Origin of the sequence: Arthrobacter sp. ISL-95 (genome assembly GCF_018613695.1) — a bacterium.
Taxonomy (GTDB): domain Bacteria; phylum Actinomycetota; class Actinomycetes; order Actinomycetales; family Micrococcaceae; genus Arthrobacter.
Window position 1 is genome coordinate 171,146 of the sequence record NZ_JAGGPR010000002.1, and the last position, 44,744, is coordinate 215,889.

The window sequence follows — 44,744 nt, forward strand, 5'->3', positions numbered from 1 at the left end:
TACCGGCCGTCGTCGTGCTGTGAGTTTTAGACCGAAAGTCAGGCCTTGTGGGCCGGGGCGGTCATGGTGGTTACGTCAAGAGCCTTGTCCAGCTGTGCCTCGGTGACCTTGCCTTCACCTTCACCGACGAAGCCGAGCTTCTCGGTGGCCTGGCGGATGGTCAGGCTTTCCTTGACGGCGATCTTTGCGATCTTGGCGGCGTTCTCGTACCCGATGTACTTGTTCAGCGGGGTGACGATTGACGGAGAAGCCTCGGCGAGGAAGCGCGCGCGCTCAACGTTGGCGGTGATGCCGTCGATCATCTTGTCGGCCATGACGCGGCTGGTGTTGGCCAGCAGGCGGATGGACTCAAGCAGGTTGGCAGCCATGACGGGGATGCCCACGTTGAGCTCGAACGCGCCGTTGGTGCCGGACCAAGCGATGGCGGTGTCGTTGCCGATCACCTGTGCGCAGACCATGATGGACGCTTCGCAGATGACCGGGTTGACCTTGCCCGGCATGATGGAGGAGCCCGGCTGAAGGTCCGGGATGGCGATCTCACCCAGGCCCGTGTTGGGGCCGGAGCCCATCCAGCGGAGGTCGTTGTTGATCTTCATGAAGGAGATCGCGATGTTGCGGAGCTGGCTGGAACCCTCGATCAGGCCGTCGCGGTTTGCCTGGGCTTCGAAGTGGTCGCGTGCCTCGGTCAACGGCAAGCCGGTATCGGCGGCCAGGAGCTCGATTACACGCTCCGGGAAGCCGGCCGGGGTGTTGATGCCGGTGCCCACAGCGGTACCACCGAGGGGAACTTCAGCAACGCGGGGGAGTGCGGCGTTGATGCGCTCAATGCCATAGCGGACCTGTGCTGCATAACCGCCGAACTCCTGGCCGAGCATGACCGGAGTGGCATCCATGAGGTGGGTACGGCCGGACTTGACGACGTCCTTGAACTCCACAGCCTTACGGTCCAGGGAAGCAGCAAGGTAGTCGAGCGCCGGGATGAGGTCGTTGATCAGGGCCGAAGTGGCGGCAACGTGTACGGATGTCGGGAAGACATCGTTGGAGGACTGCGAGGCGTTCACATGGTCGTTCGGGTGGACAACTTTGTCACTCCCGGCGGCCGCGAGGGCGCGCGATGCGAGCTCGGCGATGACCTCGTTGGTGTTCATGTTGGAGGAAGTGCCCGAGCCGGTCTGGAAGACGTCAATCGGGAAGTCGCCGTCGTACTTACCGGTGGCTACCTCATCGGCAGCAGCGGCGATAGCCTCGGCGAGCTCACCATCGAGCACCCCCAGTTCGGCATTCGCCAGGGCAGCTGCCTTCTTCACGCGGGCCAGGGCCTCAATGTGGGTGCGCTCAAGCGTCTTGCCGGAGATCGGGAAGTTCTCCACAGCACGCTGCGTCTGGGCGCGGTACAGGGCGTTCACGGGGACGCGAACTTCGCCCATCGTGTCATGTTCAATACGGAACTCAGTGGTGGAAGTCATGGGGCTAGCTTATGGCGATTGGACGCCTCACAGAAAACCCGGAGGGTAGTGCTACGTGCTCCGGCGCCACGGCCGGAGCACGTCTTCCTAGAGCTTGCCGATCCCGGAAACGAGGGCCGCACGGCCTTCGTCAAGCTTGTAGGACAATCCGATGACGGCAACGCGGTCGTCGTCGATGGCGTCGGAAATCACACGCGAGCTGTCAGCAAGACGGGCTGCCGTCTGCTTGACGTGCTCCACCACCATGTCGTTGACGTCGTCCTGGTTGTTGCGCTTGGCCGTCAGGACCGACGGCGTGATGCGCTCCACGAGGTCGCGGATGAAGCCCGGAGGCATCTCGCCCGTTTCCACAGCCGCTTTGGTGGCCTTCACGGCACCGCAGCTGTCATGGCCGAGGATGACGATCAACGGCACGCGGAGTTCGCTGATGCTGTACTCGAGTGAACCGAGGACTGCGTCGTCAATGACCTGGCCCGCAGTGCGCACCACGAAGGCGTCACCCAGGCCCAAGTCAAAGATGATCTCTGCAGCGAGCCGGGAATCCGAGCAGCCGAAGATCACGGCAAACGGGTTCTGGTTCTCAATCAGCGAAGAGCGTCGCGAAGCATCCTGGTTGGGGTGCAGGGATTCGCCGGAAACAAAGCGTTCGTTGCCCTCGCGGAGACGGCGCCACGCCAGGGCTGGAGTCAGGTAAGTAGGCACGAGCCTTACTTTACGACGCAGACACCGCAGTCCGTGAAACTGTTGCGCGGATTAACCCGGATAGCCGGTCAGGCGGAAGGCTGCGCGGAAGAAGTTGCGGTGGCCGGGACGCTTGCAGGCGGTGCCTGCTCTGCGGACTTCACGACGGCGGCCGCCAGGGTTGCGAACTCTTCCAGGTTTGCCGTGCCGCTGAGAACGATGGTGGTTCCGCGGTATTCCAGGACCATGCTGCGCTTTTCCTTGCCGGAGTCCCGCAGTTCCCATTCCTGGCCACCCGCGTCACGGGTGCCGGTGACGGGGAGGTTCTCCGTCTGCTGCAAAACCCACGTGGGGTTCGCCTGGCTGGTCTGGGTGAGTCCGATGAAATTCTCCTTGGGAGTCAGGAAACCGATCTCCCAGGTAGGCACGCCGCTGCCCGTGCCGGACTCCCACCGGGCGTAATTGGGCTTGAATGTGTCGCCGGTATCCGGGGTGACCGGTGTGAATCCCGCCACACCTGTGGCGTTGCGGGCGATGGCCGCGACGTCAACATCAGGCCGGAAACCCTCGCCCTTGGGCGCCGGGTTCATCAAAACAATGGGGAGGAAAGCCAGGACACAAACCAGTAGCGCAATGACCATGCCGATGACCGAAGCGTTGGCCCGCTTGGCAGCTTTCGCCGCAATGACGGGTTTAAAGGGGGCATCCGGGGCTGCCTGGGCATCATTTTGCTTGGCCGCTGCAGCATCAGAGGTGTTCTCTGCTGCGGGCTTGTCCTGCGTTTCACTCACCCCTCCATGATCCCTTATCCCGGCAGGGAACACACATCCGGCAACCTCACAACGGGTACTGGGGGCCGCGGTCATCCAATGACTCCCGGAGCACGTGGCGACTATGATCGTTGATAGAGGAACCCCGGGTTGCCCCGCGCAACCATGTCCGGTCCCGTGAATCGTCACTCGAAGAAGAGGTTCAAGTGTCTCCTGCACCAATGACCCAGCAGTATTCCACGATTTCGCCGTCGCTCGCCGTCGGCATCGACGAACCCGACCGCAACCTTGCGCTTGAACTCGTCCGTGTCACCGAGGCCGCGGCAATTGCCGGTGGCCACTGGGTAGGTTTCGGTGACAAAAACAAGGCAGACGGCGCCGCCGTGGATGCCATGCGTTCATTCCTTCAAACCGTCCACTTCAATGGCGTTGTGGTCATCGGTGAAGGCGAAAAAGATGAAGCCCCCATGCTGTTCAACGGTGAGCAGGTTGGTGACGGCACCGGTCCCGAGTGCGACGTCGCCGTCGACCCCATCGACGGAACCCGCCTGACCGCCCTCGGCATCAACAACGCCCTCGCGGTGCTGGCAGTTGCCGAGCGCGGATCCATGTTCGACCCCTCCGCCGTGTTCTACATGGAGAAGCTCGTCACCGGCCCCGAAGCCGCCGACATGGTGGACCTGCGCCTGCCCGTCAAGCAGAACCTGCACCTCATCGCCAAGGCCAAGGGCGTCAAAGTCAACCAGCTCAACGTCATGATCCTGGACCGCGACCGTCACCGCCCCCTCGTGGAAGAAATCCGCGAAGCCGGTGCCCGCACCAAGTTCATCATGGACGGTGACGTCGCCGGCGCCATCGCAGCGGCCCGCTCCGGCACCGGCGTCGACGCCCTCATGGGCATCGGTGGCACACCGGAGGGCATTGTTACGGCTTGTGCCATCAAGTCCCTCGGTGGTGTCATCCAGGGCCGCCTGTGGCCCACCTCGGACGACGAAAAGCAGAAGGCCATCGACGCCGGACACGACCTCGACCGCGTCCTGTCCACGAACGACCTCGTCACCTCGGACAACTGCTACTTCGCAGCAACCGGCATCACCGACGGCGACCTCCTCCACGGCGTGCGCTACCAGAAGGACCGCGTCATGACGCAGTCAATCGTGATGCGCTCCAAGTCCGGGACGGTCCGCTTCGTAGAGGCAGAGCACCACGCTTCCAAGTGGGAGACATACGCGCGCAAGCCGTAACCTCCACTGCTGTCGCGTCTTTGACGCGAAAAGCGCCCCATCGCTCTGCGGCTATCTCCTCGTACCTCGTCGATTTGATGCCGCTCCCGCGATGGGGCGCTTTTCGCTGTCCAGAGGAGATTGCGTGGGCGCCCGGCCTTGCGCGCTATTGGGGGTGACGGTGGGGCCTAGCGGAGTTTGTCGCGGAGTTTTCTGGCCAGCTGGTAGGCGCCATAGCGGAGCTTGTTGACCGGGAGGTCCCAGGTGCCGGGGTAGGAGACTTCGCGTCCACCGAATGACTTCTTGAACGCAGTGAAGCCCGCCCATTTGTGGTCCGGCTGGTCTTCGGGGGCCACACCCCAGAGGTCCACGTGTTTGAGGCCCTTCTCCTTGGCGTCAGCCATCAGGGTCACCAGGAGGGGGATGCCCGCGCTGAGCTTGCGATGGGTATCATCCAGGGCTGCGTGGGCGTACACGCGGGTGTCCGCGGAGTCGTAGGTGAAAGCAGCGGCGATCGGTTCGCCCTCAAGCTCCGCGATGAACAGCGTCCCAGCGCCGTTGGGCAGCAGGGAGGCAGCTACTTGGGTAAGGTACTCGTCACTTTGGGGCTTGAAGCCGTTCCGTGCAGCTGTCAGGTGGAGGAAGTGCAGGAGAATTCTGATGTCGGCGGGATCCCGTGAAGCGCGGAACGTCACGCCCTTCTTGTGGATGTTCCGGTAGAGGTTCCTGTTGGTCGGCTTCATGCCGGCCAGGACATCCTTGAAGTCCCCCTCAAGATCCACGATCCAGCTGAGCTCAGGCTGCTGGTTGACCGGCGCGGGCCTCAAGCCGCGGGCGCGAAGGAGGGAACCGGCGTCGGACGCTGTAAGTCCTGCGGCTGCGGGCTCCATCCGTACGAAGACCGCACCCTCATTCTTCGCCAGTGCCACCAAGGCTGCAGTGGCGGCGTCGAAAGCTTCCACTGACTCAGCCACAGGGCCGTAAGGAGCGTAAATGACCTTGCCGGCATGGTTCTTCTCCTCGATGGCGAGGAAGCTCCAGCCGGGTCCGGACTGCTCGTGGACACGGCGTCCCAAGGAACGCTGGACAGCCGCCCACGCGGGCGTTTGCAGGAAAAACTCCATGGATCAGTTCCCCAGGCCGGTGGTCACGGCGAAGGCAACACTGACGTCCGTGGCACCCTGCACCGGGTGGACGTTGACGGGCGCTTCGATGTCGGGGATGAACGCAGCGGCGCCACGCTCAAGCCGGAGGTCGCTCTTGGGCGAGTCGAGCAGCACCGAACCGGCGACCACCACGACGACGGCCGGCCCGGTTTGTGCCAAGGGCACCGGTTCGGCGCCGGGGCCAAGCTCAATGCGCTGGAGCTGGAATTCCTTGAATGGCGGCCGATACAGTTCCTGACCGAACTCCGTCCCGCTGAGCTGGACACGCGGCACGCCGAGAGCTTCGAAGCGTACGGTCCTGAGAAGCTCAGGGATGTCCAGGTGTTTGGCGGTGAGGCCGCCGCGCAGCACGTTATCGGAGGAAGCCATGACTTCCACACCCAAGCCGTGGAGGTAGGCGTGGATATTCCCGGCAGGCAGGTACACAACCTCGCCGGGTTCCAGAGACAGGTGGTTCAGAAGGAGCGAGATGAGGACGCCGGGATCGCCCGGGAAGGCCTCATTGATGTCCAACATCGCGGCAAGCACCTCACGGTGCGGTTCCAACGGCGCGCCGGCGGAGAAGACGGCCACCACTTCGTTGATCGCATCGGAAACCTGGCTGCCGCCCTCGATCAGACGGCTGAAAGCTGCTTTCAGGGCAGCGGACTCGTCAGGCAAAGCAAGGTCCGAAATGACGTTGGTCATCACGGACGGAACAGTGACGGCAGCGGAATCAAGGACGCGGGCCAGATGCTCAAAGACCGCTTTGGACGCGGAGGGAGGGCGGAAGCCACACAGAGCCTTGAACGGAGTCAGGGCAAAGATCATCTCCGGTTTGTGGTTGTCGTCGCGGTAGTTGCGTTCTGCTGCATCCGCGGGGATGCCGGCGGCGTTCTCGCGGGCGAACCCTTCCTTCGCCTGATCCAGGCTTGGGTGCACCTGCAGGGACAGGGGCTGGCCGGCAGCGAGGAATTTGGTGAGGAACGGCAGCCGGGGTCCGAACTCGGCGATGCTTTCCGAACCCAGGCAGCGCAGGGGATCCGAGGCGATCAATGCGTCCAGTGGCTGAGTGACCCCGTTGGGGTGGACGGCTGTGGAGGGGGAGTCCGGGTGGGCTCCGATCCACATTTCTGCTTCGGGACCACCCGATGCAGGCCGACCCAGCAACTCGGCAATCGCCGTCGTCGAACCCCACGCATAGGGTCGCAAAACATTCTCAATCTGGTACACGAAAGAAAGTCCTTATCGTCGCGCTGAACGTGAGGGGCGGAAGGCAGCTTACAGCGGCGCGCACTGTCCGTTGGTAGCCACCAGATCCCGGATGCCTTGCTCATCGCCTTGGGCTTTGAGGCCGTTCAGCAACTCGATGGTGATCGGAGTGCCGTCGGGTGTGGTGGTCACCGGCGTAAAGTCGGCCGATGGCGACGGCAACTGGCTGGCAGGTACGGACCCCGCCAGCGGACCGGCTGCCATGACGGCCCCGGCAGTAGCTCCGTCATAGGAAACGACGGCGTCACGCGCCTTGGGCGTGTTGGACGACGCCAGAACTTCCTGGACCTTGGAATGGATCAGGTCAAAGTCGGGCACCGTGGAGAAGGAAGCGTCAAAATCCGGGGGCCCGATAGTGAGGCGCTTGACCGGCTGGTTCTTGGACTTCAAAGCGAGGTCCACGAAGCTGCCCAGCTGGTTGGAAGAAATATTGGAGTCGACCACCTTGGTGCCGGCGTTGGCGATGTCCTCGAACTTGGTGAGGAGGGTGGCGGGGTCCAGCTGCTTGAGCATGGCCTGCTGCACGCACTGTTGGCGCGCAATGCGGGCGTAGTCATCCACGAATTCGCGGGACCGTCCGTACCACAGGGCCTGGAACCCATTCAGCTGCTGGTCCCCGGCGGGGATCCAGCCATCAGGCATGCCGTGAATTCCGTTGGCCTCATCAGTGACGGGACCACTGATGGGCACCCAACCTCCGGCCTTGATGCGGATTCCGCCCATGGCGTCGATGAGCTTGGCGAAGCCGTCCATATCCACCAGCACATATGCCTGGACGGTGATGCCCAACGTGCCGGACACAGCTTCGAGCGTGGCCTGGGCGCCGGGATCGGGAACTCCCGGATAGAGATCCTGGTAGTTGTTGGTGACCTCGGTGTTAACGGCGTTGATGAGGCATTCGTCGCCGCAGTTGTAGCCATCCGGGTAGATCTTGCGCATGGGCGAGCCCTCGCTGAACTGCGCATTCTGAAGGTTACGCGGGACGGAGATGATGGCGCTCTCGCCCGTTTTCGCATCGACGCTGATGACGGAGAGGCTGTCCGGCCGGCGACCTGTCCTGTCGTCGCCGGCGTCGCCGCCCATCATGAGGAAGTTATAGCGTCCGTCCACGGGATCAATGGCAGGACCGGCGTCGAAGATGCTGCCAATCGCATTTCGGCTCACGTTCAGCACGTAGGCGAGGTAGCCCAGGGACCCGCTGGCGATGACAGTGCTTACTGCCAGGACCACAGCGATGATGGGCCGCATTCCTGGGGCCAGGAGTCCAGGCCTGATGATCCGAAAAGTATTGAGGAACAGGAAAGCCCAGCCCAAGGCCAACGCCACCAGAATCACAATGATGAACAACGAGCCCACGGGGTGGGTGGCAAGGCTGAGCAGCAAGCTTCGATTCACCAAAGCAATGGACAGCGTGAGCAGGGCAAGGGCCCACACCGTAATGGTGACGCGCAAAGCAATGCGGCCAAGTTTGCGGTCCCCGGCAACGATTTGGGCGCTGCCGGGAACAAAGAGAGTGAGGAGGACCAGCACAAAGGCGCGTTTGGTCCGCACCGGAGCGCTTGCGCCGGACGGATAGCGGACGGGATCAGTCAGGGCGGAACCGGGCTGACCCGGGGTCTTGTGCATGGTCATCAGCCGCTGCCTTCCTAGCGGGAGCTCCGGGCGGATGCGTTGGCGGGGGAGAAGACCTCTTCTACCTTGTGGCGCAGGTTTTCGCCCTTCTTGGTGGCGACGTCATTCAATTCCTGGGCAAAGGTGAGGAGGTCTGCGCGAAGCCTGGACGCAAGTTCATCGGTTCCTGAAGCCAGCATACGAACAGCAAGGAGTCCCGCGTTGCGGGCGCCCGCGATGGACACCGTGGCTACTGGAACGCCGGCAGGCATTTGCACGATGGACAGCAGGGAGTCCATGCCATCAAGGGTTTTGAGGGGGACCGGGACTCCGATGACCGGAAGGGGCGTAACCGACGCCAGCATGCCGGGGAGGTGGGCTGCGCCACCGGCGCCTGCGATGATGACGCGCAGGCCGCGTTCATGGGCCGTCTGTCCGTAACGGATCATTTCGGTAGGCATGCGGTGGGCTGAGACCACGTCCGCCTCGAAGGGGATGCCGAACTCGGCCAGGGCGTCCGCGGCGGCCTCCATGACCGGCCAATCGGAATCCGAGCCCATCACGAGTCCAACCAGTGGGGCTGTTGTTTCCGAAGTCATGCGGTCTCCTCAAGGGTGGTCTGTTCCGGTTTCCGGCCGTCACGGATGATGTTGGCTACCGCGGTAGCGCGCTGGCGGACGGACTCGACATCGGAAACCGAGCTACCAACGAGGTTCACGTGGCCGATCTTGCGGCCGGGGCGGACGGACTTGCCGTAGGAATGCACTTTTGCCGCAGGTTCGAAGGCCAACGCCATAGGGAAGGCTTTGAAAAGGTCTTGGTTGTCGCCGCCCAGGAAGTTCTTCATGACCACCACAGGTGCCAGGGCATCGGTGGCGCCCAACGGAAGGTCCAACACGGCCCGCAGGTGCTGCTCGAACTGGCTGGTGATGGAGCCGTCCTGCGTCCAGTGACCAGTGTTATGCGGTCGCATGGCCAACTCGTTGATGAGGAATCCCACTCCGGCTCCCGGCGTTTCGAAGAGTTCTGCAGCCATCACCCCAGTGACGCCGAGCTCGTTGGCAATGCGGAGGGCCGCCTCTTCGGCGGCAGCAGCCACTTCAATGGAAATGTTCTGGGCGGGTGCAATCACTTCGTCGCAAACCCCGTCCACCTGGATGGTGTGCACCACGGGCCAGGCACGGGATTCTCCACTGGGACTGCGTGCCACAAGGGCTGAGAGCTCACGGCTGAAATCAACCTTGGCTTCGGCTAGCAGGGGGCTCATGGCCTCGAACCAGTCGGCTGTGTCCCGGGCGTCGTCCGGGGAGTCAACAATCCGCACACCCTTGCCGTCGTAGCCGCCGCGGGGCGTCTTCAGAACTACGGGCCAGCCGATCCTGTCGCCAAAGCCCACCAGTTCCTCAACGGTGTTGACCGCAGACCACTCGGGGTTAGGCAGCCCAAGACGATCAATGGCAGCGCGCATCACCAGCTTGTCCTGGGCGTTAACCAAAGCATCAGGGCCTGGCTGGACGTTGACGCCGGCGTCCAGCAGGGCCTGGAGGTGCTGGGTGGGGACGTGTTCGTGATCGAAGGTCATGACGTCCAGGCCCTTGGAGAACTCAAGAAGAGCGTCCAGGTCCTTGTAGTCGCCAATGGGCGCCGTGGCCACTGCGGCCACGGCAGAAACGTCCTCACCCTCGGCCAAAACACGGAGTTCGAAGCCCAGGGCGGTAGCGGGCGGAGCCATCATTCGTGCGAGTTGGCCGCCGCCAACAACGCCAATTACTGGAAAAGTCACAAGGTTCAGCCTACCGAACCGCTGGCGGGATCACTGATTCTGCCGCCCCCGTGGACGGTTTTTTGCAACGTAGAGGGCCAGTATCGGCCTTCTCACAGCCCCCTCAAAGGCAGCGCAGGGAAATCGGCGCTAAAATGAGCTTGGCCCATCGGCCCACTTTTTCAACGGCCATGGAGGGTCATGATCACCACACTTGCAGATCGCATCCGCGGACTTGCCTCACTTTTTTGGCGTGAGGTAGCAAAGTTCGGCGCCGTCGGCGGTGTTGCTTTTGTCATCGACTCGGCGGTTTTCATCTGGCTGTTTTCCGGTCCGATGCACGGCAGCGAAGTGTGGGCGAAGGCTATTGCGACGATTGTTGCGAGTATTTTTTCCTGGGTGGCAAACCGCTTCTGGACGTTCCGGCATCGTAAACAGGCCAACGTTGTCCGAGAGGCCGTGCTGTTTGCCGTCATGAACCTTGTGGGGCTCCTGATTGCGTCCGGTTGTGTGTGGTTCGCCAAGTACATCCTGGACCTCAACGACAAGCCGTCGCTTTTCATCGCCGGCAGCGTCGTTGGCCTCATCCTGGGCACTATCTTCCGTTTCTTCGCCTACCGCTTCTGGGTGTTCAACGAAGAGCTGGACGCCGAACCCGAGTTCTCGCATGACCACGAGATTATCGATCTTCACCACAAGTCCAAGAGCGGTTCCGAAACAGGCGTGAACCCTGCAACCGGTGAATTCCCCTCGGTCAAGAATCTCTAACGCTAAGGACGGCTGACGCGCTCGTTCTCGAGCAGGTGCTCGGTCACGTCCAAGTCCGGGTGTACCAGGACTACGGAGCCGTCCTCTTTCCAAGCGCCCAAAGAAGCTGCCAGGCATCGCTCCAGGCCTTCGGCAGCGCGTACCAGCAGACGGACGCCCGGCTCTTGAGTAGCAGCAAAGCCGTCAATAAGTTGTTCATGGCGCAGCCCTGCGGTTCCGCGTACAGCGGGCAAGCCCGCCTCGGGTTCGGTGTGGGCCATGAAGACGTCACCGTGGGAACGGACTTCAGCCGCGTAATCCACGACGCCGGATGGCAGCTCTCCCGGCCAGCGCATGGCTAGTGCCGCGAGCGGCACGGCGACGATTGCCCCGAAGCCGGCGCCGTCGTCGGGCTTGTCCGTAGCCAGGAGGTCTGCCGAGGTGTCGTCGAAGACCACCTCCATGCCCAGTTGCCAAGCGGCCAAGGCCCAGACGAAGGATTTCCAGTGCGCCGGGAGGTCCAGCCTGATTGACATCCCGGGTTCAGCGTCAAGTTCGTCCTGCAGCAGGTTGCTGGTTTTGGCTACCCAGTTGTCCAGGACGCGGCCTGAAAGCTCAACCCGCTCGGAGTCGGGACCGTACCAGGTGAGTCGTGGTGACGTTGAATGACCGGATCGCAGGGCAGTCATCAGGTTCGTTGCCGGGATGCTCATGCCTCAATCTTGCCACGGTGGTTCCGTGGTGTGCTGGGCATTGTGCCGCGATTGTGAATTGCAACACACCATGGTTTCTCCAGTCGTTGGCCTCTCGAAGCCCCTGATGGAAATTTCCGCGGAAATTCAATGAAAGTTCACCTGAGCCGATCGAGGGCTTCCATTTGCCGCCACGACACGCGGCGGCGCGGTAAAAATGTTGGGCGTGGCGCATCCCACGTTTTTACAGATCCTTGATTATTATCCCGGCGCGGCTTGACGGGCGGGTAGTTACACGCGTGTAATTAGTAATCAACGCCGCTGCACAGATACCCGGAACGTCACCGGGAATCGGAAACACATCCAAGCAGCAGCTGCAAAATCAGGAGGGACGCCATGGGGCAAGCGTTGCGTATCCAGGAAGATGCAGTCGTCGCAGAACATGCGTCGGTAAAATACCGTTCGCGGGAAGTACCGGGGGATTGGTACGTAGACCCCGCGGACCCGGAAGCGGCAGACCGATACAACCAGAATGTGCAGCAGTCTTTGGAGGATCAGGCTACAGCCCTCCTCGCCGCACATGAGGCATTGCTGCCCGCTGGGCCGGATGAAGATCTGGACGACCCTCCCATGGAGCTGCGTCGTCCCCTCGAAACGCCGGGGCAACCCGTGTGGATCGGCCTGCCCCAGGGGGACTTCGATGACGAAGGCGAACTCGGCTGGCAGACTGACGCGTTGTGCGCACAAACCGATCCTGAGGCTTTCTTCCCTGAAAAGGGTGGATCAACGAGGGACGCCAAGAAGGTTTGCGGAGCGTGCAACGTCCGCTCACAGTGCCTGGAATATGCTCTCGCCAATGATGAGCGGTTCGGAATTTGGGGCGGACTCTCCGAGCGGGAGCGTCGTCGGCTAAGGAAGCGAGCGGTCTAATTCTCAAGGAAGTGCATGTTACCGCCGTCGTGGTTTCCCACGACGGCGGCAACTATCTGCCCAGGACATTGGCGGCATTGTCGGACCAGACGCGTTCGGCAGATGCCGCCATTGGCGTTGATACAGGTTCCACGGATAACTCGCTGGAGTTGCTCAGTGAGGCCCTCGGCCAGAACAATGTCACCTCGTTCCAGCATGCAAGGTCGGGCTTCGGGGCAGCCGTCCAAGCCGGCCTACAGGAGCTCGCCCCTTCATCCGTTGCCGCAAAGGATGCGGCAGGTGGTACCGGGCAAGACAGCAACGGCGCGAAGACCACTTCCGTCGAATGGATCTGGCTCCTGCATGACGACGCCGCGCCAGCGCCTGATGCGTTGGCCGAGCTTCTTCATGCGGTTGAACGCGCGCCCTCTGTAACGGTGGCGGGCTGCAAGCAGCTTGGCTGGGGCAACCAGCGGCATCTGGTGGATGTGGGACTCTCCACCAGTCGCTGGGCTGAACGCCTGACGCTGATTGACGCGGACGAAGTCGATCAAGGGCAATACGATGCCCGGACCGACACTTTCGCCGTGAACTCAGCAGGCATGCTGATCCGTCGCGACGTGTGGGAGTACCTGCACGGTTTTGACCCCGCTCTACCGGGGAGTGGCGACGACGTGGACTTCTGCTGGCGGAACTGGCTAGCGGGCAATCGCGTCGTTGTAGTCCCCGGCGCCCGCATGTTCCATGTGGAACACCGCCCGCATGGTTTGGGCACGTCCTCCGCGGCACGTAAAGCCCAGATCCACATGCGGCTCAAGCATACGCCGTGGTGGAATGTCCCGTTCCAGGCGGTGGGTGCCTTGTTTGGTGCGATCATGCGCCTCGTGCTGAGCATCCTGGTCAAAGAACCGGGATATGGCCTCTCGCAGTTCACTGCCACCATCGCTGCCCTCATCCGCCCACTTGCCATTGCAAGGGGCCGCCGCGTCGCGGCAAGGACGCGCCGGGTGCACAGATCGGTTGTGCGCGGGCTGCAGACGCCTACGCGGGAGGTGCGTGCCAACAGGCGCTCTTTGCTGGAAGCCATCCGGCCCGCCGATGAAACGCCGGCTTTCTCCGATCTTCTAGCCCCCGAACCCAGCGGGGATGCTTCCGATGACTTCGCCGCGCTGGCCACCAATGAACGGGGCTGGGTGGGCACAGGTGCCGTCGCGGCCGCCCTGGTGGCCCTCGCCGCAGCACTCGTAGGCCTGCTGGGACTGCTCCGCTCCGGCACCGTTGCCGGGGGCGGGCTCCTCCCTCTCTCAGCCTCGCCAGGAGATATATGGGCCAATGCGTCCACCTGGTGGATCTCCTTGGGCGCCGGTCTGCCCGGGCACGGCGATCCGTTCGGCTACGTGCTGTGGCTGCTTTCGCTCTTTGGCGGTGGTGACGGCAACGCCGCGATGGTGTGGTTGCTGGTCCTTGCCATGCCGTTGTCCGCACTGGGCGCATGGTTCGCGGCGGGCGCGCTTACTACCAAACGCCGTTTCCGGCTAGCGGCCGCCCTGGCATGGTCCGGTGCTCCCGCACTCCTGATCGCCATCAACGAGGGCCGCGTCGGAGCTTTGGTAGCCCACGTCTTGATGCCCCTGTTGCTCCTCGCGCTGCTACGCGCCTCGGGATCCGCAGTTGCCCACGGCCCTGCGTTGTCGGGGACCCAGCTCAGTCGTCGGCCTGCCTTGATAACCGGTAAGCCAGGCATCAACGGAACACCATCCTGGACTGCCGCTGCCGCCGCAGGTCTTGCCATGGCCGCAATCACTGCATCGGCGCCGTCACTGTTGGGGCCGATCGTCGTTGCGGTGGTCCTGGCCGCGGTGGTCCTCGGGCAACGGGGAAAAACGCTGTGGTGGTCGCTTCTGCCAACCGTCGCCTTGTTCCTGCCCTATGGAATATCCGTGCTGGACCGCCCACGCTCGTTGTTGGCCGATCCCGGATTGCCGCTGACGTTCGAGTCAGCTCCGTTGTGGCAGCAGCTTCTCGGCCAACCGCTGGCTTTTGACATCGACGGCGGGTTGACGGGTCTGACGGTCTTCGGTCCCGGCGCTGTGCCGTGGGCTCTGCTGCTGGCTCTGCTGGTCATCGCACCAGTCCTGATTCTTGCTGTTGCTGCGCTGTTCCTGCCCGGTAAACGCACTGCGTTGGCCAGGGTGTTCTGGTTGGTTGCCTTGGTTGTCCTTACGTGCGGCTGGTTGGTGGGCCACGTAGCCACCGGTGTCAACAACAACGTGATCGTTGGTCCCTTCACCGGCCCCGCCGTTTCTGCGGCGGGGGTGTTGCTCCTGGGCGCTGCCATTCTTGGTGCTGAAAAGCTCTTTACTGCCCCTCGAAAGCAACCTAAGACTTCCCGTCGTTCGCTCCCACTCCGACGCATTGCCTCGGCAGTTACCATGGCACTCCTGGTTGCCGGTCCCCTTGCGGGAATGGCGGCCTGGGCTGCGCAAAATGTCCTCCAGCCCACGCCGACTGCCGGATTTAATGCCTCAGCCGGGGCTGGGGAGCAGGCGCCGTCCCTTGGGACCCGCCGCCATATATGGTCCGTAGACACAGGAACGTTGCCGGCTACTGCCGTGGATCGTGGACAGGGACCCGAACGTACGCGAACGCTGGTAATCACCAGCGGTGAGCAGGGTGCTTTCTCCTCTTCGCTGATGCGCGGAGCCGGCACCACATTGGACAGCTTGTCCACCATTGCCTCAGCACGGACCATCATTGGTGCGCCGGGACGTGAGGAAATCGCGGACGACGACGCTGCCACGGCTTCCCTGCGCCGGGCTGTCGCCACCATCGTGGCGGGAACCGGCGTGGACCCGCGCACCGATCTGGAGCAGCTTGGTGCAGGATTCATAGTCCTTAAAGCAGAGGACAACGCCGCCCAACTAACCGCCAGCAGGATCGACGCCGTCCCGGGACTCGTGGCCGTAGGACAGACTGACGCCGGGTGGCTGTGGCGGGTGACCCCCCGGAACCAGGAAGCCGCTACTGCCGCTGACACTGCACACCGGGTGCGCATGGTGGACTCCCAAGGCGCTCTTATAAGTACGCTGCCATCTGACGAAGTGAACGTAGACGCCACGGTGTCATCCGGGGAGGAGGGCCGGAAGATCGTCCTCGCTGAACGCGCCGATCCAGGTTGGACAGCTTGGGTGGATGGCCGTCAACTGCAGGCCACAACATCCGGTTGGTCACAGGCCTTTGAGCTACCGGCCAGCGGCGGTGACCTTGAAATCCGCTACACCAACCCCTGGGCCTTGTGGTTCGGAATACTGCAGGCGGTGGTGATCGGATTGACGGTTCTGTTGGCCGTGCCCATGCCCGCACGCCGCAGTCGAACCGGCATGTCGAGGGACGAAGTCTCCCTCCGTAAGGAGTACAGCAGTGTCTGAGGACCAGAAGAATCCGTCCGGCGATAGTACTGGAGCTCCGGAGCCTACGAAGTCCCGCGGCTCCAATTCCCGCAGCTCCAACGGCCGGGGTTCGGGCAGCCGCAGCTCCGGCAGTAGCAGCTCCAGCGGCCGGGGTTCGGGCAGCCGCAGTTCCAACAAGGGCGTTATCACCGGCGTTCTCTCAGCCGTGGTCATCCTTGCGGCGGGCGGTGGCGCAGTAGCCGCGACGTCAATGGTGCCCGAACCTTCCGGGGGGACCACTGTGGACGTCCGCCAGGCCGACGTACCTGCGGGCCGTGCCTTGGGCGTCTGTCCCGAACCGGCGAGGCTTGTGAACGGAACCGTGGTGGGCACGGATGCTGACTTCAGCCCGGTCTCCACCACGGCCACCAGCGCCCTGAACGCAGTGGTGCTGAGCAACCCCGCCGGAACGGTGCCGGGGAGCAGCGTGGCATCCCTCGGTGGTGACACAGTGGCGCGGATCGCTGAGGCCCCAACCAGTACGCCCACGCCGACTGTTGGTCCGCCGGTACTTGCGGCCGGCGTCGCGTCCATCAGCCCTGTGACCTCGCCGGCTGTAGTAGGCGCCGATGCCCTTGGAAACGAGCAAGCGTCATTGGCTGCGAATCTTAGCTATTCGGCCGCCGACGGCGATCTCCGGGGCTTGGCGTCAACTCAATGCCAGCCACCGGGCAACGACGCCTGGCTGCTGGGTGCGAACACTGCTGTTGGACGAACTGCGGTTTTGAACGTGAGTAACGCCTCCGAGACCCCGGCCACAGTGAACCTTGAGTTGTATGGATACGCAGGTCAGATCCAGGCACCGGGAGCCCGTGGTCTCCTGGTGGCTCCTGGAACCACCCGTTCGGTAAACCTGGGCGGACTCGCGCCCGGGGAATCGCAGCTTGCCGTGCACGTGCGAAGCACAGGCGGCCCGGTTGCAGCCACTATCCAACAGAGCGTGTTGCGTGGAATTGCCCCAGGTGGTGTGGAGTACCTCTCGCCGGGCGCGGGGCCATCGAACCAGCAGGTGATGTCAGGCGTCGATATTCAGGACCCGGCAGGCGTGAAAGCTCTGGCCGCGAAGGCAGGTTTTGCCGATGCGGTACCGGCCCTTCAGATCGCGGTACCCGGATCCACTGACGCCGTGGTGCAAGTCAGCCTCTATGGTGCCAACGGGGAACGCAAGATTCCCAACGGGGGAGTGGTGACGGTCAAAGGCGGGACCGTGGCCACCCTTAACCTGGACGGCGTTCCAGCCGGCAGCTACACGGTCAGAGCCAGTTCCGATGTCTCGTTCCTGGCATCTTCGAGGGTAACGCGCGGCGTTAAAGCGGAAGATGCAACGGACTTTGCGTGGTCGCCGTCGTCGGCCCGCCTCGGTAGCCAGCACTTGGTGGCCATTCCCCGGGAGGGTCAAAGGTCCTTGAGCCTCGGTGTCCCTGAGGGGCGGGGTACCGTCAGCTACGCTCCGGTGACTGCCGACGGAAAGGTGGGCAAAGCCGTTGATGTGGATATGTCAGGCGGGACCACCTCCATGATCGAGCTACCGGAGAAGTCCGGCGGCTCGGTGGTGGCTGGCTACGTGGTTTCCGCTTCGGGTGACCCCGTATACGGCGCGCTGGTAATCGGAAAGCAAGGCCGTACAGACGTTTCGGTGGTGGCAATTCAGGATGCAGCAGCGGGACTGCAGAAGGTCCCTGTATCCCTCGGCTACTAGCCGCGCCCTGACCGTTTGAGCCGCCTGCCGGCGTCGTTATTGATCCAAAGTTATTGGTATCGACGCCGGTAGACCGGGTCCAGTGTCTCAGGCGGCACGCCGAGCATCTCAGCGGTGTACTCCACCACCACATCATGGACGAGGTCTTGGAGTTCTTCCCGGGTGGAAACTCCCTGCTCCACCACCCGACGGTAAACGGTGATCATGGGAGCCTCGCCGCGGCCGCCGGGGGTGTAGGAGCCCAGCGGTGCCGTGTTTCCGGTGGCGACGAGCTGCTCAAGGTTGGGCGGTATTTCGTCGACGGCAAAGAGGACGCCGTCCAGTTGTTTGCCCCACATGTCCTGGAGTCGCTCCGCGGAGTCCAGCACCATGTCATCGAAGCGCTCTGCCCGGGTGCGAAATCCGGGGAGGTTAGGGAGCATCAGTTCTCCGCGCAGTCCCCGTCCGTGCCGGTTGCGCCGGCGTCGCCGGAAACCCCGCACTTCCGTACCGGCGTGTTCCTGGGCCTGATCGCCATCGGCGTCAGTCCACCGGATATTGAACCCGGGAACATGTGGCTGTGACTGCATATATCGACTTTAGTCCCGAGGAACCGCCAGCGCGACCTCATGGCCCGCACCGCGCCGCTTCGCTTGATACTCCGGTGAGTTGCTACTTGATGCTCGGCACAGTTTGCGCGTCCCGGACGATCAATGCGCAATCCAGCTGCCCAATGGCGCTAATCTGGGATGTTGTGGGTGCCATTCGTCAGTGTTCAAGATCAGCCTGCCGCCAGTCCGCGGTGGCCACTCTGACGTACGTGTACGCAGAGTCAACCGCAGTCTTGGGGCCTCTGGCCACGTACGCGGAACCGCATGCCTATGATCTTTGCTCGCAGCACGCAGAGTCCCTGACGGTTCCGCGTGGCTGGGAAGTCCTTCGCCTGGCCATGCCCACCACGCCGCAGGAACCGGGCCCGGATGATTTGTTGGCGCTTGCCAACGCGGTGCGGGAGGCGGCGTCGGCGCCAACCGAAACTCCTGCGCGGCAAAGCCACGCCCAGATGGAGCCGCCCGCCGGCGCCGAGGGCACCCGCCGTGGGCACTTGCGTATCCTCCGCGAACCGTCCTAGCCGGCCGTCTTCCAGGCCATGAGCCCTGGCCTGTGGACTCAATTCGTCGTCGGGATCAAAACACGATCTCCCTGCGCGGTAGTCTGGAATCTGCAGATATATCCGCCAGCGGCGCCGTGCCGGCGCCACCCAGGGAGCATCATTCATGCCAAAGGTCAGTCCTGAACTGTTGTCCATCCTGCGCTGCCCCGTGACGGGTTCACCGCTGGTCCAAGAGGGCGATGAGTTGGTTTCCACCGATGCCGCCCCGGACGGCGAAAAGCTCCGCTACAGCATTGAGGACGGCATCCCGTTGCTCCTGCCACCGGAACTGCTGGCCGCCGCCAACGCGGCAACCTCGGGCCAGCACGATTCCAAGGCCTGACGCACCTTCTTCCACCACATCCGCACGGTACCCCTAAGGACTTTCATGACTTTCGACTTCAAAGTGGCTGACATAACCCTCGCGGAGGCCGGCCGCCACCAGATTCGCCTCGCCGAGCACGAAATGCCCGGCCTCATGTCGCTCCGGGCGGAATTCGGCGCCTCGCAGCCCCTCAAGGGTGCAAGGATCGCCGGGTCCCTGCACATGACGGTTCAAACTGCTGTGCTCATTGAAACCCTCACTGCTTTGGGTGCCGAAGTTCGCTGGGCCTCCTGCAACATTTTCTCCACCCAGGATGAAGCCGCTGCCGCCGTCGTGGTCGGCAACGGCACCCCCGAGAACCCGCAGGGTGTCCCGGTTTTCGCTTGGAAGGGCGAAACCCTGGAGGAGTACTGGTGGACTGCGGAGCAGATCCTCACCTGGCCCGGCGCTGACGCGAACCCGGAGTTGGGTCCCAACATGATTCTCGACGACGGTGGCGACGCCACGCTGCTGCTGCACAAGGGCGTCGACTTCGAAGCCGCAGGGGCCGTGCCCACTGCCACTGAAGATGATCCGGAGGAATACGTCCTCGTCCTGGATCTTCTGCGAAGGACACTTGCCGCTGATCCGCAGAAGTGGACCCGCCTGGCAGCCCGTATTGAGGGCGTCACCGAGGAAACCACCACCGGTGTGCACCGCCTTTACCAACTCGCGGAGCAGGGCAAGCTGCTGTTCCCGGCCATCAACGTCAACGACTCCGTAACCAAGAGTAAGTTCGACAACAAGTACGGTATCCGCCATTCCCTGCCGGACGGCATCAACAGGGCTACGGACGTTCTCATGGGCGGCAAGGTTGCGGTTGTGTGCGGTTATGGCGACGTCGGCAAGGGTGCAGCTGAGGCGCTGCGTGGCCAGGGCTCACGGGTCATTGTCACCGAGATCGACCCCATCTGTGCCCTCCAAGCCGCTATGGACGGCTACCAGGTGGCCAAGCTGGAGACGGTTCTGGCCAAGGGTGACATCTTTATCACCACCACGGGCAACAAGGACGTCATCATGGCCGAGCACATGCTGGGCATGAAGAACAAGGCAATCGTTGGAAACATCGGTCACTTCGACAACGAGATCGACATCGCCGGGCTTGCAAAGATCCCGGGCGTCAAGAAGGTTGAGATCAAGCCGCAGGTCCACGAGTGGGTGTTCGAGGCCGGCACGGATTCGGAGCGGTCCATCATTGTGCTGTCCGAGGGCCGGTTGCTGAACCTGGGTAACGCCACGGGCCACCCGTCGTTTGTGATGAGCAACTCCTTCGCCAACCAGACCATTGCGCAGATTGAACTCTGGACCAAGAAAGACCAGCCCGCCGGAGAGCGCGAGTACCGGAACCAGGTCTATGTCCTCCCCAAGATCCTGGATGAAAAGGTTGCGCGCCTTCACCTGGATGCTTTGGGCGTGGAGCTGACCGAACTTAGCAAGGACCAGGCTGACTACCTCGATTTGGACGTTGCAGGCCCGTACAAGCCTGAGCACTACCGCTACTAGGTTTCACCGTTCGCCGACATCGGCGATACCCAAATCGATGGGGAAGGGCCGGGCACGCGACCAGCGTGGCCGGCCTTTCGGCTAGAATTGGGTGTTCAGTAATGCTTGCGGGGGACAGGATGACGGGAACCATGACGGAAGTCGCCAAACGGAAAAAAGGCAAGATCCTTGCCATCATCGGAGTCTGCGCAGCTATTGTAGTGGGCGGAATTGGTGTGGTCACGGTGCCTGGACTGCTGGCAGGCTCTCCTCAAGGAGAGGCCGTCGCGCCGTCGACTGCTCCCACCGTCGAGGCCAAACCCGTGGAGTTGGGCATCACCCCGCTGGATGGCGCTGTGGAGTGGAATCCTGTTGTGGGCCCCCAGATCAAAGCGGTCAACGGCAAGCTGAAGGATGTCATGCTGACGCCGGTGGGCGGCGGGGCGCCCGTTCAGGGCCAGACCAGCCCTGACGGCAGCACGTGGACCACACTTGAAGTCCTGAAGTTCAAAACCCAGTACAGCTTTGCCTTTACCGTGGTGGACACGGCGGGCAAGGAAACCAAAAAGACTCAGACCTTCACCACGGTTTCCGCGGCTTACGAGGCAGATGCGTCCATCTACCCCCGTCACGGCACCACTGCAGGCTCCGGACAGCCCATAGAAATCAATTTCAGCGAGCCCGTTGTAGACAAAGTGGCAATGGAGAAGCGGGTTGCCATCACTGTTTCCTCCGGCCAGCCTGTGGCTTGGCACTGGTATTCGGACAAGAAGGTCAGGATCCGCCCGGAGGCCTTCTGGGTTTCCGGCACCACCGTCACCGTGGACATGAAGCTTTTGGGCGTCGACTTCGGTAACAAGATGATCGGTAATGCCGACATAGTTTCGACTTTCACCACCGGCCCCCAGCGGGTGGCAGTGGTAGATGACACCACCAAGACCATGAACGTGTACTCCGATGGGCAGCTGGTCCACACTGCACCTGTATCGCTGGGCGGCGAGGATTGGCTCTCGCCCACGGGATATGCCGTGATTTTGGAGCAGGAGCGCAAGTCCAACTTCAACGCCGGCAGCATCGGCCTGAAGCCCGGGGACAAGGGCTACTACGCACCAATGGTGGTGGATTATGCAAACCGCCTGACGTGGTCCGGCGTTTACGTTCACCAAGCACTCGAGTCGGCATGGGGGGCCATCGGCCGGGTGAACGTCTCGCACGGCTGCGTGGGCCTGCTGCCTGCGGATGCTGAATGGTTCTTCAACAACATGAAGACCGGCGACGTAGTCCAGATCCTCAACACCGGAGCACCGGCAGTGGAACCACTGGAGGGCTTCGGAGACTGGAACATTCCCTGGGCGAGCTACGCTCAGCGCTAGTCCTGCTGTTAAGATCGTTGCAGTGATTCTTTCCTGCGCGCTTTGACCCATTTCTCCAGCGCTGACAACACGTCGGCCCTGCTCTTTGTGCTGCCCTCCAAGGTGATCACGGGTGTCCCTTAGGGGAACCCGCCCATGGGTTCCCCGGCTCTTTCCACCGGACCCTTTCTCTTCACCTGGAGCATGCATGACCATTTCACTGAACCTCAGCCCGGACTGCGGCAACTGCTTTGCCCTTTGCTGTACCGCGCTCGGATTCGCCCGATCCGCTGACTTCGCGATCGACAAACCTGCCGCTTCGCCGTGCCCGAACATGGCGGACGACTTTTCCTGCACCATTCACCAACGCTTGCGGCCCCGTGGCTTCCGCGGTTGCACGGTTTTTGATTGTTTCGGCGCCGGCCAGGTGGTGTCCCAACACACCTTCTCCGGAACCAGCTGGGTAGAGGACCCTTCGTCCAAGTCCTCGATGTTCGCCGTATTCAAAGTAGTCAGGCAACTCCACGAGATGCTCTGGTACCTGGCCGAAGCCAGGCAACGGACCTTCGATCCCGAGCTCGCAGCTGCAGCGGACCACCTGTCCGAGGGCATAGCAGCCGCCGCCCAAGGAGACGCCACCACGGTCCTTGCCGCCGACGTCGGAACACTCCACGGAGAGGCCAGGGCGCTACTGATGGAGGTCAGCGAAGAAGCCCGCGCGTCCTATCGCGCCGAAGGCCGGCAAACCCTCGACGGCGGCCTCCAGGCGGGTGCCGACCTCATGGGCGCCAACCTTGCGAACCAGCGACTTTGCGGATCAGACCTCCGCGGCGCTTACCTGATCGGAGCGAACCTTAGAGGCAGCGACCTCACCGCCGTTGACCTCCTGGGAGCCGACCTACGCGGAGCACAGCTTCACGGAGCCGATCTCGCCAGGGCCCTGTACCTGACCCAGCCGCAGATCAACGCCGCCGAAGGCGACCCCTCCACCCTCCTACCCCCAAGACTCGCCAAACCGGATCACTGGTGACTAGCCCAGATCTGACAACGCCGGGCGGCCGGCGTCCGGCAGCCTGCGTCTAAGCGAGGTACGAGCGAGCAGGCAGAGGACGGCGGCCGACCGGCGTCAGCCGGTAGCGGGGCACTAACTGTCAGTGAACGGCAGCTTCCTGAGTCGCTCACCTATGGTTGCGTTCCGCTGTTCTGCTTGGCGGAGTCTGATGAGTTCGCGGTTGCGCCGTTCCCCGAGGACTGCGCCTATGTAGTCTTCGGGGATGGTGCCGGCCGGCGGGGGCGGGGCCACGTACCTTGCGAGTTCAGATGCGAGCGAGGCCGCCATGTTCACGCGCGAGGCCGGTGCCATGAGGTATGCCTGCTGCACGAAGGTCCCGGCCCGCCGGGCGGTGGCATCCGGTACCCTGCCGATGTCCGCCATGGCCACCCATGATTGCAGGTGATACGGGGCTACGGGCATGATTCGGGGCTTGGAGGGTACGCGTTGGCGGAGGGAGTAGGTACCCGCAACGATGTCGCCGAGGCGCTTTGATTTGTCGTTGAAGAGTGCCACACCGATTGCCAGGCCGCCGAAGGTCATGTAGATCTCCAGGAACCCGAGGAGTCCGCGGATGAGGGCGTGCCGGAAGCGGATGGACCCGCCGTCGTCGCGGACTATGCGTAGTCCTGTTGCGAGCTTTCCCAACGAGCGCCCGCGGGTCAGGGTCTCAACGGTGACGGGGACGATGACCACGGAGAATACGACGCTGCTGAGGATCATTGCTTGAATGGCGGCGTTGTCAAGATCCCGGGAGGCCGTGGCGACGAGGATGATCAGAAGTATTGCGAGGACCACCTGGGAGATGACATCCAGAATGAGGCCCAATGCCCGCGCGGCGAAGGACGCGGGGCGAAGCTCGAGGACTACTGCCTCGCCTGTGATGATTGAACTCATGCCCGCCCCCAAGTTTTACCAATACTGTGGGCGCTTTGAGTGCCCGCACCAACGAGTCTAGCGGCGGCGGGGCTGACCGCACGGTGGATACAGGCGCTAGGGTGGTGGCGTGGACATTGATGCCTTCTCGGCCGTACATGAGGACAAATGGTCGCGGCTTCATTTCCTGGCGCATAAGCGCAGGCTTACGGGTGTCGAGGCGGACGAACTTCTGCGCCTCTACCAGACGGTGTCCGGGCACCTTTCCCTGATCCGTTCCGTGGCACCGGAGACGGGATTGTCGGCCTCCCTGTCCGCAGCGCTGGCCCAGGCCCGGACGCGTTTCACGGGGGCACGCTCGAATTTCATGGAGGATTTGGCACGGTTTTTCGTCATCTCCCTCCCCGCGGCGTTTTACCGGATCCGGTGGTTGACCCTGTGGTGCGGGCTCGCTTTTGCCTTGGTGGCGGGTGCCTATGCTCTATGGATCGGCACCTCACCGGAGGCGTTGAGGGCTGTTGCTTCCAGTGACGCCAGGGTGCAGCAGTACGTGGAGGAAGACTTCATTGACTACTACTCGGAGAATCCTGCGGCTTCCTTCGCCGGAGCAGTATGGACAAACAACGCCTGGATTTCCGCCCAAGCCGTGGCCTTCGGCGTCACCGGGTTTTGGGTGCCTTTCATTCTGTTCATGAATGCGCAGGGGCTGGGAATCGCTGCGGGCCTCTTCCTTGCAACGGGGAAGATGGACATCTTCTTCAGCTACATCCTCCCTCACGGGCTCATGGAACTCACTGCCGTCTTCATCGCCTGCGCGGCAGGACTCAAGATCTTCTGGGCCATGGTGCGGCCCGGCCCGAGGACGAGGTTGCAGGCTGTGGCTGATGAGGGCCGTTCGTTGATCACCGTTGCCATGGGGTTGGTGCTTGTCCTGCTCGTCTCGGGCATCGTGGAAGGCTTTGTCACGCCAAGCCCGCTCCCGGTCTGGGCCAAGATCACTATTGGCGCGATGGTTTTGGCCGGCTACTGGGTTTACACCCTGGCCCTTGGCGGGAGAGCTGTCCGCGCCGGTGTCACGGGAGACATGGATGCCAACGACGCCGGATACCGCAGCATCGCGGCCTAGAGCTTACAGTTACGTTTCAATCTGGTCGCAGCCGGGGTGGCACCGCGTGTCTCTGTAATGCCGGGCGGTAGGCTCGAATGCAGACAAGAGAGCCGGCAGCAAGCAATCGCCGGTGGATGCCTACGGAAGTGAACCCGCTGTGAGCGACAAGAGCCCAAAACCACAAGAACCGGACACGGCCGTCCACGAGGACCCCAACGAACCGGCCTTCGACTGGATGAAGCCGAAAACGTCCGGTGGCTCTACCGAGGCCACTCCTGCAGCCAACACCGGAGCCACACCCGCGGCCGCAAAAACTTCAGCTGCCTCCTCAACTGCGACGCCGGCAAGCGGCCAGCCCGGGAGCCGGGCGGACCGCAAAGCTGCTGAGGCTGCGGACGCCGGTACTGAGACTCCGTTGTTCGGGGACACCCGTGCGGAGGACTCCACCACAAAAGCGCCGTCGCACTATTCGGAGCCTTTGCCGACGTCGGCCCTTCAGATTCGTCCACCGGAGGACGAAGTGGCGCGACGAAATGCCGAACGCGAGCAAGCCGCAAAGGTGAAGCCGATCGGACCTCGGATTTTCCAGGTGCTACTTGCCATTTTCTACCCCGTCATTCTCTTGGTCCTGGCCGTCCGGGCCGTCACCAGTCCGCTGTTCCTGTGGGTGGAGTACAACCGTCCGGGTTTCCCCGGCGACGGCTATGGCTTCAGCACTGACGACCGCATGACGTACGGCTCTTATGCTGTGGACTACCTCAGTAACTGGGCCGGCCCCCGCTATCTGGGTGGCTTGGTCAACCAGGACGGGGAGAAGCTCTTCACGGACAGCGAAGTTGCGCATATGGCCGACGTGAAGCTGGTCATCCTGTCCTCCTTCGGGGCAGGGCTCTTGCTCATCATCCTCAGCATCATTGCCATCCTGTATCTGCGCAAGCGAAGCACCGGCGGGATCCGGCGAGGTCTCTTTGCCGGTTCAATCGTCACCTTGGTCATCATCATTGGTCTTGCCGTTCTGGCCGCCCTGAGCTGGCAGCAGTTCTTCACGGAGTTCCACCGGATCTTCTTTGCCAACGGAACGTGGACCTTCTCGCTGGAAGACACCCTCATACGGCTCTTCCCGGGTCAGTTCTGGATCGATGCAGGCATCGTCATCGGCGCCCTGGTGTTCCTTGCGGCGACGGTGACGTTCATCTTCACGTGGCCCACCAAGCGGCGTCGTGGTCTTTCGGACAAGCAGGAGGGCGACAACGGGAACGCCGAGACCCAGGACGAGGAGCCTGAGGCTGCCAGCCTTCCCAAGGAAACTACAGACGCCACTCGCTAGAGGTGTGCGGCTCCATGGGGTGAAGGCGGCCTGCCAAGTGGAGCCGCTACTTCACGTACAGCTTCTCCACTGCCGCAGAGAAGTCATTGAGAACCGCAGCCCGCTTCAGTTTGAGCGACGGCGTCAGGTGCCCGGACTCGACACTGAGGTCTGCGGTGATAAAAGCGAACTTCTTGATCGACTCAGCAGCTGAGACGCGCTTGTTGGCCTCATCGACTGCAGACTGAACGGCCACCTTCACACGGTCATCGCCAGCGGCTTCCTCAAGGGTCATTGCACCCACCTTGTTCTCAGCGCACCAGTCTGTAAGCCCTTCAGGGTCAAAGCCGATCAATGCCGCCACGAACGGCCGGCCATCGCCCACAACCACTGCCTGCCCTACCAGCGGGTGTTCGCGTAGTTTCTCCTCCAAGGGAGCCGGCGCCACGTTCTTTCCTCCGGCCGTCACCAGAAGGTCCTTCTTGCGGCCGGTAATGGTGAGGAAGCCGTCGGAGTCGAGCTCGCCGAGATCGCCGGTACGGAAGAAGCCGTCAACGAAGGCAGTTTGGGTGGCCTCGTCATTGTTGTGGTAGCCCTTGAAGACGCCAATGCCCTTGACCAGCACCTCGCCGTCCTGCGCCACCCTGATGGTAGTCCCCGGCAGGGGAACCCCCACCGTGCCGATGCGGGACATGTTGGGCGTGTTGACGGTGCAGGGAGCGGTGGTTTCCGTCAACCCGTAGCCCTCAAGAACCGGAACGCCCGCGCCGTGGAAGAAGTGGTTGTCCCGGAGGCTGAGGGGACTGGCGCCGGAAACTGTGTAGCCTACGTCGCCGCCGAACAGCTCCCTTACCTTGGGGTAGAGCAGTTTGTTGAACGTGGAATGCTTCAGGCCCAGAAGCCAGCCCGGACCGGGCCCCTGGCCACGGGCGGCGAGGTCCACCGCCGTCGAATACTGCACCGCGGTAGCCGAAGCTGCACTGAAGAGCGCGGACTTTCCGCTCATGGCCGCTTTGTGGCTGGCGCCGGCGTAGACCTTCTCGAAAATGCGCGGCACAGCCAGCAGGAAAGTGGGTTTGAAGGATCCCAGGTCTGCCATCAGTCCACTGGCGCCGGCACTGTGCCCCAGAGTAATGCCGGCAGTCAGGCAGACAACCTGGACTGCTCGGGCGAGGACGTGTGCCAAGGGCAGGAACATCAGCGTCCGCGCGCCTTGCTGCATGAGGAGCTCGGGGAGAAACGGGATGACGTTTCGCGCCACGAGGACGAAGTTTCCGTGGGTGATTTCGCACCCCTTGGGCTTGCCCGTTGTCCCGGAGGTGTAGACGATTGAGGCGACGCTGGCCAAATTCGCTGCACTGCGCTGGCGCTCCAGTTCGCTGTCCATGATGCCGATCCCGACGGCGGCGACGCTGGTCAGGTTGGGTGCGTCGCCGTCGTGCTCCATCCTGATGATGGTCACGGGGTCCTCGCCCAAAACGGGAGAATGTTCCACCAGTGCATGAACGAGGTTTGCTTTGCCGATGTCCTCCACGAAGATCCGCCGGGCTCCGGAATCTGCGAGGATCCATTCGATCTGGCCTGCGGACGACGTCTCATAAATAGGGACGGTGACCCCGCCGGCCATCCAGATGGCAAAGTCCACCAGCGTCCATTCAAAACTTGAGCGGGACAGCACAGCCACAGGATCGCCGGGGTTGAGCCCACCTGCGATCAATCCCTTGGCCAGGGCTGTGACATCGGCAAGGAACCTTGCCGCAGAGACGTTCAACCAACCGTTGGCCGTCTTATGCGCAAACAGGTTACCGAACGGATCCTTGTGGCAGCGTTCCAAGAGGAGGTCCGTCACGTTGGTGTTCGGGTCCGCCTCGACCAGAAGTTCCGTGCTTGCTTCCCTCACTGTTTGACTCCTCCTAGATCCACGATGGCATCCACATTCTCATCCGCCACTCCTGGTAGCTGATGACTTCCGCCGTGAGTACCGGATAGAAGAACGCCGTTGCGAGCACGGCCAGCACCAGGACCAGGGCCACTATGTAGAGGCCGGATCGTCGCCGCCAGACGGGGTCTCTGCTGCGTCCCAGGACCAAACCCAGCACGTACGTCAGGCCCAGAACCAAGAAGGGTTCGAAGGATACGGCGTAGAAAATGAACATGGTGCGTTCCGGGTACATGAACCACGGAAGGTAGCCGGCAGCCACCCCGGCCAGGATGGCACCGGCACGCCAGTCGCGGCGGCCGGCCCACCAGAACAACAGGATGACCAAGGCGATGGTCCCGCCCCACCAAACCACCGGATTCCCTACTGGAAGGATGGCGGAAGAGCACGTCTCAACAACGCAGCCGGGCGTGCCCTGTTTGGGTGTCTGATAGAAGAACGAGGTGGGACGGCCCATGATCAGCCACGTCCAGGGGCTGGACTCATACGGATGGTCGGAGCTGAGGCCCTGATGGAATTTGTAGGCTTCAAGGTGGTAGTGCGCCAAGGAGCGCACGGAGTTGGGAAGCCAATCCCAGCCCGGGGCCGGGTTGGTGGCAGCCCATTGCCGGTAATAGGCGTCCTTCGAAAGGAACCAGCCCGTCCACGTGGCCACGTAAGTGAGGGCAGCGATCGGAATGATGGTCACGAATGCGGGCAGGCCGTCCTTGATGATGCCGGCGCTGAACCAGCTCCGGATGCCTGCAATGCGCCGGGCGTTCAGGTCCCACAGCACGGTCATGATGCCGAAGGCCGCTACGAAGAACAGTGCCGACCATTTTGTCCCCACGGCAAGGCCGAGGCAAAGCCCCGCAGCCAGCCGCCACCACCGCATGCCAAGCCAAGGACCCGTGACAAGTTGGGTGGGTGTGGGGCGGCCTCCCGGCGAAGCAGCCGCTTGCGCGGCGAGCCGGGAGGCCAGACGACGGCGGCCGTCGTCGCGGTCCATCAGCAAGGCGCCGAAAGCCGCCAGGATCCACAGGGCCAGGAAGACGTCCAGCAGGGAGGTACGGGAGAGCACCAGGTGATGGCCGTCGATGGCCAGCAATAGCCCGGCAACGGCGCCGAGGGTGTGCGAGCGGAACAGCTTCAGGGCAATGAGTGACACGAGGAAGACCGTCAACGTGCCTGCCAAAGCCGCGCTGAACCGCCAGCCGAAGGGGTTGTCTCCACCGAACAGCCACATTCCGAAGGCAATCATCCACTTGCCTACTGGTGGGTGGACAACGTACTCAGGAGTGTTGAGGAGGACATTCGGGTTGCCGGCGATGAAGGAATCATTGGCATTGGCCGGCCAACTGCGTTCGTAGCCGCTCACCACATAGGAGTAGGCGTCCTTGACGTAATACGTTTCATCAAAGACCAGGCTGTGCGGTGCATCCAGCCGGAAGAAGCGGAGAATGCCGCCCAGGATTGCCGTGAGGATGGGAATCAGCCAGAACCAGAGGCGCAGGGACGCCGGGTAATCCCGCCAGCTTTGGACTCCGCCGATCAGACGTTCTTTCAACGCCTGGGCAGCGTAGGCCTCGGACGGCCGTGCGATCCAACGGTGCCCCTCCAGGGCTCGGCCAGACAACCCGCGGCTGGACAGGTAACGACCTGGCTGAGGCCCGCCGGGACGGCCAGGGGCTGCATCCGAATTCGTGGCTCCGGACGAGCGCGCCGTCCATCGGGACCGTGACGTACCTGCGTGCTTGGGTGTATCAGACTGCCCGTTGCTCTCCTCCGCCGTTGTGTCTCCAAGTCCCGGGCTCGCTGGGGACGCAGCCGGGGATCCGGAAGCGGTGGCAGGAACGGGCGACTGGTTCACCCCGCCCATGCTACCTTTCCATCCTTGCTGCATCCCTGAACCCCGCGCGGTATTAGGCTTGGCAGGTGGACGAACAACGCAGCACCCCCGACGAGGCTCCTTTCGACGACTACCTGGAAGAGGCAGCTTCTGTTCCAGGGGCAACTCCCGGAGTCGGCAGAATTGTGCTTGCGGCAACACCGATCGGCAACGTCGGCGACGCTTCCGCGCGTCTGGTCGAACTCCTTGGCACCTCCGACATCGTGGCCGCGGAGGACACCCGGCGTTTGCACCGGTTGGTGACTGCCCTTGGCGTTGAAGTAACCGGACGCGTCATCAGCTACCACGAGCACAACGAGGTAGCCAAGACCGGTGAACTGCTGGACCACGTCCGCGCCGGCAAGACCATCCTGATGGTTAGCGACGCCGGAATGCCGGCAGTCTCGGACCCCGGATTCCGGCTGGTGGAGGGCGCGGTTGCTGCCGGTCTGACCGTCACAGCGGTTCCCGGCCCCTCCGCGGTGCTGACGGCGCTGGCACTATCCGGTTTGCCCACCGACCGCTTCTGCTTTGAAGGATTCCTGCCGCGAAAGTCGGGGGAGCGGAACTCACGTCTGGCAGACCTGGCCGACGAACGCCGCACCATGGTCTTCTTTGAGGCCCCGCACAGGCTGGAGGTCATGTTGCGGGCATTGCACGAGCGCTTCGGGGCCGATCGCCGCGTGGCGGTCTGCCGTGAACTGACCAAAACCTACGAAGAAGTCATCCGCGGCACCTTGCGTGATCTGCTGGAGTGGGCGGAGAACAACGAGGTCCGCGGCGAAATCGCGGTGGTAGTGGGTGGTGCGCCTGAACAGGAACCCGGCAAGCCGGAGGATCACGTCGCAGCGGTTAATGCGCTCATTTCCCAGGGCATCCGCTTGAAGGAGGCCGTGGCTGCGGTGGCCGAGGATGCCCGCGTCAGCAAGCGGGAGCTCTACTCGGCGGTTCTCGCAGCACGCTGATGCCCGCTGTGCACCTGCACAAATCGGCGGCCATGCTGCAGTGCGTGAAGGCGTAGACACTGCTTCTCGCGGGGCAGTACCGTGGCAGTAATTCAAGCCACTTCCGGCAACGAACCCCAGTGGTGCAATTCTCCAAAGCACCCAAGACGAAGGAGTCGCCATGACTGTCACGGTTGAACGCGAAAGCGAACTGCTGGCTTCCGTCCCTACCGGCCTGCTGATCAACGGTCAGTGGCGTCCGGCTGGTTCCGGAAAGACCTTTGATGTTGAGGACCCGGCAACGGGCAAGGTCCTGCTCAGCATCTCCGACGCCGGTGCTGAAGACGGCGCTGCCGCCCTCGACGCCGCTGCTGCCGCCCAAGCTGACTGGGCCCGCACCGCACCGCGCGAACGCGGCGAAATCCTGCGCCGTGCCTTTGAACTGGTCACCGAGCGTGCCGAGGACTTCGCGTTGCTGATGACCTTGGAAATGGGCAAGCCCTTGGCCGAAGCCCGTGGCGAGGTCACTTACGGAGCTGAGTTCCTGCGCTGGTTCTCCGAGGAAGCCGTCCGCGTGTCCGGCCGCTACTCCACAGCACCTGATGGCAAGAACCGCCTCCTGGTGCAGAAGAAGCCGGTTGGTCCCTGCCTGCTGATCACCCCGTGGAACTTCCCGCTGGCCATGGCCACCCGCAAGGTAGCTCCCGCGGTGGCCGCTGGTTGCACCATGGTGCTCAAGCCCGCCAACCTGACTCCGCTGACCAGCCTGCTGTTCGCACAGGTCATGCAGGAAGCCGGCCTGCCCGCCGGTGTCCTGAACGTCATCCAGACCTCCACCGCCGGCGCCGTCACGGGCCCGCTGATCAAGGATGACCGTCTCCGCAAGATCTCCTTCACCGGCTCCACCCCGGTGGGCCAGGCCCTGATCCGTGAAGCCGCGGACAAGGTCCTGCGCACCTCCATGGAACTGGGCGGAAATGCTCCGTTCGTGGTCTTCGAAGACGCTGACCTGGACAAGGCTGTTGAAGGTGCCATCGCGGCCAAGATGCGCAACATGGGCGAGGCCTGCACCGCAGCGAACCGTTTCATTGTTCACGAGTCCGTGGCCGATTCCTTCGCTGAGAAGTTCGCCGCCAAGATCGGTGCGCTGACCACCGCCCGCGGTACCGAGCCTGAATCCAAGGTGGGCCCGCTGATCGACGGCAAGGCCCGCGATGGCGTTCACGCCTTGGTGTCCGAAGCCGTAGCAGGAGGTGCCACAGCCGTCACCGGTGGTGCCGTCGTCGAGGGTCCCGGCTACTTCTACCAGCCCACCGTACTGAAGAACGTCGCAGCAGATGCCCGCATCCTGCAGGAAGAGATCTTCGGACCGGTGGCGCCGATCATCACCTTCTCCACCGAAGATGACGCCGTCCGCCTGGCCAACAACACCGAATACGGCCTGGTTGCCTACGTCTTCACCAAGGACCTGAACCGTGGTCTTCGCATCAGCGAAAGGATCGAGACCGGCATGCTCGGCCTCAACGCCGGTGTGATCTCCAATGCCGCCGCACCGTTCGGCGGCGTCAAGCAGTCCGGCCTGGGCCGCGAAGGCGGCTCCGAAGGCATCGAAGAGTACCTGTACACCCAGTACGTAGGTATCGCGGACCCGTACGCCGACTAGGTCGTACAGGATCCGGTCCGCCGCTCTCGCAACAAGAACGGCTGACACAGGCAGGGGCCCGGCCCCGGAACCACAAGTTCCGGCGTCGGGCCCTTTGCTGTCTGTACCTGGATCAGCGGTCCTGCAGCTAGCGGCGCTGGGGGAGCAGGCCCCGGAGCCTTCGCCAGGACAAAGCGATGGCCCTCCCCGTTGCCTTGCCGAACCTGCCAACCGCCCGGAACGGCGCGCCGAGTGCGTGGACCCAGCGGCGCATCATCGACGGCGGCAGCCAGTCAGCGCGGAAGCGCACCAGCCAGCGGGCATTGTTGCGCAACGAGTCGCGGATGACAGCGATGCGTGTGGCAGCAGCCGGGGCCGACGTCGCCGTGCGGCCGTAGCGCTGCCGTTCGAAGTCCGAGGTGAGGGACGCGACTGCCTCATGTGCGGCGTCGTCGAGTCCTCCCGTGACACCAAGAGCGGAACTGGAGCGCAGCCGTGCGGAGAAATGCCGCGGCGTCTCGCTGGGGGATGACGGCACGCCGTAGTCGGTAGCAAGATCCTGCAACTCTGCCCACGCCAGTTCGGGGGCAGGATCCTTAGCGCCTGGGAGGTCGGCATCATCCGGAGGGTTTTGGTTGAGCCGGCGTCGCCGGAGAACCGTCCTGCTCAGCCTGGGCGACCACAGGAATCCAACAAGCACCAACACTCCGGCTGCGGCAGCGCCGATCGCCGGCCACGGGTTGACGGCGGCGGAACCCGCAGCGGGCGTATCCAGGCCGGGTAGCGGGACAGCAGGAGTCGGGGCGGGGGCGGGGGTTGTAAGGACCTCTTTCTCATCCGCGTTGTTGTTCAGATTCCCGGGGACCGAACTCTCTGTGGCGTACTCGGGAACCACACCACGCGACGGGGTGGGCTCAAAGGGGACCCATCCCAGACCCTCGAAGTACAACTCAGGCCAGGCGTGCGCATCCCGGGCGTCAACCTCGTACTCGGGGAAAGATCCCTGACCCACCAGGGACACCGACTCGCCGGTGAGGCGGCCTGGCGCGTAGCCCACCCCAATCCTGCTGGGGATGCCTTCAGCCCGTGCCATCACGGCCATGGCGGAGGAGAAGTGAACGCAATAGCCGCTCTTCACTGCGAGGAAGTCGGCCAGGACTGAGAGGCCATTGCCGTCATAGCCATTCTGAACGGGAGCCTGAAGGGAATAGGTGAACTCGCCCGAACGCAGATACTTCTGGATGGCCAGCGCCTTGGCGTAGTTGCTGCCCGCGGATGCCGTGACGGTATTGGCCGTTTGCCGCACGATGTCCGGAAGGTTCCCTGGGATCCTCAGAAAGTCCTCTGAAATGCCCTGCGGAACGGCAGTGGCTTGGGAGAGGGACTGTGCTGTGATCTTGGGGGCGGCGGAGAAAACCACGTACCGTTGCGCACGCGTGGTGGTCTCCGTGCTCATGATGCTTAAGGTGGCTGGATCCCAGGTCCACCGTCCGTTGAGGCCGTTCACGGATGCCGGAGCAAAAGGAGCAGGAAGGTAGGGGCTGGTAAACAGGCCCGCATTGATCGAAGTCACGGCGTTGACCACCTCGCCCTGCACCGCGTACCCGGTCTCGATCCTGTCCGCACCTGCCCTGCGCCCGGCGGCACGATCATCAGGGGCCCAGGTTTCGCCGTCGAAGTTATCGATAGTGACAGACCTTAGGTACAGGGGAGCGCTGGCGCTGGTGGCATAAGTGATGCGCCCTGAACCGGTGGGACTGCGGAGGCTGTTGCCCAAGGTGATCATGGGGTTGAGCCCATTGGAGGTTCCCCATGGACTGAGTCGTGAGCCCTGCGGAAAGGTGCCGGTCTCAAAACCGGGAATCACTACGGGGATGGTCAAGGTCAAAGCCAGCGCCAAGCCACCCGTAACCACTGAACGCCTGAACTGGCCTGCTCCACGTCCCGAGCCGGACTGAAGTCTGGCGTCAGGGGCAAACCAGTGGCTGCATCCGAGGATCAGCAGGTACCCCACTGCTGCACCAACGAATCCGGCGCCTCCCACGCTCTGGGGCTTGATGGTGGCAGGGACCACCATCACAGCAAGGAGTCCAATGCCGCTGGCGGCCGGCATGGACAGTGGAACTGCAAGAGCATCAATCAATATCACCAAGAGGCCCAGGCAGGCGCACATGACAAAGACGATCCCTGCGTTGGGTGCAACAGGCGCGCTTTCCGACACCACTGTCTCCGCGGCCCGCTTGATCAGGCGTCCGACGGCGGTGAAGGTTCCTGTGGTGGGGATGAACCCCGCCAGGCTTTCCTGACGGCAGAAGATGAAGCTGAGGACGCCGGCCAACGAGGCAAAAGAGGCCAACGTGGCGAACAGCGGCTGGGCACGGAGCGCCCGGAGCACAGCAAGAGTCAGCGCAACGACCACCACTGTGGTGATGAGCGGCAAGAACCAGGCCCAACCCCTGAGGACGCCGTTCAGGGATAGCGCTGCGCCAAGAACTGCCACGGCCATTGATCCCGCCATGGCCCATGGATAGGGTCCGGCTCCCCAGAACTGAGCCCGTGGCGGCCCACCAAGTGACGGAGTGCCGGCAGCACCGTCCGGTTGGGCCGGCGCGTTGGGGGAGTCGCGGTGGGATGTTGCAGTCATCGGGGCACCGCCGCTCCACGACGGACATCCATGGCTGCGTCGGCGGCCGCCACGATAGCGCCCTCATCGAAGGCTGACCAGGCTGCCGTCAACTGGGTCTTTGACGTGACAGCGGCTGCCCTCCAACCTGCCAGGCGCAGAATTTCCAGTACTTCCTCGTTATTCCGTGAAGCATCGGTCATCACCAAGGCGAAAGCATTGGCGCCGTACCCGGCGGCGGGAGCAAGTGCCCGTGCTTCTGCCAGTGTCAGGTTGCCTACCAAGGCAAGCAGGGGACCGCGCAGGCGATGCGCTGAAAGTTTGTTCATCAGGCGGTCGTTGAAAGGAGAATCTGTTGTCTCTGCGCCTGCCGGGCCGGGGGAGCCCTCTTTGTGTTCGGCGCTCTCGGCCCGGTGGTGTTCCGCCCTGATGTGCCTGGGGCCGCTCAGTTCCACGGCTGCCAGGGCCTCGGCGATCGCCTGAAGACCGCCCACACCCGAGAACTCCTCCGCATCCGGGTCCGCGGCCGACCGTGAACGGTGGAACGCCGGGCCGCCGAACGAGTCAAGGAGGCGCAACGAATAGTTCCGTTCCGCCAAGTGCGCGGAGATGGACATCGCGGCTGTAACAGTCCACTCAAAGTTGGTACTGGTCACCAGATCCGAATCTTCGTCGCGGCTTCCGAAGGCGGACCCGTTTCCAGCGGCAAAGGCTGTGAACCTCTGGTCCAGGATCAGGGTGGCTTCCGGTGTTGTCACCGATTCCTCCTGACGAACCATGAGTTGCCCGTGACGGGCGGTGGCGGCCCAATGAACACGCCGCATGGGGTCACCGTGCCTGTACTCGCGGGTCATGATGTCATCGTCGCTGGGATTGGCCCGGATGCGGGTCGCGGTCACGCCGTCGTTACCGCGCGCCCCGGCCAGGCCCGTTACGGGAAGTTCGACGGCGGCAGGGGTCACGGTGAGGATGTCGCCGTCGTCAATTGCATGCCGTCGCAACGATAAGCCGAACGGGTCACTGAACTCCGCCGTGACCGGACCAATCCGGAACTGTCCCCGTTTGCCCGAGCGAAGGTGATATTCATAGCGGCTGGTGCCTCCCGAAGCTGATCTGGCCGGAAAGCGGAAAGCGGGAGGCTCCCCGAAGCGGGGAGGCAGCTGTTCCTCCATAATGACCTGCCCCGTGCCGTAGGAAGAACGGGCCACGGCCAGCCGAACAGTTGTGGTGCTTGAGGTCTCTACCGTGGAGGGATTGAACTCCCGGTACACCTGGAACTTGGGTTTGAGCACCCGGACACCGGCAAGCGCCACCAGAGGCAGGAGAATCAAGAAAACGGCAAGGGACAGGAGATCACGCCTGCCCATGACGTAGGCGCACCCCAGAGAAAGGGCCCCGGCTGCCAAGAGCCCCCAGCCGCGGTTGGTAAATAAGTGCTTGGGAAGCCGATCCATGAGCGCCATTGGGGCATGTCTCCTAAACGCCGTGCCTGTCCCTGCGCCATGCGCCGGGCGGTTCCTGGGCGACGGGCAGGGAAGCGAAGATGCCCCGGAGAATGCTTTGCGGTGTATCGCCCGAGCTTGCCGCCTTGCGGTCCAGGATGATCCGGTGAGCCAGCACGGACTCCGCCACATCCACCACGTCATCCGGGAGGACAAAATCGCGGCCATCCAATGCTGCCGTGGCCTTGGCCGCACGCAACAATTGCAACAGTGACCGCGGGCTCGCACCCAGGCGAAGGCGGGCGCTGTCCCGGGTGGCCCGTCCAATGGCCACCGTGTACTCCTTGATGGCCGTGGAGACGTACACCTGCTGAACGGTGGCGATCATGGCAGCAACATCGGCGGCAGTAACCACGGGAGTCACTTTTACCAAGGGCGAGGACGCCTGATGGGTCTCCAACATCTCGATCTCGGCATCCTTGTCCGGGTAGCCCATGGAGATGCGCGCCATGAAACGGTCACGCTGGGCTTCAGGCAGGGGATATGTGCCTTCCATTTCGATGGGATTCTGCGTGGCCACCACCATAAAGGGCAAACCCAGCTGGTACGAATGACCGTCCACGGTCACCTGGTGCTCCTCCATGCATTCAAGGAGCGCGGACTGGGTTTTGGCTGAAGCACGGTTGATTTCGTCGCCAATGACGATGTTCGCGAATACGGCGCCGGGCCGGAACTCGAATTGCCGGGAAGACTGGTTGTAGATGGACACACCCGTGACATCGGAGGGCAGCAGGTCAGGGGTGAACTGGATTCGGGACACCGTGCAGTCCACACTCCGCGCCAGCGTCTTAGCCAACAAGGTCTTGCCCACACCCGGGACGTCCTCCAAGAGAAGGTGCCCCTGGGCGAGAAGGACCGTCAGGGCGAGCTTTGCAGCGTCTGCTTTCCCATCGATCACCTTATTGATGGAACCCAGGATGCGCTCGCTGGCATCGTGGAACCGCTCAGCGTCCATGACGTGCGGCCGATGCCCGTTGAGTCCCGCCCCATCCCGTGGCAAGGGACTGAAAGCCTCACCCTGGACAGGCGAAGGTTCAACGGTGACTTGTCGCTTGGACTCCATGGATCGCCCTTCAGCCGTGGCCTCGGCAACAGCAATCTTCGCTTTGCACTGTTGGTGTTGGCCGCTTGTCCGTTCCAGACTACCCAGTCATTGGCCGCCGCTGACATAGTGCTCCCGAATTTATGTGCCATGGGGAATTTACGGGGCACCACTTCTTCGTTGCCCAAGGAGGACCGCAGTCCGATTAAGGTGGAACCATGTGCAATTCCCTCGCCCCCGCACCCTACAGAGCACCATCGGACGCAGCCGAAAAAAAAGATTCCCGCCGCGAGTACCCGCCGGCGCCGGAGCCCCTCCCGGTGGCGGTCATGGACAACCACACGCACTTGGACTTCAGGCACGGTCTCATCGAGGTTACGGTCAAGGATGCGATGGATGCCGCGGAGGCGGTGGGCGTGCAAGGCGCCGTGCAGGTCGGATGCGATCTCGAATCCTCCCGATTCACAGTGCAGGCCGTGGAAGCTGATGCCCGGCTACTCGGCGCCGTGGCCATTCACCCCAACGACGCCCCTGAATACGCTGCTCGTGGGGAGCTGGAATCGGCGCTCGCCGAGATCGAGGAGTTGGCCGGCCACCCGCGGATCCGGGCCATCGGTGAGACAGGCCTGGACTTCTTCCGGACCCACGGTGAAGGACTGACACATCAGCGGTACTCATTCCGACGCCACATTGACATTGCGAATCGGCTTGGCCTGACGCTGCAGATTCACGACCGCGACGCCCACGACGACGTCGTTCAGGTTCTGCGGGAGGAAGGCGCTCCGGAACGCGTTGTTTTCCACTGCTTCTCCGGAGATGAAGAACTCGCCCGGATCTGTAACCAAAACGGCTGGTACATGTCGTTTGCCGGGACCATGACGTTCAAGAACGCCGGGAATCTCCGTGCCGCCCTGGCCATCGCCGAGCCCAGCCGAATTCTGGTGGAAACTGATTCGCCGTTCCTCACCCCGCATCCCCACCGGGGGAGACCGAATGCGAGCTACATGGTTCCATACACGGTCCGGTCCATGGCGGACGTGACAGGAGATGACTTGTCCGAACTTTGTTCGCGATTGGCCGAAAACACCCTGCGTGCCTACGGATCCTGGGCCTAAGCGGGAGTTTTGCTTCTTGGACGACCCGTCAACCTGGATACCCGGTATGCACGTTTCTTGGTTCGTTTATAACGGATCGGTTACTGTGTTAAACAAGTAGCCGGGGTCGGGGAAGGCCTTCGGACAACTGCTCCGCTTCAAACCGGGGCAATAAGTTCAATGTTTTTGGCGGCGCAGATGCCGGCAGCAAGAGTAGGACCAGGTGTATCGCCTGGCCCTTGCGTTTTTGCGGTCGGCATTACTTTTGCGTTTTTCCCCGTGCCCGGATGGTCTGAGAGTAATGGGCGATCGTGATCAAGTTCTTCACAACGGATGGCAAGTTCAGCTTCCTCAAAGTAGGTACCCAGCTGCTGGTAATCGCAGCACTGGTGGTTGGTGTTGTGGCCTTTGTGGGCAACAACAAGACCGTCACCCTCAACGTGGACGGCAAAGTGAGCTCCATCCAGACCTTTGGCGGCACTGTGGACCAAGTGGTCAAGGCAGCCAAGGTCGAGTTGAAGGACGCGGACCGCGTTTCGCCGGCTCTTGACGCGAAGATCGACAACGGTTCCGTAGTAAACGTCAACCTGGCCAAGGCCGTGTCCATCGAGCTGGACGGTGCCCGGAAGACCGTGAACACCACGGCCCCTGACGTTGCGGGTCTGGTGAGCGAACTCGGCGTAGCAAGCTCCTCCGAAGTCTCCCAGCCCAAGGAAGCGTCCTTGGAAGTGACCGGCTCGTTCGTCTCCATTTCCACTCCCAAGACCATCAGCGTCGTAGCTGACGGCAAGGACACCAGCACCACCACGACGGCGACCGACGTCGCCACCGTGCTTAAGGACACTGGAATAACTGTGGGCGCCAACGACCACATCTCCCAGCCCGGCAACGCTCCCATCGTCCAGGACATGGTGATCAAGGTCTCCCGCGTGGACACCAGCAAGACTGCCGAAGCCACTGAAGAAGTTCCTTTCGAAAGCGTGAAGAGCGATAGCGCAGAGCTCTTCAAGGGCGAAGAGAAAGTGGTCCAGGAAGGCGTGGCAGGATCCTTGGTCAAGACGTTCAAGCTGGTCCTCGTGGACGGCCGTGAAGCCTCCCGCACCCTGGTATCCAGCAATGTGGCCACGCAGCCTGTGGCCGAGAAGATCAGCGTCGGCACCAAGGCCCGCCCCGTCGCCACTCCCGCTCCTGCTCAGCAGGCAGCAGCCGCTGCCGCAGCACCCGCAGCCAGCGGCCCCACCGGTGCCCCGAACGAAGCCATGTGGGACAGGATTGCGCAGTGTGAATCGGGCGGAAACTGGTCCATCAACACCGGTAACGGGTACTACGGCGGTCTGCAGTTCTCCAGCCCCACGTGGCTGGCAAACGGTGGTGGAGCCTATGCGCCCAACGCCAGCCTGGCCACCAAAGCACAGCAGATTGACATCGCCAACCGCCTCTACGCAAAGAACGGCCTCAGCGACTGGGGCTGCGCCCACGCGGCCTGACCCCGCACAGACGATACGATACCTAGGTGACTGAACCGAATTCCGAACCCGCCGCCGTCGCGCCTTTGATGGGTGCCACAGATATCCGACGGCTCGCCGAGGAAATCGGTGTACGCCCCACGAAAACCCTGGGGCAGAACTTTGTGATCGACGGCAACACGATCCGCAGGATTGTGGCTGCCGCAAACATCGCCGATGGTGAGACCGTGCTGGAGGTAGGCCCCGGGCTTGGCTCCCTGACGCTCGGCTTGCTGGACGCAGCCAAGGCTGTGGTCGCCGTCGAAATCGACCCCGTGTTGGCGAAAAAGCTGCCGGAGACCGTGCGAGCCTGGCGGCCAGGGGCGGAAGAGAACTTCCACCTGGTGCTCTCCGACGCCATGAAGGTCACCGAACTGCCTTTGCCTCCCACCTCGTTGGTGGCCAACCTTCCCTACAACGTGGCCGTACCGGTGGTGCTTCACCTGCTGCAGCATTTCCCCAGCCTTCAACATGGCCTTGTCATGGTCCAGGATGAGGTTGCGGACCGCCTTGCCGCCACCCCGGGCTCCAAGATCTACGGAGTCCCGTCCGTCAAGGCGGCTTGGTACGGACACATGCGCAAGGCTGGCGTGATTGGGATGAACGTGTTCTGGCCTGCCCCGAAAATCCACTCCGGCCTGGTTGCCTTCACCCGGCACGATCCCCCGGTAACGCATGCAACCCGTGAACAGGTATTCGCCGTCATTGATGCTGCCTTCGCACAACGGCGGAAGACCCTGCGCGCTGCACTCGCCGGATGGGCGGGGAGCGCCTCAGAAGCTGAGCGGTGCCTCGTAGCCGCCGGTGTCGACCCCACAGCGCGCGGCGAAGTCCTGGACATCAACGCCTACGTCAAGATTGCCGAAGCCCGCCACCCTGCAGACGCATGACCCCGGGCAGCCGCAAACCCAGCAGCCTCCCGTATGTGGGGGATCGCTTTCACGCCCGCACGGTACGGGTCAAAGCCCCGGGTAAGGTCAACGTCTCCCTGAGCGTGGGCCCGCTGCGCCCTGACGGTTACCACTCGGTTGCCAGCGTGTACCTGGCCGTTTCTTTATACGAGGAAGTGGCCGCAACAAGCACGGAAGCTGAAGGAATCACCGTCAGCATCAACCCGGACAGCGCACTGGACCTGGACGGTGTGGACATCCCCTTGGACGAGCGAAATCTCGCGTACAAGGCCGCAGCCATCATGGCCGAAATGTCCGAAAAACCAACGGGTGTGCACCTGGAGATCACCAAACGTGTTCCCGTAGCCGGTGGAATGGGCGGCGGTTCTGCAGATGCCGCAGCAACCCTGCTGGCCTGCGACGCACTCTGGAACAGCGGCCTTTCACGCGAGGAACTCGCGCATCTGGCGGCCGAGTTGGGCGCCGACGTTCCGTTTTCGCTCCTGGGAGGCACCGCCGTCGGGCTTGGCGTGGGCGACAAACTCTCACCCGCGCTTGCCAAGGCGCAAATGGACTGGGTGTTGGTTTTTGCCGACTACGGATTGTCCACCCCTGATGTATTCCGCACGCTGGACGGTCTTCGCGACTCGGAAGGTGTTGAGATTCCTGAGCCCGTTGACGTTGACCCCACCATCCTCCAAGCCCTGCGCAATGGCGACCCCGAGACCCTGAGCCGGGTGCTCATCAACGACCTCCAGCGGGCTTCGATCACACTGGCGCCGCAACTCCGCGACACGATCGGACTGGGCGAAGCGCGTGGTGCCCTCGCCGGCATGGTGTCAGGCTCCGGCCCCACCATCGCGCTGCTGGCCCGGGATTTGGTCTCTGCCGCGGTCCTTGCTGAAGAGCTAAGCCACCGCGGACACAATGCCCTGGCCGTCCACGGACCCGTTCCCGGCGCCCGGATCATCTCCGATACCCTCCTGTAGTACCCCTCAAGCTCCTGTACCTCCGCATTCCAGCAGTAGAAAGTAGTACCCATTGGCCCACCTGCTTGGCGGCGAAAACCTCACCGTTTCGTTCGCGACCCGCACTGTCCTCGACGGCGTCACCCTCGGCTTGGAGGATGGCGACCGCATCGGTATGGTGGGGCGCAACGGCGACGGCAAATCGACACTCATGCGCCTGCTCGCCCTGCGCTCGACGCCCGACTCCGGCCGCGTCACCAAGCGCGGGGACGTCAACGTGGGCTACCTGGACCAAGGCGACGTCCTCGACGGCGACCTCACAGTGGGTGCCGCCATCGTCGGCGACCGCGCAGACCACGAATGGGCCGCCAACGCCAAGATCCGCGAAGTCATGGGCGGACTGGTGGGCGACGTCGACTGGCACGCCAACGTGCACGCACTCTCCGGGGGCCAGAAACGCCGTGTTGCTTTGGCCAAGCTCCTCATCGAAGACCACGACGTCATCATGCTGGACGAGCCCACCAACCACCTCGACGTCGAAGGTGTCGCCTGGCTGGCCCGGCATCTGAAAACACGCTGGCGTGCCAACCAAGGCGCCTTCCTGGTAGTTACCCACGATCGCTGGTTCCTTGACGAAGTCTGCAACTACACCTGGGAAGTCCACGACGCCATGGTGGACATGTTCGACGGCGGGTACGCCGCCTACGTTTTGGCGCGCGCCGAGCGCGACCGCACGGCCGCCGTCGTCGAAGGTAAACGTCAGCAGCTCGTCAAGAAGGAACTCGCCTGGCTCAGGCGCGGCGCTCCTGCGCGGACAGCCAAACCCAAGTTCCGTATCGAAGCCGCCAACGACCTCATTGCCGACGTGCCGGATCCCCGAGACTCCGTTGCGCTGAGCAAAATGGCCACCGCACGCCTGGGCAAGGACGTCCTGGACCTCGAGCACATAACGCTGGACTTTGAGGGCGGCGAAACCGGGCAGAAGTTGTTCGACAACATCACGCTTCGCCTCGCACCGGGTGAAAGGCTCGGCCTTGTGGGCGTCAACGGTGCCGGGAAGTCCACCCTGCTGAAACTGCTGAACGGTGAAATCCAGCCCAGCTCCGGCAAGGTAAAACGCGGCAAAACCGTAGTCACCGCCGTGCTCACCCAGGACGTGAAAGAGCTCGATGAAGTCTCGGATCTGCGCGTCATTGAGGTGATCGAACGCGAAAAGCGGTCCTTCAGCGTGGGCGGAAAAGAATTCACTGCAGGCCAGCTCGTGGAACAACTCGGGTTCACCAAGGAAAAGCAATGGACACCCGTCAGCGACCTCTCCGGTGGTGAGCGGCGACGACTCCAACTCCTGCGTCTGCTGGTAGGGGAGCCCAACGTCCTCATGCTCGACGAACCCACCAACGACCTCGATACCGACACCCTTGCCGCCGTCGAAGACGTTCTGGACGGATGGCCCGGAACCCTCGTAGTGGTCAGCCACGACCGCTACCTCCTGGAACGCGTCACTGACAACCAGATGGCCCTGCTCGGCGACGGCAAACTCCGTGGGCTGCCCGGCGGCGTAGACCAGTACCTGGAACTGCGCGAAGCCGCCCTTGCCTCAGGTGCCGTCGGCGGGGGCTCCGGCGCCCCAACTTCTGCAAGCGGGGGTTCGTCAGGCTCTGCTGCTTCTTCGGGTGCCAGCGAAGCCGAGAAACGAGAAGCCCGGAAAGACCTCAACAGGATCGACCGCCAACTCGGCAAGATCTCCCAGCAGGAAGAAAAGCTCCACACACAAATGGCAGCGAAGTCCGAATCCGGCGACTTCGACGCCCTGGGGGAGCTCAACGCCAAGCTGCAGGAGCTGCTCGAGGAAAAAGAGGGCCTGGAACTGGAATGGTTGGAGGCCGCCGAAACGCTCGGCGAGTAGTCCGGCGTCGGTGGCTTTCGTCGTCGCTCCGCCGTTGCGGGTGGCGGGTGGCGCCGTCGCGGGGTGGCGGCCAGTGCCGTCTCGCCGTCGCTTAGACACGACGCATAAGGGTACCTACGGCCGCTGAGCGACCTCCGGTTCCCGACGCGTCGCGATGCGCTCCTGTGCGGGACGTCCCTAACCGCCGAATACCAACCCTCTCTCACATCCCTAGGGTTTGGGGCCGGCCGTCTCTCACGTCCCTCGGGTTTGCGGCCGGCCGTCTCTCACGTCCCTCGGGTTACTGCGCTGGTTCGTAGCCTATGAGCCAGTGCAGGCCGTGCCGGTCCACTACTTGGCCGTCTGATGCGCCCCACGGTTTTGGCGCGAGTGGGTCCACGATCCGGCCTCCGTCGGCGAGCTTGTCGAACCATTCGTGGAGAATATGTGGCTCGGCGGTTCCCAGTAACGACAGCATGGCACCTTGGATGGAGACGGATTTTTCGCCATCCGCGGCATCGGATCCACCCAAGGACACAACTCCGCTGAGAACCCCGTGCGCGATAGCGTGCGCAGGGCCGTCGGTCCGGCTGAACTCGGCGTAGGTGTGTAAGGAAAGCTCCCCGCCGAAAATCTCCGTGTAGAAGCCGAGCGCCTCACGGGCCGTTCCGGGGAAACTGACATAGAGCTGCGGTGCTGTCATGACTACATCCTACAAATCATCAAGGGCGTGGGATGTGAGAGAT

General features: G+C 63.0%; 36 protein-coding genes. 19 read left to right on the forward strand and 17 right to left on the reverse strand.

Annotated features, from left to right (window positions below; translation table 11 throughout):
- Positions 1-38: 38 nt before the first annotated feature.
- The 3 genes from J7I86_RS01920 to J7I86_RS01930 all read right to left on the reverse strand — a co-directional run bounded on the left by J7I86_RS01920 (position 39) and on the right by J7I86_RS01930 (position 2,938).
- Positions 39-1,466 carry a class II fumarate hydratase gene (locus J7I86_RS01920; RefSeq protein WP_214815092.1) on the reverse strand — a complete coding sequence of 476 codons (1,428 nt, stop codon included), beginning with the start codon at positions 1,464-1,466 and terminating at the stop codon, positions 39-41.
- A gap of 87 nt (positions 1,467-1,553) precedes the next feature.
- On the reverse strand, positions 1,554-2,168 hold the full coding sequence (locus J7I86_RS01925; RefSeq protein WP_214815093.1) for a carbonic anhydrase: 615 nt from the start codon (positions 2,166-2,168) through the stop codon (positions 1,554-1,556).
- 68 nt (positions 2,169-2,236) lie between these two features.
- Positions 2,237-2,938, reverse strand: coding sequence for a DUF4245 domain-containing protein (locus J7I86_RS01930; RefSeq protein WP_309476641.1), 702 nt, complete (start codon positions 2,936-2,938; stop codon positions 2,237-2,239).
- Positions 2,939-3,138: 200 nt separating this feature from the next.
- Between J7I86_RS01930 and glpX the strand changes: the two genes are divergently transcribed.
- On the forward strand, positions 3,139-4,161 hold the full coding sequence (gene glpX / locus J7I86_RS01935; protein ID WP_026542808.1) for a class II fructose-bisphosphatase: 1,023 nt from the start codon (positions 3,139-3,141) through the stop codon (positions 4,159-4,161).
- Between the two features lie 167 nt (positions 4,162-4,328).
- On the opposite strand, the gene J7I86_RS01940 is transcribed toward glpX, so the two are convergent.
- From J7I86_RS01940 to J7I86_RS01960, 5 genes are read right to left on the reverse strand one after another with little or no spacing between them, the layout of a single operon-like run.
- Positions 4,329-5,264 carry a peptidoglycan bridge formation glycyltransferase FemA/FemB family protein gene (locus J7I86_RS01940; protein ID WP_214815095.1) on the reverse strand — a complete coding sequence of 312 codons (936 nt, stop codon included), beginning with the start codon at positions 5,262-5,264 and terminating at the stop codon, positions 4,329-4,331.
- Positions 5,265-5,267: 3 nt separating this feature from the next.
- The gene (gene manA, locus J7I86_RS01945; RefSeq protein ID WP_214815096.1) at positions 5,268-6,518 is read right to left on the reverse strand and encodes a mannose-6-phosphate isomerase, class I; all 1,251 of its coding nucleotides are present in this window, start codon (positions 6,516-6,518) and stop codon (positions 5,268-5,270) included.
- 48 nt (positions 6,519-6,566) lie between these two features.
- Positions 6,567-8,189, reverse strand: coding sequence for an LCP family protein (locus tag J7I86_RS01950; protein WP_214815097.1), 1,623 nt, complete (start codon positions 8,187-8,189; stop codon positions 6,567-6,569).
- A gap of 14 nt (positions 8,190-8,203) precedes the next feature.
- A complete protein-coding gene (gene purE / locus J7I86_RS01955) occupies positions 8,204-8,767 on the reverse strand; it encodes a 5-(carboxyamino)imidazole ribonucleotide mutase (RefSeq protein ID WP_214815098.1) in 564 nt (187 codons plus the stop codon).
- Entirely contained in the window at positions 8,764-9,951 is a 1,188-nt protein-coding gene (locus J7I86_RS01960) for a 5-(carboxyamino)imidazole ribonucleotide synthase (RefSeq protein WP_214815099.1), read from the reverse strand. The genes purE and J7I86_RS01960 overlap by 4 nt, the downstream gene beginning before the upstream one ends.
- 180 nt (positions 9,952-10,131) lie before the next feature.
- On the opposite strand from J7I86_RS01960, the gene J7I86_RS01965 reads away from it, so the two are divergent.
- Positions 10,132-10,698: a GtrA family protein gene (locus J7I86_RS01965; RefSeq protein WP_214815100.1), complete on the forward strand. Its 567-nt coding sequence runs from the start codon at positions 10,132-10,134 to the stop codon at positions 10,696-10,698.
- Positions 10,699-10,700: 2 nt separating this feature from the next.
- Here J7I86_RS01965 and J7I86_RS01970 read toward each other — a convergent pair whose 3' ends face one another.
- Entirely contained in the window at positions 10,701-11,390 is a 690-nt protein-coding gene (locus tag J7I86_RS01970) for a TIGR03089 family protein (protein WP_214815101.1), read from the reverse strand.
- A gap of 375 nt (positions 11,391-11,765) precedes the next feature.
- Here J7I86_RS01970 and J7I86_RS01975 point away from each other — a divergent pair, with 375 nt between their 5' ends.
- From J7I86_RS01975 to J7I86_RS01985, 3 genes are read left to right on the forward strand one after another with little or no spacing between them, the layout of a single operon-like run.
- Positions 11,766-12,299, forward strand: coding sequence for a WhiB family transcriptional regulator (locus J7I86_RS01975; protein ID WP_214815102.1), 534 nt, complete (start codon positions 11,766-11,768; stop codon positions 12,297-12,299).
- An 11-nt stretch (positions 12,300-12,310) separates the two neighbouring features.
- Entirely contained in the window at positions 12,311-15,706 is a 3,396-nt protein-coding gene (locus J7I86_RS01980) for a glycosyltransferase family 2 protein (RefSeq protein WP_214815103.1), read from the forward strand.
- Positions 15,699-17,426: a DUF5719 family protein gene (locus J7I86_RS01985; RefSeq protein ID WP_214815104.1), complete on the forward strand. Its 1,728-nt coding sequence runs from the start codon at positions 15,699-15,701 to the stop codon at positions 17,424-17,426. Before J7I86_RS01980 ends, J7I86_RS01985 begins: the two co-directional genes overlap by 8 nt.
- Positions 17,427-17,476: 50 nt before the next feature.
- Here J7I86_RS01985 and J7I86_RS01990 read toward each other — a convergent pair whose 3' ends face one another.
- Entirely contained in the window at positions 17,477-17,995 is a 519-nt protein-coding gene (locus J7I86_RS01990; RefSeq protein ID WP_214815105.1) for a metallopeptidase family protein, read from the reverse strand.
- Positions 17,996-18,138: 143 nt separating this feature from the next.
- Here J7I86_RS01990 and J7I86_RS01995 point away from each other — a divergent pair, with 143 nt between their 5' ends.
- From J7I86_RS01995 to J7I86_RS02015, 5 genes are all read left to right on the forward strand, one after another.
- Positions 18,139-18,537 carry a DUF3499 domain-containing protein gene (locus J7I86_RS01995; RefSeq protein ID WP_159735110.1) on the forward strand — a complete coding sequence of 133 codons (399 nt, stop codon included), beginning with the start codon at positions 18,139-18,141 and terminating at the stop codon, positions 18,535-18,537.
- Positions 18,538-18,682: 145 nt separating this feature from the next.
- The gene (locus J7I86_RS02000; protein ID WP_214815106.1) at positions 18,683-18,901 is read left to right on the forward strand and encodes a Trm112 family protein; all 219 of its coding nucleotides are present in this window, start codon (positions 18,683-18,685) and stop codon (positions 18,899-18,901) included.
- Positions 18,902-18,946: 45 nt separating this feature from the next.
- On the forward strand, positions 18,947-20,425 hold the full coding sequence (ahcY, locus tag J7I86_RS02005; protein WP_214815107.1) for an adenosylhomocysteinase: 1,479 nt from the start codon (positions 18,947-18,949) through the stop codon (positions 20,423-20,425).
- Between the two features lie 131 nt (positions 20,426-20,556).
- Positions 20,557-21,777: an Ig-like domain-containing protein gene (locus J7I86_RS02010; protein ID WP_286179181.1), complete on the forward strand. Its 1,221-nt coding sequence runs from the start codon at positions 20,557-20,559 to the stop codon at positions 21,775-21,777.
- Positions 21,778-21,964: 187 nt separating this feature from the next.
- Positions 21,965-22,786 carry a pentapeptide repeat-containing protein gene (locus J7I86_RS02015; RefSeq protein ID WP_214815109.1) on the forward strand — a complete coding sequence of 274 codons (822 nt, stop codon included), beginning with the start codon at positions 21,965-21,967 and terminating at the stop codon, positions 22,784-22,786.
- A gap of 114 nt (positions 22,787-22,900) precedes the next feature.
- Here the strand turns inward: J7I86_RS02015 and J7I86_RS02020 are convergent, their stop codons facing one another.
- Positions 22,901-23,704: an RDD family protein gene (locus J7I86_RS02020; RefSeq protein ID WP_214815110.1), complete on the reverse strand. Its 804-nt coding sequence runs from the start codon at positions 23,702-23,704 to the stop codon at positions 22,901-22,903.
- A gap of 109 nt (positions 23,705-23,813) precedes the next feature.
- On the opposite strand from J7I86_RS02020, the gene J7I86_RS02025 reads away from it, so the two are divergent.
- Both J7I86_RS02025 and J7I86_RS02030 read left to right on the forward strand, forming a co-directional pair.
- The gene (locus J7I86_RS02025) at positions 23,814-24,809 is read left to right on the forward strand and encodes a stage II sporulation protein M (protein WP_214815111.1); all 996 of its coding nucleotides are present in this window, start codon (positions 23,814-23,816) and stop codon (positions 24,807-24,809) included.
- Between the two features lie 139 nt (positions 24,810-24,948).
- Positions 24,949-26,118: a TIGR01906 family membrane protein gene (locus tag J7I86_RS02030; protein WP_309476642.1), complete on the forward strand. Its 1,170-nt coding sequence runs from the start codon at positions 24,949-24,951 to the stop codon at positions 26,116-26,118.
- Positions 26,119-26,164: 46 nt separating this feature from the next.
- Here J7I86_RS02030 and J7I86_RS02035 read toward each other — a convergent pair whose 3' ends face one another.
- Both J7I86_RS02035 and J7I86_RS02040 read right to left on the reverse strand, forming a co-directional pair.
- A complete protein-coding gene (locus J7I86_RS02035; protein WP_214815112.1) occupies positions 26,165-27,997 on the reverse strand; it encodes a long-chain fatty acid--CoA ligase in 1,833 nt (610 codons plus the stop codon).
- Between the two features lie 13 nt (positions 27,998-28,010).
- A complete protein-coding gene (locus J7I86_RS02040) occupies positions 28,011-29,885 on the reverse strand; it encodes a phospholipid carrier-dependent glycosyltransferase (RefSeq protein WP_214815113.1) in 1,875 nt (624 codons plus the stop codon).
- Between the two features lie 113 nt (positions 29,886-29,998).
- On the opposite strand from J7I86_RS02040, the gene rsmI reads away from it, so the two are divergent.
- A complete protein-coding gene (gene rsmI / locus J7I86_RS02045) occupies positions 29,999-30,868 on the forward strand; it encodes a 16S rRNA (cytidine(1402)-2'-O)-methyltransferase (protein ID WP_214815171.1) in 870 nt (289 codons plus the stop codon).
- A 160-nt stretch (positions 30,869-31,028) separates the two neighbouring features.
- Positions 31,029-32,510 carry an NAD-dependent succinate-semialdehyde dehydrogenase gene (locus J7I86_RS02050; protein WP_214815114.1) on the forward strand — a complete coding sequence of 494 codons (1,482 nt, stop codon included), beginning with the start codon at positions 31,029-31,031 and terminating at the stop codon, positions 32,508-32,510.
- Between the two features lie 127 nt (positions 32,511-32,637).
- Here J7I86_RS02050 and J7I86_RS02055 read toward each other — a convergent pair whose 3' ends face one another.
- Genes J7I86_RS02055 through J7I86_RS02065 form a run of 3 tightly spaced genes read right to left on the reverse strand, consistent with a single transcriptional unit; the run spans position 32,638 to position 37,677 of the window.
- On the reverse strand, positions 32,638-35,133 hold the full coding sequence (locus tag J7I86_RS02055; protein WP_214815115.1) for a DUF3488 and transglutaminase-like domain-containing protein: 2,496 nt from the start codon (positions 35,131-35,133) through the stop codon (positions 32,638-32,640).
- A complete protein-coding gene (locus J7I86_RS02060) occupies positions 35,130-36,575 on the reverse strand; it encodes a DUF58 domain-containing protein (RefSeq protein WP_214815116.1) in 1,446 nt (481 codons plus the stop codon). Before J7I86_RS02060 ends, J7I86_RS02055 begins: the two co-directional genes overlap by 4 nt.
- Positions 36,576-36,588: 13 nt before the next feature.
- Positions 36,589-37,677: a MoxR family ATPase gene (locus J7I86_RS02065; RefSeq protein WP_214815117.1), complete on the reverse strand. Its 1,089-nt coding sequence runs from the start codon at positions 37,675-37,677 to the stop codon at positions 36,589-36,591.
- A 197-nt stretch (positions 37,678-37,874) separates the two neighbouring features.
- Between J7I86_RS02065 and J7I86_RS02070 the strand changes: the two genes are divergently transcribed.
- From J7I86_RS02070 to J7I86_RS02090, 5 genes are all read left to right on the forward strand, one after another.
- Positions 37,875-38,771, forward strand: coding sequence for a TatD family hydrolase (locus J7I86_RS02070; RefSeq protein ID WP_214815118.1), 897 nt, complete (start codon positions 37,875-37,877; stop codon positions 38,769-38,771).
- Between the two features lie 290 nt (positions 38,772-39,061).
- Positions 39,062-40,237, forward strand: a complete 1,176-nt coding sequence (locus tag J7I86_RS02075) for a resuscitation-promoting factor (protein WP_214815119.1) — start codon at positions 39,062-39,064, stop codon at positions 40,235-40,237.
- Positions 40,238-40,263: 26 nt separating this feature from the next.
- Positions 40,264-41,145, forward strand: a complete 882-nt coding sequence (gene rsmA / locus J7I86_RS02080) for a 16S rRNA (adenine(1518)-N(6)/adenine(1519)-N(6))-dimethyltransferase RsmA (protein WP_214815120.1) — start codon at positions 40,264-40,266, stop codon at positions 41,143-41,145.
- Positions 41,142-42,134, forward strand: coding sequence for a 4-(cytidine 5'-diphospho)-2-C-methyl-D-erythritol kinase (locus tag J7I86_RS02085; protein ID WP_214815121.1), 993 nt, complete (start codon positions 41,142-41,144; stop codon positions 42,132-42,134). The genes rsmA and J7I86_RS02085 overlap by 4 nt, the downstream gene beginning before the upstream one ends.
- Positions 42,135-42,186: 52 nt before the next feature.
- Positions 42,187-44,019, forward strand: coding sequence for an ABC-F family ATP-binding cassette domain-containing protein (locus J7I86_RS02090; protein WP_214815122.1), 1,833 nt, complete (start codon positions 42,187-42,189; stop codon positions 44,017-44,019).
- 280 nt (positions 44,020-44,299) lie between these two features.
- On the opposite strand, the gene J7I86_RS02095 is transcribed toward J7I86_RS02090, so the two are convergent.
- Positions 44,300-44,701: a VOC family protein gene (locus tag J7I86_RS02095; protein ID WP_214815123.1), complete on the reverse strand. Its 402-nt coding sequence runs from the start codon at positions 44,699-44,701 to the stop codon at positions 44,300-44,302.
- Positions 44,702-44,744: the final 43 nt, after the last annotated feature.

What these genes read in the sequence shown, in the direction of transcription:
- ahcY (WP_214815107.1), top strand. Translation starts at nt 18,947, where the DNA reads ATGACTTTCGACTTCAAAGTGGCTGACATAACCCTCGCGGAGGCCGGC.
- J7I86_RS02020 (WP_214815110.1), bottom strand. Translation starts at nt 23,704, where the DNA reads ATGAGTTCAATCATCACAGGCGAGGCAGTAGTCCTCGAGCTTCGCCCC.
- J7I86_RS01920 (WP_214815092.1), bottom strand. Translation starts at nt 1,466, where the DNA reads ATGACTTCCACCACTGAGTTCCGTATTGAACATGACACGATGGGCGAA.
- J7I86_RS01950 (WP_214815097.1), bottom strand. Translation starts at nt 8,189, where the DNA reads ATGACCATGCACAAGACCCCGGGTCAGCCCGGTTCCGCCCTGACTGAT.
- J7I86_RS02055 (WP_214815115.1), bottom strand. Translation starts at nt 35,133, where the DNA reads ATGACTGCAACATCCCACCGCGACTCCCCCAACGCGCCGGCCCAACCG.
- J7I86_RS02000 (WP_214815106.1), top strand. Translation starts at nt 18,683, where the DNA reads ATGCCAAAGGTCAGTCCTGAACTGTTGTCCATCCTGCGCTGCCCCGTG.
- purE (WP_214815098.1), bottom strand. Translation starts at nt 8,767, where the DNA reads ATGACTTCGGAAACAACAGCCCCACTGGTTGGACTCGTGATGGGCTCG.
- J7I86_RS02095 (WP_214815123.1), bottom strand. Translation starts at nt 44,701, where the DNA reads ATGACAGCACCGCAGCTCTATGTCAGTTTCCCCGGAACGGCCCGTGAG.
- J7I86_RS01970 (WP_214815101.1), bottom strand. Translation starts at nt 11,390, where the DNA reads ATGAGCATCCCGGCAACGAACCTGATGACTGCCCTGCGATCCGGTCAT.
- glpX (WP_026542808.1), top strand. Translation starts at nt 3,139, where the DNA reads ATGACCCAGCAGTATTCCACGATTTCGCCGTCGCTCGCCGTCGGCATC.
- J7I86_RS02010 (WP_286179181.1), top strand. Translation starts at nt 20,557, where the DNA reads ATGACGGAAGTCGCCAAACGGAAAAAAGGCAAGATCCTTGCCATCATC.
- J7I86_RS02015 (WP_214815109.1), top strand. Translation starts at nt 21,965, where the DNA reads ATGACCATTTCACTGAACCTCAGCCCGGACTGCGGCAACTGCTTTGCC.
- J7I86_RS01990 (WP_214815105.1), bottom strand. Translation starts at nt 17,995, where the DNA reads ATGCAGTCACAGCCACATGTTCCCGGGTTCAATATCCGGTGGACTGAC.
- J7I86_RS02070 (WP_214815118.1), top strand. Translation starts at nt 37,875, where the DNA reads ATGTGCAATTCCCTCGCCCCCGCACCCTACAGAGCACCATCGGACGCA.
- J7I86_RS01965 (WP_214815100.1), top strand. Translation starts at nt 10,132, where the DNA reads ATGATCACCACACTTGCAGATCGCATCCGCGGACTTGCCTCACTTTTT.
- J7I86_RS02065 (WP_214815117.1), bottom strand. Translation starts at nt 37,677, where the DNA reads ATGGAGTCCAAGCGACAAGTCACCGTTGAACCTTCGCCTGTCCAGGGT.
- J7I86_RS02085 (WP_214815121.1), top strand. Translation starts at nt 41,142, where the DNA reads ATGACCCCGGGCAGCCGCAAACCCAGCAGCCTCCCGTATGTGGGGGAT.
- J7I86_RS01995 (WP_159735110.1), top strand. Translation starts at nt 18,139, where the DNA reads ATGGCGCTAATCTGGGATGTTGTGGGTGCCATTCGTCAGTGTTCAAGA.
- J7I86_RS02060 (WP_214815116.1), bottom strand. Translation starts at nt 36,575, where the DNA reads ATGGCGCTCATGGATCGGCTTCCCAAGCACTTATTTACCAACCGCGGC.
- J7I86_RS01975 (WP_214815102.1), top strand. Translation starts at nt 11,766, where the DNA reads ATGGGGCAAGCGTTGCGTATCCAGGAAGATGCAGTCGTCGCAGAACAT.
- J7I86_RS02050 (WP_214815114.1), top strand. Translation starts at nt 31,029, where the DNA reads ATGACTGTCACGGTTGAACGCGAAAGCGAACTGCTGGCTTCCGTCCCT.
- J7I86_RS01940 (WP_214815095.1), bottom strand. Translation starts at nt 5,264, where the DNA reads ATGGAGTTTTTCCTGCAAACGCCCGCGTGGGCGGCTGTCCAGCGTTCC.